The organism is Proteus sp. G4380, from assembly GCF_963885725.1.
Taxonomy (GTDB): domain Bacteria; phylum Pseudomonadota; class Gammaproteobacteria; order Enterobacterales; family Enterobacteriaceae; genus Proteus; species Proteus mirabilis.
Genome location: NZ_CAWPAV010000029.1, coordinates 57,672 through 101,519, shown reverse-complemented (window position 1 = coordinate 101,519; position 43,848 = coordinate 57,672). Strand labels below are relative to the sequence as shown.

Here is a 43,848-nt window from a genome sequence, read left to right as displayed (position 1 = left end):
CAAGCCTTTTATTTTTTATATTAATAAATAAGTGGGGTACTAACCATCAATCCCTTTCTTAGCCAAGAACTCATCATAAGTGCCTTGGAAATTAGTCACTTTTTCAGGCGTAATTTCAATAATTCGGTTAGCCAATGAGCTGACAAATTCACGATCGTGAGAAACAAAAATTAACGTCCCTTGATAGAGTTCTAACGCCATATTCAGTGACTCAATAGATTCCATATCTAAGTGGTTGGTAGGTTCATCCATAATCAGAACGTTTGGTTTTTGCATCATTAATTTACCAAACAGCATTCTGCCTTTTTCACCACCAGATAATACTTTGACTGATTTTTTAATATCATCTTGTGAGAAAAGAAGGCGACCCAATACACTACGCACCGACTGTTCATCATCTTCTGGCTTCATCCATAAACTCATCCAATCGAAAACGGTCATATCAACTTCAAAATCAGTGGCATGATCTTGTGCATAATAACCTATAGTGGCATTTTCAGACCATTTAACGCGTCCATTATCAGGCGTTAATTCACCCACTAATGTTTTGATCATGGTTGATTTACCCACACCATTGGTGCCTAAAATCGCCACTTTTTCGCCCACTTCCAGCATCATATTTACGTCTTTAAATAAAGGCGCATTTGCTTCATAACCTTTAGCAATATTCTCTACTTCTAAGGCATTACGGAATAATTTCTTCTCTTGCTCAAAACGAATAAAGGGATTTTGTCGGCTAGAAGCTTTGACTTCGGTTAATTGAATTTTTTCAATTTGTTTTGCACGCGAAGTAGCTTGACGAGATTTTGATGCATTAGCACTAAAGCGGCTAACAAAGGATTGTAATTCACTAATTTGTGCTTTTTTCTTTGCATTATCAGCGAGTAAACGTTCACGCGCTTGTGTTGCCGCTAACATATACTCATCATAATTACCTGGGTGAACTGTTAGTCCACCATAGTCAAGATCGGCCATATGAGTACACACCATATTTAAAAAATGGCGGTCATGGGAAATGATGATCATAGTGCTATTACGTTCATTTAATGTTTGTTCTAGCCAGCGGATCGTATCAATATCTAAGTTATTCGTCGGTTCATCAAGTAATAAGATGTCAGGATCAGCGAATAGGGCTTGTGCAAGGAGCACACGTAGTTTCCATCCTGGCGCCACTTCACTCATTGGGCCATTATGTTGCTCAAGTGGAATACCAACGTTTAATAATAATTCACCGGCACGTGATTCAACGGTGTAACCGTCCATTTCACCGAATTTCACTTCAAGATCGGCAACACGTAAACCCTCTTCTTCGCTCATTTCCGGTAAGCTATAAATACGTTCACGCTCTTGTTTAATTTCCCATAACTCAGCGTGCCCCATAATTACCGTATCAAGCACGGTAAACTCTTCATAAGCAAACTGATCTTGTTTTAGCTTACCCAAACGCTCATTAGGATCAAGGAATACGTTACCGCTAGTAGGCGCGAGATCACCACCGAGAATTTTCATAAAGGTGGATTTACCGCTGCCGTTAGCACCGATTAAACCATAGCGATTACCGCCACCAAACTTAACAGAAATGTTTTCAAACAGTGGCTTCGAACCAAACTGCATAGTGATATTATTACTTATTAACAAGACGAATACTCATGATTAGTGAATGATAAAGATAATGGGGCGGCATTATGCCATAAACTTACCCCATTAAGACAGTGGAGTAAGGTTAGCCGATGACTTATTTTACGATATCATGCACTTTAACGCGTTAATCACTTAACACTTAACTCAAAAAGACTATGTGATTTATCTGCTTTAAATAACGATATGAGTGGGAATGTGTTATTTTAATAGGATTAATTTTCAAAAAGAAACAATCAAAGAGAGTTACTATGCCGATATGGGTTGATGCTGATGCCTGTCCTAAAGTTATTAAAGAGATACTTTATCGGGCAGCTGATAGAGAAAAAGTGGTGATCACTTTTGTGGCAAATCAGCGATTAAGTATACCCGCATCGCCTTATTTACGCACATTGCAGGTTTCTGCAGGTTTTGATGTGGCTGATAATGAAATTGTACAACGTGCAAACCAAGATGATTTGGTGATCACTGCCGATATTCCTTTAGCGGCTGAAGTGATCGAAAAAGGGGCTATTGCACTCAATCCTCGAGGTGAACGTTATACAGAGTCAACAATCCGCGAACGATTAAATATTCGTGATTTTATGGATACGATGAGAGCAAGTGGCATTCAAACAGGAGGACCAGCAAGTTTATCACAGCGCGACCGGCAACTTTTTGCTAATGAGTTGGATAAATGGTTACTACAGCAAAAACGTAAAAAATAATAAATTATCAATAAAATAATAAACTTTTGAATATTCTTACCATCCGAGAGGTAGTTATGTCATTTACTAAATCAATGCTTGCACTCGCTGTTATGGCGGTTTCTTTTACTAGTCACGCAGCCAAACAGGCTGATTTAATGATTGTCGATGGCACAGTGTTAACAATGGACGCACAAAATCAGGTTATCGAACAAGGAACGGTTGTTGTAAAAGAAAATAAAATTATCGCCGTTGGGGGGCCTGAGTTAACACAAGAATACCAAGCCAACAAAGTGTTAGATGTGGATGGTGATATCGTGATGCCAGGATTAATTAATACCCACACACATGCATCAATGACGGTTTTTCGCTCTTTAGCCGATGACGTGCCAGACCGATTACATCGTTATATTTTCCCTTTAGAAAATAAAATGGTGTCTCGCGATATGGTTCGCGTGGGAGCAAACCTCGCCAATGTTGAAATGGTAAAAGGGGGAGTAACTACCTATGTTGATATGTATTATTTTGAAGATGAAGTCGCTAAAACGGTTGATAAGATGGGAAATAGAGCCATCTTAGGTGAATCAGTGATTAATTTTCCGGTGGCTGATGCACAAACCCCTGAAGAAGGCATTCAATATGCTGTCAATTTTATTAATGAATATAAAGATCACCCGCGCATTATTCCTGCCTTTGCACCTCATGCACCTTATACCAATACCACAGAGAACCTGCAAAAAATTGCTAAACTCTCGGTAGAACTTGATGCCCCCGTGATGATCCATTTAGCAGAAACCGATAGAGAGAAAGAAGAAATTGCAAAACGAACCGATGGTAAAAGCCCAGTTCAATATATGGCAGATATTGGCGCTTTAAATAATAAAATCATTGCCGCTCATGCGATTATGGTTGATGAGCAAGATATTGATTTATTAAAGAAATATGATGTAGGTGTGGCTCATAATATTAGTGCTAATACCAAATCAGCCAAAGGTGTTTCGCCCGTTGTTGCCATGCTAGAGAAAGGTGTTCGTGTTGGTTTAGGGACTGATGGGCCAATGTCGAGCAATACACTCACAACGATGAATGAGTTAAATTTAGTAGGCAAAATTCATAAATTAGAGAATAAAGATCGCGCCGCAATGCCACCATTAACCGTTGTTGAAATGGCAACAATAGGCTCAGCCAAGGCATTACATATGGAAGATAAATTAGGCTCTTTAGAATCGGGAAAACTTGCTGATATTATTGTTGTTGATACTAAAGCACCTAATATGGTGCCTATGTATAGCCCATATGCAGCATTAGTTTATGGTGCGAATGGAAGTAATGTTCGTCATACCATTGTAGATGGTAAAATTTTGATGGAAGATCGCCAACTGTTAACCGTAGATGAACAAGCGATTATCAGTGAAGCTCAAAACTTTGCGAATAAAGTACGCCAAACCGTTGTTGATAGTGGTGAAGTCGTTAAATAGATTATAGTAATATAGTGTTAATAAGTTTATAAAAGGTGATTTGGTATCAAATCACCTTTTTTATTTTAAACTATCAGATATAGGAGGTTTGTTGGTTAATACTTTTTCTTATTGTATTTCTTAGCCATATAATTTTTGTATTATGGCTATTACGCTTATGCCATAACAAAACAAAAGGTAGATGAAGCTGGTCTAAAAACACAGGGGGGAGAGGTATAGGTAATGTTACAATATCAGGAAAATGTGTTTTCACATAATAACGACAATATCCTGGTGCACAAGTAATTAATTGATGGTCAGGTTGAGATATCATAAAAAGAGATTGCTCAAAAGAAGTATAAGTAATTGCTATCTGACGACTTTTGTTCATTTCTTTTAAGATATTATCTAAAGCCCAATGACTTTGTTTGTCATATTCTGTACTCACCTGAGAAAAAGATAAAAAATTATTAAGATCCCACTTCATTTTCATTAACGGATGATTTTTGTGTAGATAAACGAGTGGGATATCATCAAATAATATTTCATAATCAATCACATCAGGAAGTAGCTCTAGTAACTCTTTTGAGCGTGAATAGTATTCTCGTCCAACAAGCCCAATATCAACTTCTCCATCAATAATATTAGAAAGGGAATTATATTCCCAATTTTTTATCTGAAGTGTGGATTTTGGGTAATGAGATAATATTTGTTGTGGTAAAGAAGGTAACATGACCTGATGTAACGGTGTTTCTAAAACTAAATTAAATTTAAGTCCAACAGGAACTTCTGTATTACGTTTATTGGCTATATGGTGGCTAATATTAATAAAATCAGATAAAGAATCTTCAATACTTAACGATAATGGTGTTGGGATCAACCCTTGTGGACTACGGATAAAAAGAGGATCATCAAACCATATCCTTAATTTGGCTAATGCTTTACTCACAGCAGAAGGAGAAATGGATAACCACTTAGCGGCCAAGGTGACACTGCGCTCCTGTAAAAGAATTTGAAATATGACTAACAAATTCAAATCAATTCTATGTAATGGTTTGTTAGACATTATATTTAACCTTTTTTTGTTCTGTGAACCGAGGAAAGCATAGAAAAAGAGTACCTACAATACAACTGATAAATAAAATAACCACCAACATATTTATTGAGGATACTTCAATCCACCCCATTACCCAAATATAAAGTGAAGAAAAACTTAATTGTGAAATACCCAGCACAGAGCTCGCAACGCCGGCTCGTTGGCTAAATGGAGAAAGTGCTTGGCTCATAATAATCCCAAATAATAACGCAAATCCTGAGCCGCATAATGCAAAGGTAATAAAAAACCAACGAATGTCACTCTTTTTCCCTATAAAAAGGAAAATAATACCTATTCCAAAACATATAAACCCTACTGATAAAATATGCTTATAGCGGTATTTCATTAATATTTTTGGCATTAAAAAAGAAATGGTCATACTTATCATTGCTAATGATGTCATTAATATTGAATACTCTCCTGTTGAATAATTCATTTGTTGCATCACTACAATAGGGGAAATATTGACATAAGTAAGAATAACGGCCATTCCTAAGCATGAAATAAGTAAACGACTTAAAAAATAGCGAGTGAAAAAAGAGTCTGTTGTTGGTTTTATTACAGATAGATTTACTTTTTTATTTTTAATTTCTTTTTTATGGTAGGTCTCTTTTATCCCCAAAAAACAAAAGATAAAAACCAATAGGGAATAAGCCCCCATAAGATAGAACATCATTGACCATTCACAATATAATAAAATAATAAAGCCTAGAACAGGAGCTAATACCGGAATAATGCAAGTAATACCATTTATCATAGAAAGTACTTTAGCACGTTGTTGTTCTGTTAATGTGTCTCTTAATATCGCAAAAGTAACAACGTAACAAAAACCTGACCCACTACCTTGAAAAAATCGTGAAATCAAGAACTGTTTTTCCGTTATCGAAAGCCCAGCACTTAATGACGCTAAGAAAAAAATCAGAGTACCAAATAAAATAACAGGCTTACGACCTAAATTGTCACTGCACCATCCAGCAATTAACATGGATGACACCATTCCCATCAAATAAATTGAAAATGCATGGTGCAATGTCACTTCAGAAGCATTTAAATCGCTAGCAATTGCTGTTAATCCAGTTAAGTATAGATCAACACCAAGAGGATAAATCAATACTAAAAAAAAACTAAAAATAACATATTTAGTCATAAACCACCTCGTTTTAGAAAGTGGCATTCTAGTAACTAAAAAAAATAAAACCTAATGATAAAAGAGCAATCGCTTATTTCCATAATGGAAATAAGCATGCTTTTAGTTTTTATATCCTTTATTTTCTACTTATCTTTAGGGATATATACTAAAATTCGATTTATTTTTTATCCTATTTTCTTGCGTGGGAGTTAATGGTTAGCAAACCATTGTTCAACTTCTTCATAGCTACCCGTATAGATAATTCTATCTTGTTTTTTACTTAACTGGTAACGATACATAGGATCGTAATATTCTTTTAGTAAAGGCGATAACCATGAAAAATGCACTTCTGTATTCGCACTTATTTTTTGTGCGGCTAAAGCATTATCAAGTAATTGAGTTAACTCCGCGGCTCTTTGAGCACCTAATCGACGTCGAATAGCATACAATCCATGATGCAAATAATCACTGTATTCTTGCCAACCTTTTTCTTCACCATACGCTTCAATAAAGTCATGAGTCATACGATCAAAATATTCTTCTTTGAGTCTTGCCATACGCCGCTCAAATGGATCATCCACCACAACCAAATGGGCTGTTGCCATTTGTATACGCAAACTTTCCGGTAAACCATTAGCACCTATAGCACGGCCTTCGTCTTCGAGTACCCAACGCGAATGATAAGGGGATTTTTTTAACATATCGACAGCAAGGTAGTTTTCGAAAGTCGCTTGAGCAAACTGAGCCTCAACAGTGCGACCAAATGAGGAGCCTCGATGATGAGCGAATCCTTCTAAATCAATTCCCTCTGGTAAAGAGCGTACTAAGGTTGTTTTACCATTACCTGTACAACCACCAATTAAGATAATAGGGCGTTGTACTAGCTCATTGGTCATTTCGATCGTCGCTTGTCTTAACGCTTTATATCCACCTTCAATTAAAGGATAATCGATGCCTATTTCAGCTAACCATTTTTGAACAATGTGTGAACGCATACCGCCACGAGCACAGCAAATAAATCCGGAAGGAAAACGCTCGCAAGCCTCGCGCCAAGCAGCAACACGATGTGCTTTTATCTCGCCTTTAACTAATTGATGCCCCAACTCTACCGCTTTTTGAGAGCCATGTTGTTTGTAGCAAGTCCCTACAGCCGCACGCTCTTCATTATTCATTAAAGGTAGATTTATTGCGTTGGGCATCGCTCCTTGATTGAATTCTATTGGCGCACGAACATCAATAATCGGTGTTTCATTGGCAAGGAGTCGGCGTATATTTTGAGCAGAAAGCGTTGATTCCATAATAAAAACTATAATATCTAAACAGGCAGAAAGATTGTCTACTATACTCTTAAAATTACCTAATAGCACACACAGAGCACGTTTTTGTGAGTAATAAAATCAAACTCTATTTAACCAGCACTGCGGCATTATTTTGAAAAGCGTATTTAAAATAAAGAAAATTGAATTGATCATAAATAATTCAACTACAATAACCTTATGCTATTTTTAGCAAAATAATATAAGTCACTTTATTACAACTAAAAATATTATAGTATTGATAGCTATGAATGGATTTAATCATAAAATGATAGGTGCATTACCTTGAACTTAATAAAAAAACATCATCGAATTATCAGCTTAACTGTGATGACTGTATTGTTGACGGGCTGTTCACAAGGGCATTCTCCTTTTATTCCTATGCTAGGTGCTTATTTTCCCTATTGGATGTTATGTACATTTATTGGCCTATTAGGTGCTTTTTGTCTACGGGTTTTACTTATCTACTGGGGAATTGATGATAAATTGCCAGTACCTTTGTTATTTTATTTTGCGATTATGCTATCAATTTCTTTAACTATCTCCTTACTTTATTTTACTTATTAAACTATGGATAAAAAAATTAAAAAAAGCCTAGCACGCGTGATCACCATTATTGTTTTTTTGATAACGCTCATTTTATTATGGCAAAGTATTCATATATCGGCATTAAATCCTCTTAGTGAAGATGCCATCATTGATGCAAATAAAATTAATATCTCAGCCTCGGTGCCTGGACGCATTGCTGCTGTTTATGTCAAAGAAAATAGTAAAGTCAAAAAAGGCGATTTACTGTTTACACTTGATCCCACAATGTACGCACTCAGGGTAGAGCAAGCAAAAGAGCAACTACAGATTGCACAAGCGACATTAAGCAATAAGCAACGTATTATTATTGCGGAAACATCCAATTCAGAAGTGGCACAAGAGCAAATAAAACGTGCGCAGGTCAATTTATCATTAGCCACACAATCATTAAATCGATTAGAACCTTTATTAGCAAAAGGCTTTGTCACAGCACAACAAGTCGATGATGCTCGGACGTTAAAACATGATGCTGAAGTGACATTAAAACAAGCACAGAAACAGAATGTGGCATCTGAAGCACTTATTAATAATACCGATTCAGAAGAAGCATTAGTCAAATCATTAAAAACATCGCTTGCCATGGCAGAGTGGGAGTTAAGTAATACTGAGGTAAGGGCGCCAAGTAATGGATATATTGCCGGGGTCGTTTTATCTCCCGGTGAATTTATTTTATCAGGGCAATCTGTTTTTACCTTAATTGACTCTGATACTTGGTTTGCTTCGGCCTATTTTAAAGAGACGGATTTAAATAATATAAAAATTGGTAGCTGTGTGGTGATTTACTCCATGATTGATAATCAACACCCCATTAAAGGTAAAGTTGAAGGGATTAGTCGGGGAGTCATGTCGACCGACCTGATTAATATTCCAAGAGACTTACCTTATGTACCTAAATCATTAAATTGGGTACGGGTTGAGCAGCGTTTTCCTGTCAAAGTCATTATTACTGAACCACCAGAAGCACTCATGCGCATCGGTGCCACTGCTACTGTAAATATTGTACCTAACGATGATGACTGTTAAATCTTCGCTGATAGCAAAACAAGTCAAACAAGATTTATTACCTTTTGACTATCGGTTCGCCACTACGTGGCGCATAGCGTTACTGTGTGCCTTAATGGCCGTGATCGCTATGGTTTATGAAATCCCTGAATCAGCAATCAGCTGTTATTTAATTATCTATTTGATTAAAGCGGATGCAGTACAAAATATATTACTCTCCCTTGGGGTCATTATTTTATGCTCCATTGTGGTTGGTGTGGCGTTAGTACTGTTTAATCTCACTATTCAAAATATTATTTTACGCTTCTTTTTTATGGCTTTTTTCTCAGCCATTTTTATGTATTTAGCTTCAGCAAGTAGTCTTGGTGATATAGGCAATTTAGTTGCTTTGGTGATCGCCTTTTTAATGACGCTAATTGAAGATATCCCATTTGGTGATGCTGCAACCAGAGGATTGCTTTATGCGTTATTAATGGCCGTTTCGCCGATGCTATTGGTGATTATATTCAATTATTTTTTTGGTATTAGCCCACGGAAATTACTGCTTAATAAAATTTCAACGCGCTTTATGGCAGCCCATGATTTTTTCTTAGGGAAAAAAACTAACCAGATAACGCTGAGTGAAATACTAGGAACACAAGCAGAATGCCAACGTTATTTGATGGTTATGAAAATCCTTTATCTATTAGGTAAAGAAGATATCCAATGGTTAGAAAACATGGTTGATAACTCCTATGCAATATTAGTTATGTCAATAACAATGGATGACAATACCTCAACATCGTTACGTTTTATGTTAGCGAAAAGATGTAAATATATTGCGGACTGTTTTGCCAACCACTCGTTAGATAACATTAAAGATAGTGTGCAACGTCTTCAGCCAATAAATAGAATCGCTTTATTGGCTAAATTTAATACTATTTTGCTAACAAAACGAACCACTAAACCCATTAAAAAAGCCACACCCTTTTTTGTAAGCGATGCATTTAGTAATCCTAATCATAAATACTTCGCTATTAAAACAACTCTTGCCGCTATTTTATGTTATTTGTTTTATGATTATTTTAAATGGCAAGGTATCCATACAGCGATGATCACTTGCTATGTGGTTGCACTTACTTCAGTGGGCGAAACGGTTCATAAACTTACACTAAGAATAATAGGGTGTCTGATTGGCGCATTAATTGGCATGATCTCACTGCTTTATATTATTCCTAATATTTCTGATATTTTTCAGTTGATGGTATTGATCTTCTTCTGTCTTTTACCTGCAGCCTGGGTTGCCGCCGGTAATGAACGTATCTCTTATGCTGGCGTACAAGTAGGTTTAGCCTTTTTGCTAACGACACTACATGGCTTTAAACCGAGTTTTGATATGGATGTGGTTTCCGACCGTATTTTGGGTATTTTATTAGGCAATATTGTTATGTATGTCATTTTTACTCGAGTCTGGCCCGCGAGTATCGTCAATACAATATACAAACAGCTCGCCACGATTTTAGATGACTATACAAAGTTAAGATGCTCTGCCAATAAAAGTGAGTGTTTAGATTTAGTCGCCTCTATTAATGAGACTATTGCACAATCTAAAGATAATATTGATTTACTGCTGTTTGAGAGAAAAGATAAAGAAAGAAACAAAGTATTCACCTTGTTTTTTAAACAGTCATTAAGCAAGATTTCTTACATCAGTCGTCATAGTTATGCTGATAGGTTTATTTTTGATGATAATGGTGAGTATTCCGATACACTGCCTTTATCTCCAGATGATTTTAAGAAAAATGTCTTAACTGAAGAAATAAAAATGTTGCCCATCAATGAAAGAGAACAAGTATTTAAACAGTTAATAAGAGAAAATAGATGATGATAAAATCGGCCATTAATCATAAAAAATATATTCTATCATCGTGGTTAAGTTTATTACTTGTTGGATGTATTGATACTAGCGATTATGGGAAATACTCAGCACAACAACCGATGCCTTATAATAATACAAACTATATGGCAGCTTCTGAGCAATACCTCGCCACACCTCAGCAAGAGCAAACCACTAAAACGAGCTATGGATTGGCCGAGCTTATCGATCTTGGTCAGCAAAATAATCCTGAAACACGGATTGCTTGGTTATTAGCGAAAAAATCAGCCACCGATATTGGTATGGTAGAAAGCACTTATTTGCCGATTATTACCGCAACGGCATTGGCAGGCTATCAAAGAGGAAAAGTAGATTTACCCGCCAATCCAATTGTTGATGATATTAAAACATCAAACAGTGCTTTTATTCCAGCGTTAACCTTTAGATGGCTTATTTTTGACTTCGGCAAACGAGGAGCTTTAGCCGATGCCGCTAAACATGCTTCTTTGGCAACAAACCTTAATTTTAATCTGATGCATCAAAAAATAATTCATGATGTTTCTGTTGCCTATTTTAGTTATGGTGCGGCCCTTAAAAAAGTCACTCTTACCCAAGAGGCACTGCAAAGAAGCAAAGATATTTTATATGCCATAGAGCAAAAACGTGCGCGGGGATTAGCAACCGTATTAGATGTTGCTTTAGCCAAACAACAAGTTGCCCAAGTAGAATTACAACATGTGTTAGCTAAAGGTCATGAAAAAGATCAGTATCAGTTATTACTGTCTGCAATAGGTGTCTCTCCCTTTGAAAAGGTAAAAGTGAATTATGATAATGACGCGCGCTTACCTGATGATATTTCCCCATTGACTCACGATGTGATAAAAAAAGCGTTATCACAACGCCCTGATATTTTAGCTCACTATGAATTAGAGCAAGCGGCATTAAAAACGGCACGCTCTGTTGAATCTGACTATTTTCCTAAAGTGTATCTCGCCGGTGCTCTTGCTGGTGGTTCGGGGCATTTTGATGTTCAGGGGTTACCTGAAATTAGCCAACGAACTTCATCGTCGAATATTTTAATTGGCGTGAGTATTCCCTTATATGAAGGGGGCATGCGTCAGTCGCGAATGAGCAATGCTCAATCAGATATCCAATTAGCACAAGAAAATTTGCGCAAAAGTCAAGATACGGCAATCAAAGAGATCTCTCTCAGTGAGAATGCGTTAAGATCGGCCCTTGAAGCAAACAAAGCGGCTAAAAATCTCGTTGATACCGCACAATTAAGTTATACCGCCAGTGTCGATTTTTTTAACAATGGATTAGGTACAGTAACGGAGATTAATACTGCAGAAATTGCACTATTAAATGCGCAACTCTCACATATAGATGCTTATACAGGTTCATTAATTGCCGCAGTAGATTTAGCCTTTGCTTTAGGGGATATTGATCAGGGCTTACCTAATATACACCTTGATAAATAGAGATAATCACCTTATAAAAAGGGCTGCCTATCAAATAATAAAGCAATAGAGACTTTTGTGATCTTTGAAATCGCCAGAACAATAATACATTATGGTTTACATTTTTTAGCGCCAATAGCACTCGCTTATCTATTTTGGGGTAAAAACTGGCGGCTTGCTGCGCTTCTTATGATGAGTACGATGGCAATAGACATTGACCATTTGTTTGCAACGCCAATCTTTGATCCCAATCGTTGCAGTGTTGGTTTTCATCCATTGCATACTCTATGGGCTGCCATTGTCTATATCGTTTTATGGTTTATTCCTTCTTGGAAATGGAAAGCCATTGCCGTTGGGTGCTTATTTCATCTATTAACCGATTCTGTTGATTGTTATTTAGGTGGTTTAAAACCTGATATGGCTATAACAATAAGCTGTAATAAACTTTATTCGCCAAAAACGCCATTCGAATATTAAAAGACAAAACACCACAATCTGGTAGTAATTACAATAAGCTTGATGTAGAGTGCTCAGTCTTTTTTTTAACGAAGTCTAGCTGGGAGGCGATATGTTTATTGGCTTTGACTATGGAACATCAAATTGTTCTGTGGCAATAATGAAAGAGGGGAAACCAACGCTATTACCTTTAGAAGGTGAGAATGTTTATATTCCATCTACTCTTTGTGCGCCAACCCGTGAATCTGTTTCCGAACATTTATTTCGCCACTTAAATATTAAACCTACCAACTCTATTGGCGAACAACTATTAAGAAAATCAATCGCGTTTAATCGTGATGAAGATATTGAATTAGTGCCTGAGGATATTGTTTTCGGTCAGGCAGCATTAAGTTTGTATCTAAAAGATCCCCGTGATGTTTATTACGTCAAATCGCCTAAATCTTTTCTTGGTGCCTCAGGTTTACATGAGATACAAATCAGCTTTTTTGAAGATTTAGTGTGCGCCATGATGGCCAATATAAAACAACAAGCGGAAAAAAGCACCCAAGCAACCATTACTGATGCCATGATTGGTAAACCTATTAATTTTAATGGGTTAGGGGGAGAGGCTGCCAATAAGCAAGCCGAGCGTATTTTAATTAATGCAGCTAAACGGGCCGGCTTTAAACAGGTTTTATTTGAATTTGAACCAGTAGCCGCAGGTTTAGAATATGAATCCACATTAACCAAAGACCAAACAGTCTTGGTAGTTGATATTGGTGGTGGTACAACGGACTGCTCATTGATTCAAATGGGCCCTAGCTATCGGGGTAAAACCGATCGTGCCAGTACACTATTAGCGCATAGTGGACAACGTGTGGGTGGTAATGATCTTGATATTTATCTAGCTTTTAAACAGCTAATGCCTTTATTTGGCATGACAGGGTTAACTTCATCGGGCATAAAATTGCCGTTAAAACAATTTTGGGATCCTATTGCCATCAATAATGTTGAAGCACAAAAAGATTTTTATTCTCAACAAAATTTAGCGGCATTAAATCAACTACGTCGTGATGCTCAAGAGCCAGAAAAGATAAAACGCTTAATTGAAGTCTATAATGAAACACTAGGATATGGCATTGTCCGCAAAGCGGAAGAGGCGAAAATGGCATTATCAGATTGCCATACCTATTTAGCCAGCATCGCGTTATTAAGTGAAACATTAGAAACCAATATCACTCGCCAGCAAATGGTTGAAGCCATTGGCTCCCCTAAAGATAAGATGATTGATTTGGTCAATGATGCCGTACAACAAGGGGGCGTAGTACCTGATGTGGTGTTTATGACCGGAGGCTCTGCGCGTTCACCGATTTTATGTCAAGCTATCGAGCAACAGTTACCTAATGTGCCTATTGTAAAAGGTAATGATTTCGGCTCAGTAACCGCAGGATTAGCCCGTTGGGGTGAAGTTTGTTTTAAATAGGCGGTTTTAAATCGCTCTATTTTTAAATATATTAGACTCAGCATGTGGTGTTTATTTGATAATTTGTCAATTAAAGGCCATATGCTTTTCTTTTATCTATAATAGACAGACCAAACACAACATAAATAGGAGTACACGTGTACCGCTTCCAAAATGATTATAATGAAATTGCACATCCTGCGGTCATGAAGGCAATTACAGATACAGTAGGCCAACGTTATGATGGTTATGGTATGGATACCCTTTGTCATCAAGCTAAAGAATTAATCAAACAGCGAATTAAACAACCCGAAGCGCAGATCCATTTTTTTAATGGTGGCACTATCACTAATTTAACCGCTATTTCTCACTTTTTACGCCCACATCAAGCAGTAATTTCTGTCAGCACCGGGCATATTGCGACTCATGAGACGGGAGCGATTGAGGCAACAGGTCATAAAGTGATCACCACTTTTTCTGCTGATGGTAAATTGACCCCAGATTTATTGAGGCCGATCCTCGCTGAACATAACGATGAACATTGGGTGCAACCTAAACTTGTTTATATAACCAATGCCACTGAAATTGGCACGGTATATCGTAAAGCCGAATTACAAGCGTTACGCGAATTTTGTGATGCACATAATTTATGGTTATATCTTGATGGTGCACGTTTAGCGACAGGGTTGATGTCTGATAACAGCGATCTAACGATTGAAGATATCGCACACTTAACTGATGCTTTCTATATTGGCGGCACGAAAATTGGTACTATGTCAGCAGAAGCATTAGTGATTTGTCATCCTGCATTAAATTCTGATTTTCGCTTTAGCTTAAAACAAAAGGGCGGATTACAGGCGAAAGGTTGGTTATTAGGGGCACAATTTGCGGCGTTATTTAGCGACGATCTCTACTTTAAATTAGGTAAACATCTCAATGAGATGGCCTCACAATTAGCCGCATTCTTTACTAAGCATGGTTTTGATTTTTTAGCACCACCAGAATCTAACCAAGTGTTTGTCATTTTACCTAATGACATTGCAGAAAAGCTAACGCAGCAGTTTGTTTTTCATCGCATATTACTTGACGATCCACAGCTAAGCTGTTTGCGCCTTTGTACTTCTTGGGCAACAACACAACAAGATATTGATGATTTTAAAGTTAAATTTCTTAAACTTATTTAATCGGTCTATCTGTTAGTTTAATCCTTCACTCACTTTATGATATTACGCGTGTAATAAGCGCGTAATATCTATCTCGATCGCTTTTTACTATCAAAAAAGGCAATTGATTGATTGTGAGTCGTTGAAATGATGTTATATTAAAGACTCCTTTCTCAATACAGGGTGTGATTGTATGAAAAAGCTGACTCTTCAAGAGATGACAGATGCCCAACAGATGCGCGTTAGAACCAGAATCGGTCAAGAGAGAAAGAAATTGGGGCGTGAATTAACCAACGCCGAAATGAATAAAGTAAAAGATGCTATTATTACCGAAATCTCCCTCGAAGTAGAAAAAGCCAGCAAAAAAGCCCTTTCCCAGAAGAAAAAACAGAAATTAGTCTCTAGTGATGAAACCTATAGCTGGTCTGCCCAAAACCATCGTCGCGGGTATCGTTAGCAATAGCTATTATATTAGCCCTAATATATCAATATATTTATTAGGGCTAATAGTTATATTTTCTTGAAAGGTATCAGAATAATATATTTGTAGGGCAGGTTATATCTTCTAGTAATAAGTCACCTTCAATTACCTTATTATATAATATCGTTATTTTAACTTATCATACCGTAGAAAATTCCATATAATAGAATAAAAGCTGAAACTTATCCATATGGATAGACAAATTCCTAAAATAATGAATTTCTCTAGCGCTAAGTATTACCATTCCTATAAAATTAAGCACTAGTTGGTAAATAAAAAAAGAAAAGGCAATTTAATATCTCCTTATTCATTATTTATTGATTAGAATTTTATATATGACTTTCGACATTTTTTTATCATTAGCCATATTTTCATTTGTTACTTCAATTACACCAGGCCCGAATAATATTATGCTTCTAGCATCAGGTATTAACTTTGGCTTAAAGCGTACAATGCCTCATGCTATCGGTGTGTCTCTCGGTTTTTTTGTGATGTTATTGGCTGTGGGGATAGGCATAGGAGCACTTATTAAATCATCGCCCATTATTTACAATATATTAAAATATCTCGGAGCGCTGTATTTATTGTGGTTAGCTTGGAAAACGGCAATTAGTCATTCTGTTGAGCAAAATAGTAATAAACAAGGCTCACCGTTAACCTTGTTAGAGGCTGCATTATTTCAATGGATTAATCCTAAATCATGGATGATGGCGATTTCAGGGATAACATTATATACCTCACCACAATATCCTTATATTTCAATGTTGTTAGTTGCTATTATTTTCACATTAATTAATTTTCCTTGTGTTGCTATATGGGCCACTTTTGGTCATAGCTTACGAGAGCGATTAAAAAATCCCAAAATATTAAAACTATTTAATTTTATTATGGGTGGTTTATTAGCATTAAGTGCTATTTCTGTATTATTCCAATAAATAGAAAAGGGCAAGTATCATCTCGCCCTTTGTATAATCCTGATGTTAACGCAATATTGTTTTATATTTTCATTGTTTCAATAAGTGTGTAGAGCTTTTTAAAGGCATTATATTTATCTTGATATGCCTTATGTTTTTCTAAGTTGGGAACATGACGTGTTTCAAGTTTTGGCTGAGAAAGAATAATTTGTGATAAATGAGCCGGATTTATCGCTAATTGCGCCAGTCTAGCAGCTCCCAGCGCGGGACCAACATCACCACCTTGACGATAATCCAAGGTTTTTCCTGTAATATCAGCTAGTAATTGTCGCCAATATTCACTTCTTGCCCCTCCACCAATTAACGTTATATTGTCTGCGTGTTGTCCAGCCTTATCCGCCACTTCAATTCCTTGCCTCAACGCAAAACTAACACCTTCTAACACCGCTCGACATAAATCCGCACGCTGATGTTGGTGAGTTAACCCCCAAAATACGCCTTTGGCATCCGCATTGTTATAAGGTGTCCGTTCACCAGAAAGATAAGGCAAAAAGAGTAGGGAACTATCAGAATGTGCATGCTGTTCTATTTCTTTAAACATTGCACCAACATCACTGATCCCCGTTAATTGGCATACCCAATCTAGACAAGAAGCCGCACTTAATATTACCGACATTAAGTGCCAAGTTTGTGGCAATGCATGGCAAAAACTATGTACCGCATTGTCACTGTTTTGGAGAAACTTTTCACTGACAACAAAATAGACACCGGATGTGCCCAAAGAGAGGATTCCTTGACCCGGTTGATATACTCCTACACCAATTGCACCCGCTGCATTATCACCACCGCCCGCTATAATCGGTACTTGTTTCATTTGCCATTTTTTAGCAATTTCTGGCAGTAAGTAACCCGTTATCTGGTTACCTTCAAATAGTGTCGGCATTTGACATCGAGAAAGCCCCGTTGCCGCTAATAATTCATCACTCCAATCGCGTTTTTGCATATCCAACCACAGTGTACCCGCCGCATCCGACATATCACTGGCAAAATTACCACTCATTTTCCAACGTAGAAAATCTTTTGGTAATAGCACATGAGCAATCTGACAAAAGATCTCCGCTTCGTTTTCTGCGACCCATTGCAATTTAGGCGCTGTAAACCCAGGCATAACTAAATTGCCCGTAATTTCTTTAAATTGAGGGTACTGCTTTGCCAGTCGTAAACATTGTTTCACACTGCGGCCGTCGTTCCATAAAATAGCAGGGCGTAATATATTTTGCTGCGCATCAAGTAATACCGCGCCATGCATTTGACCACTGAGACCAATGGCTTGGATCTGTTCCATAGGTTGAGTACGACTCAGTTGTTTTATCGCTTCATCAGTTGCCTGCCACCATGCTTGTGGATCTTGCTCTGACCATTGAGGATGAGGGCGTGAGAGGGTTAAAGGTATAGAATGACTGGCAACGACATCACCTTGCTCATTCATGATGATCGCTTTAACACTTGATGTGCCTAAGTCTAGCCCTAAATACATGACGTTTTACCCCATGATCTTATGTTAATTAAATCAATAAACACAGCGCTACTCTGCTGTGTTTATCTTTTTATACCCTTAACCAAAAATATAACGATTCACTAAACTCTCTAGCATCTCTTGACGCCCGCTTTGTAAGCGGGGCGCTAAGGTATTGCTTTGTGCATATTTTGCCACTTCTTCAAGACTTAATTTGCCTTGTAGGATATTTTGGCCAAGTTCAGCACTCCATCCCGCATAACGTTGAGCAATAAATTTATCAAGTCCACCGTCTTGGATCATTCTTGCTGCAATACGTAATGCCATTGCCATGGTGTCCATTCCGGATATATGCCCATAGAAAAGATCGTATTTATCATTACTTTGACGACGTACTTTGGCATCAAAGTTTAATCCACCAGTCGTAAAACCACCGGATTTGAGAATTTCATACATAACTAATGCATTTTCTTCTACACTATTGGGGAATTGGTCTGTGTCCCAACCTAATTGTGGATCACCTCGGTTAGCATCGACTGAGCCTAAAATACCTAATGCAATAGCTGTGGCGATTTCATGATGGAAACTGTGACCCGCTAAAGTTGCATGGTTAGCTTCTATGTTCACTTTAACTTCTTTTTCTAAGCCAAATTGTTTTAAGAAACCATAAACTGTCGCAGTATCATAATCATATTGATGCTTAGTTGGCTCTTGTGGCTTCGGCTCGATGAGCAGTGTACCTTGAAATCCAATTTTATGTTTATGCTCAACAACCATCTGCATAAAACGACCAATTTGTTCCCGCTCTTGGCGTAAATCTGTATTTAATAATGTTTCGTAACCTTCGCGGCCTCCCCATAACACATAGTTTTCGCCTCCCAGCGTTTTTGTTGCTTTCATCGCTTCACAAACTTGAGTTGCCGCCCAAGCAAATACTTCTGGATCAGGATTTGTTGCAGCACCAGCTCCGTAACGAGGATGAGTAAAACAATTTGCAGTTCCCCATAATAATTTAACGCCCGTTTCTTGCTGTTTTTGCGCTAATACCTCAGTTATTGCTGCCATATTGGTGATATATTCATTAATGCTATTTCCTTCAGAGATAACATCAACATCATGAAAACAGTAAAAAGGTACATTGAGTTTATGGAAAAATTCAAAAGCAACATCCGCTTTACGCTTTGCTTGTGCTAGTGCTTCTCCCGGTGTCTGCCAAGGTCTATCAAACGTACCAATACCAAACATATCCGAACCATTCCAGCAGAAGTTATGCCAATAGCAGGCAGCAAATCGCAGATGATCTTCCATTCTTTTCCCTAAAATAATTTCATCTGGATTATAGTAGCGAAAAGCGAGAGGGTTATCGCTGGTGGTACCTTCATATTGAATTTGTTCAATTTTATCAAAGTAAGACATGGAACCGTCCTTATTTAGTATCAAGTTGTAATTCTGAATGTGATCCAAGCTCAGCAGTCATTTCTTCCTGCTCTTCTGGTGTTAATTTAGCAATGCCAAAACCGGTGAAACCCCATAACATGGCAAAGAAGATGCCACTCCAGCACAATACAGCCCAAGGTAAATAACTTAGGGTTGCAACACCTAATGTGCCCGCCATATAAGCGCCGGCAGCAGTCCAAGGTAAGATAGGCTCAAAAATAGTGGCGGAATCTTCAACGGTACGAGCAAGGTTTTTAGGGTGTAAACCGCGTTCAATATACGCACCACGTAACATTTCGATAGGAATAAGAATAGAGATTTGTCCATTGCAAGTAACACCAATCATGGTCAGTCCACAAGCAATAGTCGCTAAGATCATCGATCCCGTTGAATGCACCATTTTTAGCAGTGCATGAACTATCACTTCTAATGCACCGCTTAAAGATAGAGTTCCCGCAAAGGAGAGTGCGCAGAAACAGATAAGTAGGGTGCTCATCATGGAGTTCATACCACCACGATTTAATAAATTACCTAATAATTCAGGTACTTCTTTACCTTGGATCATGGAGACATTAAAGCCATCAACGGCACTTTTTACGATATCATGTAAGCCAAATCCTTGAATAAGATAAGCATTCAACATCGCAATAGCGGCAGAGGCCAGCATAACTGGAATAGTCGGTTTTTTCGTGACCGAACCATATAAAATGACTAATACAGGAATAAGCAGGATCAAGTTGAAGTGATAAATATTCTCCAACCCATTGGTAATTAAGGTGACTTTTTCAGGCACTCCTTGTCCTGCTAAATCGCCATTCATACCATAAACAGTCATGATAATCGCTGTGAGGATCAAGGAAGGTAATGTGGTATAAAGCAGGTGACAGATATGTTGATAAAGATCTATTCTGGCCGCCATTGCAGCGAGGTTAGTATCCCCTGATAGCGGTGAGAGTTTGTCACCAAAGTAAGCACCAGCAACAACGGCACCCGCAGTTGCTGCAAGATTAGCCTCCATACCGACAGCAACGCCCATAAAAGCGACGCCAATAGTGCCCGCCGAGCCCCATGAAGTGCCAGTACAAACTGATACTAATGATGTCACTAGTAGTGCCGTAACATATAGCATTTCAGGACTGATCATCTTTAATCCATAGTAGATCATCAGTGGAATAGTTCCTCCCACCATCCATGTCCCGATTAATAAACCAACGCTAATTAAGATCAGCAAAGCCGGCATCGTTTTGGCGATTTTTTGTGAGATAGCCGTTAAGATTTCGTCGTAACGATAGCCTAATCGTTTAACTAATAATGCCGCGACGACGGTTGATAACACCATTAGTGGTTCGGGAGGTAAATCAAAAGCGGCGTAACCTCCGCCTAATAGCACCACCATTGTAAATATAGGAAACAGTGACTCGATAAGTGTAGGGGTTCTCGGATTATTTATCGTTTGCGTTTTCATTGTAATTTATTCCAAACTGGCGTGAGGTGAGGTACGAATAAGCCGAGTAAAAACGGTTTCTAATATTGAACGAGGTGTAGCAATATTAATGCGGAAAAAACCATCCCCAGCCGCACCAAAACCGCTTCCCCAACTCATTTCTACTCCGGCTAATGAAACAAACCAATGCTTTAATTGTTGTTCGGTTAACTGCATTTTTTGATAATTGATCCATAGCATGTAGGTGCCATGGCTTTGAGTGATAACCCAATCAGGAAAATAACGTGCACATTGCTCTTTTACCCACTGCCTGTTTTCAGCAAGGTAATGTTTAAGCTCTTTGATCCATTGTTGACCTTGTAAGGTATAAGCTTGTAAGAAAGCAGGGACAGAGAAGTAACCAGGATTATGAATACCTGCGGCAATTAAGCATTGTTTAAATTTCTCACGATATTCTGGATTAGCAATCACAATATTAGCTATTTCAAGCCCCGCTAAATTGAAGGTTTTAGCCGGTGATGTGCAAATAAAAGAGTGTTGTTCTACATAGCTACTTAAAGTTGATATAGGTCGATAAATGGCATTATCAAAAACAAAATCAGCATGAACATCATCAGAAATAATAAAAACTTTATATTTTTCAGCAAGTTTAGCAATTTTTAATAAATCAGCTTGTTGCCATACTGTTCCGGTTGGATTATGGGGAGAAAGCAATATAAAACAGACAGATTGTTTAAATTTATCTTCTAAATCGTCAAAATCTATTTCATAGCACCCATTATGATAAATTAATGGGCTTTCTAGTAGCTGGCGATGATTTACACAAACTGTATTGCTAATAGGATGATAAGCAGGTGACAAGGTTGTCACTTTATCGCCAATTTGAGTAAAATTTTGAATATAGAGAGAGACGGCTTGGATAATACGAGGGCAAAACACCACAGATTCAGGTGTAACATGCCAAGCATATTGAGATTTAAACCAATTTACCGCAACATTATTCCAATCAGAGCTAAGATCGGTATAGCCATAAATACCGGTTAAATTAAACTGACTGAGTTTGTTAATAATAAAATCTGGTGCAGAAATATCCATATCGGCAACCGATAATGGAATAACATTGGCGTTACTGTTGCACCATTTAGCACTGTAGGTATTTTGCCTAGAAATTAATTTATTAAAGTTATTCTGATTCATGAAAATCCCCTCGGCAATGTGGTTTAACAACAAAATACTCGTTGTACTTACTCTTGGTTATTCCTATTTTTTACTTTGCTATTACGAAATCTGACTTGTGTGATAGTAATCACATCGCCACGAAGGAGAATGCTGGCAAATACAAAGCTGTGGTTTAATGGCCAACATGGAAGAGTGGGTGATCTAATATGAAAAAAGATAAATATTTTCGTATCGTGCTGTTATTCAACGCTAATAAAGTCTATGACCGACAAGTTGTTGAAGGGGTAGGTGAATACTTGCAGGCGTCACAGTGCCATTGGGATGTATTTATTGAAGAAGATTTCCGCACTCGCCTTGATAATATTAATCATTGGGTTTGTGACGGCATTATTGCAGACTTTGACGATCCCATTATTACTCAACATTTAAGCCAATCACCCTTATCTGTTATTGGTGTCGGTGGCTCTTATCATCAAGCAAAAGATTATCCTTCTGTGCCGTATATTGCTACTGATAATTACCAATTGATTCATCAAGCTTTTTTACATTTAAAGCAAAAAGGGCTTAAACATTTTGCTTTTTATGGATTACCGGCAAAAAACTACCCGCATTGGTCTAATGAGAGAGAATATGCATTCCGGCAATTAGTTACTCGCGAAAAATACCCTGGCATCATTTATAACGGTATGGATATCACACAAGAGAATTGGCAACATGCACAGAATCGTTTATCTGACTGGATACAAACGTTGCCACCACAAACTGGTATTATTGCCGTCACCGATGCCAGAGCGCGTCATTTACTGCAAGTCTGTGATAACTTAAATATTAATGTGCCTGAAGAAATCAGTATTATAGGCATTGATGATGAAGATATGACACGTTATTTATCACGTATAGCGTTATCTTCTGTAGTACAAGGTTCACGACAAATGGGATATTTAGCCGCGAAGCTTCTGCATCAAATATTAGAAGGGCATCCAACCGAACAACTACCAAGAATATTAGTTCCTCCAGTAAAAATCATTGAACGTCGCTCAACAGACTTTCATTCATTTAGTGATCCTACCGTTGTACAAGCAATGCACTATATTTATTACAATGCTTGTAAAGGAATAAAAACTGAGCAAGTGTTAGACGCTGTAAATATGTCGCGTTCTAATTTAGAACAGCGTTTTAAGAAAGAAGTAGGGAAGACTATCCATGCCGTGATTTATGAAGAGAAGCTGAAAAGGGCGAAAAACTTATTAGCCACAACAACATTATCAATACAAGAGATTTCTTTGATGTGTGGCTATCCGTCGTTACAATATTTTTACTCTATTTTTAAAAAAGAGTTTGGCATGACACCAAAGGATTTTAGAGATGAGAATTAATAAAAATAACAATTATTTTTTATAGCGACTATTTGCCCAAGGATCACTTTCAGAATAATTGATTGTATCATCAAGGTTTTCTTCAACAAGATTTAGATATAGTGCTTCTACCTCAGAGCGCGCCCAAGGAGTTCTGCGCAAAAATTTCAAACTCGACTTTACACTTGGCTCGTTTCTAAAACAGTTAATTTTGATTAGTTGGCTTAATTTAACCCAACCATATTTAGCCACTAACGCATTAACTTGCATTTCAAGCGTGATACCGTGTAGTGGATCTTTAGAACGAGCTTCTGTCATGGTTTACTCAAATAGGTTGATAATAAAGCGTAGCAGAGTACAAGAAAGTAACACAAGAGACAACCAAAGTATAAAGCCATCTATATCCTTATTATGGTTAAAAATCATAAATTACAATCCATATTATAGGGAGAGAAATCCGGATTTTTATTTTTTATCCAATCGATAATAAGTGGTAACGAACCTTCAGTGTAAGCTTTACGGCCAGCCCACAGAAATTGTAGTTGACGGTATATTGGCCAATCACTTTCTAATTGGTAATTAAATTCTGGCACACGGAGTAATCCATGACTAGCATGAGGGAAAACAACAATATCAGCTTGATGATGAGTATTTAATATTGCACGATAGCGACAAGCATTAAGCTGAGCATTAACGTTTAAGTCATTATTTCCCCATACCGCTAATATACGACCATTCATTTTTCTTAAATAACTTGATGAATCACTTAAGTAATTTTTAACAACAAAATTAAATCGATCTTCACTCATATCATTGCGACGAGTGCGATCTTTTGTACCATGTAGTCCAAAAATATCATCATTTTCTTTTTGTTCTTTTGCCAGCAATTGTATAATTTCATCCGGTGTTTTTCCTTGCTGTTCATAACGCAATTTTTGATAATATTGTCCTTGTTCTCGCCAATTGACAGCACCACCAATAATCACAGAAAAAGCTGGTTGTGATTGACTAGCGGCGATAGGAATAACCCATCCGGCTTGAGAAAACCCTAAAAAACCTACTTGAACTTTGGGATAACGAAGTTGCATTAATTTTAATGCAGCTACCGCTTCTTCAGCGCGAGCTTCCATTGATTGATGTAGCCAGTTTCCTTGACTATCACCAATGCCTGCTTTATCCCACGAGAATATCGCGATATTTGCATCCAAAAATGTATTGAACAGAGGGTTGTAGCCACCATTTGAATAACGATCTTGAGGCCCATCACCATGAATAACAACGATAACCGCTGACGGAGTCTTATGTTGAGGAGTAAGAAGAGTTCCTGATAGCCGGTTTCCTTGAGATAGAAAACTTAATTCTTCTTGATCTTTGTTTTCATAGTCAAAGTCTTGAATATGGCTTGTAAAAAATAATAGGGTGGTGATAACAAGCAGTAATAGAATAAATATAGCAATTATATATTTACCTACAGCATAATGAACTTTCATTATTTTTCTCTTACGTTATGTTTTTGCACATAAAAATCTGATAATACTACATTTTTTGTTATAAATATAACAAGTAACAAGTGCTTTTAAAGATATCATTGCTTAATAAAGATACTAACTTCATTTCTACTCTACATTCAGTACAGAGTAACATTTCAATAGGTATCGAAACGTTTATTATTTTCCTTGTTATCCTGCTTATTCTTAACAAGGAGAATAAAATGATCGCTGTTATCTTTGAAGTTCAAATAGCCACAAGTAAGCAGGGGCAATATTTATCTTTAGCATCTCAACTAAGACCATTACTAAACAACATTGATGGATTTATATCTATCGAGCGCTTTCAAAGCCTAGCGACGGAAGGAAAGCTATTATCGCTTTCTTGGTGGAAAAATGAAGATGCTATACTGCAATGGAAAAATAATATTTTGCACAGCAAAGCACAGCAGGAAGGTAAAAAGAGCATTTTTGATTTTTATAAAATAAGTATAGTTAAACTAGAACGTTGTTATGAGTTTACAAGTACTCACACGTAATTGCACCGTACTGGACAATAGAGCCGTTATAAGATGAATAATTACAAAACAAAAACGGAATATGAGCATACTTTGGAGTCAGCAATAGCCGCGGTTGGAGCCGCTATTGCGGATATTTCCAGAGTAAAAATACTCTGTGCTTTGATGGATGGAAGGGCATGGACAGCCACCGAGTTGAGCATTGTTGCGGATATCTCCGCATCTACCACAAGTAGCCATTTATCAAAATTACTCAGTAGCGGCCTTATTTCTGTGATCTCTCGTGGTAAATATCGCTATTTTCGATTAGCTAGTGATGATATAGCAAAAGTTATTGAAAATTTGATGAGCTTCTCAACAGTTCATGTATCACAAGCAAAAATTACCACCCCAGAACATTTAAGAAAAGCACGTACATGCTATAACCATTTAGCCGGTGAAATTGCCGTTAAAATTTATCAGGTACTTTGCCAAGAAGAATGGATAACAAAAGATGGAACAGAAATAACTGAATTCGGAGATAAACGCTTTAAATTGATGGGACTTAATTTCCAAGCAAAACATTCGCGCAATATTTGTTGTCCTTGTTTAGATTGGAGTGAAAGGCGTTTTCATCTAGGTGGACAAATTGGCAGTGCATTACTTAATCATGCACAGACACAAGGTTGGATAAAACGCCACCAAGGATATAGAGAAGTGACGATTAATGAAAAGGGCAATAAAGCTTTTGCCCAATATTTTAATATAACAATATGATCTAGATGTAGGGGGATATCGTGCACAGATTAGTTATTAATAAAACCTGTATAGATATCGATAGAGTAATCGAATAAAAATCTCACACAAACATGCAATTAGTGGGATTAAGAATGAACCGTATATGATATAGATAGTCACTGTTATGTAGCCAAATTCACCAAGTAATGTCCCACTTCCTAAGTTAGAATTTTTGGGTAAATCGAAGTAGATATGTGTATACCATGCAAATAGAGATAAAAAATAAGGAAAAATAAAATAAAACAAACATTTATATAGTGAATTCATTTTTCCATTTAAAAAAACAAACACAGGTGTTATAACAATCAGATAGACAAGGTAGTAGTGACTTATAATATTAATATGTTCGAATAATGCAATGGTATTCGTCGCATGCGAAAATATATTAAAAAAAAGCTGATGAGCCATTTCAGCATAATAAAAAAGCACACTGATAAATATTGATATATATGGTATTAGGGAGTTCTTATTAATACGCACCTGAAATGATTCCTCCTCGCTCTGGAAAATAGATATCAAGCAGTTGTTTTTTTAACTCCCAAGGAGAACGTATATAAATTGGAGTATCAAGATTACTAAATACACCACCAGATAACTTTAAAACATGAGTGATTCTAGTAGCACAAAATAGAGCATTAGCACCACCAAGCTCATAAATAAGTTTGGTAATGTGTTCAGCTTGTTCTCTCGGAATTACAAACTCTATAATAACGATATCATCACCATCCCATAACTGGTAAGAAAGGTAATCATCCCAATTGAAATCAGGATATTGAAAGAAATCACCTGACCCCCTTAATGTGTAAGAACCATCTTCACATTGATTATTTTTACATCCGGTATAGCTTCCAGCAGGATCATATAACAATGCATCTTCCCCATTACCAATAACTAATCCTACATGACCGATGAATTCATTATTAATCATGACGTAAATATTAACAGAATCTCTCATCATGGCTTCATTGGCAGGGTTTGGTGATGAGATTACTGGAACATGATAACGATTGTTATAAACATCATTTCTCATCGTAATGCCACCTTTAAATATTATTACTTATGCTATATCCTGATGTACTGGCCACAATGTGGTTAACTGTAATGCTTTCATATCGTAGTGAAATGGTTTCTGTTGGGTAATATTCGTTTTTTAATAAAGAATTGGGGTGAGTATTTTTTATTCTAATAATTGATGATTTTGTCAATTTGATCGTTTTATAGTGTAATAACCCTCCGTTTTTATCGATACGATAATATTTAAAATCACATTCCAAAATTTCATTATTTGTTATACTAGATAAAAGCAAGGCAGAGGATTTATCATCAGCTTTTTCAAAAACAAAAGGGGCGTGAGATATATTCTGATGACGACTAATATCATAATCTGTTGAATATACTAAAATTTCATCACTATGATTATTTTGATAACGATTTCCTATTGAATCATAAGAAGAACAACCAGCAGATATAAGTCCTTGTTTATTTCCATTTAATGTTAGGTAAATAATATCAGCCATATTTAACTCTCCCTGTATATATTTAAGCTAATAGGTATAATTACAATACAAAAATATCTATAACTAATTATAAGGCTAAATAAAAAACTATTACGATTTTGAATGGTGTAATATTCTTGTGACTTAGTTCTACTATATATTTTTATCTCTACATAGTAAATGTCATATCGAGTATCCCATAAAAATTCTCAGATTGGTTAGAAGTGGAGTTATTAAATTCTTAACACATATCTGAGTCAATAGGGCTTTGAAGCGCTAAATCATTAAAAGAAAGCATCCATAAAGTTATTGGTTATTACATTCCATTTAACATAATATACATTATGCGAACCATAATAGGTAAATACGGATAGGCGCTGAAATCTCTGTTTTTGGCTGATTGATTATGTTGGTTGGAACCCAATGTTTTTTGTCTTTTTATCAGATACTACTTTAGAAAGAATTTTAATAAAGCCTTATTAGAAATATGATATCTGACGCTATTAAACACATAAGAATATGTTATATTAAATTTGACAAAGATTTTTGATGTAAATGATTAATTGGTGTGAGTGTTTTTTAATCACTTATGCAAAAACCTTGGTATTACCCTGAGACTACCCCCGTAGTACATGACGGGGGTTTTAAAGTTACTCTCTTCATAGAGATAATGTTAAACATAACTTATTAATAGGTATAAAAATGGCAATATCTAATATTTATTCCAAAAGACAAAAAAAACTAAGGGGAGAAATTAACGATGTATATTCCTACGATAAAATACCTAAAGAACTACGTATTCAAATAATACATATCATAAAAAATACAATTGGTAGCTGTACAACTTACAAGAAAATGAAGAGCTATTACTACCAATGGAATGATCCAGACATTATATATAAAAAAATATATGACACACTAATATATGAATATGGTGTAATGGAACTAGATAACGATCCAGATTCAAATTCATATTGCTCAGAATTATTCAATTTTTTTCTCCACCAAAATGATATTGAAAAATGCTTTGATATCATAGAATTATCATTCATTGAAATAGATGGTTATGTCCGTGAAAAATACAATAATTACAATCAAGATCCTGATGAAGCGATCAATGATTTAAATTATAGATTTAGAGAACATGGAATTGGCTATCAGTTAGAACAAGGCGAAATAATTCGAGTTGACTCTCAAATAATACATTCAAATATAATTAAACCAGTAATAAATTTACTATCTTCAGATGAGTTTTATAACGGTGCAAATGAAGAATATTTATCTGCTCATGAACATTATCGTCACAAAAGATATAAAGAATGTCTAACAGATTGTTGTAAGTCATTTGAAAGTATGCTGAAAGCTATTCACGAAATGAATAATTGGGAATATAAAAAGTCAGACTCAGCTTCAAAATTAATTAAACGTTGTTTCGATAATGAGTTAATACCATCATATATTCAAAGTCAATTTACAAGTCTTAAAACAATGTTAGAAAGTGGTGTGCCAACAATTAGAAATAACATGTCAGGGCATGGTCAAGGCACTGAAAATAAAGAAGTTAGTGAGGAGTTAGTTAGATACATGTTACATTTAACAGCTACAAATTTATTATTTATAGCTGATAGTCAGAAAAGATATCAGCAAAATAATTGATTCGCACAATGCACTCTATGTATAAAGACGAACCTTCACCATTCCGGTAAACCCCAACCCCATTCTACCGGAATGGCTCAGAACCCTTTTGTAACATAGCGTCACACATTATGCGAATCTTGATGGCTAAATAGTTGACTGGCGCACAACAAGACGTGATACTGGTTCAAGTAAATAAAATCCCCTTTTCATTCGGTAACTTAGTATTTCCAACCAACCGACTTTCTTTAATTTATATGCTGATGCTACATTGCTAGCCGAGGTTTGTTATAGGAAATGACGATATGTTCATAATATATAACACATCTCATATATAAGAGTGATTTTTGTATATTTCCTTGTTCGTCTTATTTCTATATTTAATACATCAGAATAGATAAAATTAAAACTCCATTATTAAAATTCCATTATAGTTAAAGTAAATTATTCCTATAGAGATACTCGCATAAAGATAATCATATTGGAATATAAATATTTTTATGAATATTCCTTTTTTATATGCTAGGCTAATTTAATAAAAATCTTATCTCTTAATAAGAAATAATTTTTAGTAAATTCCTAGGAACATTTATGAAAATTAAATACTTACCATTTTTTATATTACTCATGACAACAGGTACAACATTAAGCTATGCTACTGATGGTGAAATTAAAATAATGGCAGGGAAAACTGGCTATGTAGGCGAAGTTATTCCAGTGACAAAATTAGCTGAAACCTTTCCTAAAAGTTTCACTGCCCCTTCGAGCGCTAATTATTATGCTAGGCTTGGTTTTCTGAGCCTTACCAACCAGACGGGTTATTGTGGTAGTACCGATGGGCTACAAAAAATACCTGAAATTAATGAATGGGGATTTAAACTAATAAATAAAAACTATCCTACCTCTGGCTATTTACTATTGGCGATAAATGGAAACATTGGAGGACAATATAAAACTAATAATTCAGGTATCCAAAATATAAAAGGAGTATTAACTCGATCTAAGTTGACTCGTTCAAGTTTATATAATGTAAGCAAAAATGGTTCTTTTTGCTGGGGACCTTCGGCTTATGATCAAGAAAATTTTTATGATCCTTCTTTTCGATCTTATGTCTCTATTAGTATAAATAGTTATTCAGTTTATGCATATGGCGATATAAAACCTGGTATTTTTTCATTAGAAACTAGTTTTAAGTTGTCAAGAAATACAGCTAATAGCGTTGATGATAGTACTGCTTATTTTATCCGCCCTGGAGAAATTAAAGTTACGGCCTTAAGAAGCTGTAACGTGACAAGTAGTACTGAGACTAATATTAAATTTAAAGATCAATTTACATCAACATTTACTTCACCAACATTATTAGATACTTCACCAGTAAATTCCGTTAATGTTACATGTACTCAAGGTGGAAAAAACTATATTACAATAAAAGCTTATAATAGTCTTGTTAGTGGAAATATGTCTGGAATGCTTTTAAATGGAACAAAATCAAACAATCAATCAGAAGTTTATGTTGTTGCATCATTAAAAAGTTTAACAAATCAAACATGTCAAGCGAATGATACAAGTGCCATTAGATTCTTTGATGGTCACTATATACCCAATATGGATAATATAAAATCCTTTAATCAAACTTTTCTATTCGGTCTATGTGCTAATGGCAAAGTTATAGCAGATAAATATTCAGGAGCTGTCGATGTTTCATTTATCGTTGAGTAATTATTCTGATTGAGCAGAAATCAGATATTAAAACCAATTTTAACTAAGTTTTTTATTAATATTTCTCTAAAGGTATAAATAGTAATTTTACACCTATTTATACTATTTACACCATTTGTCACACCACTTGTGAATTATACAACTTCCCCATTTAATTCTAATATATTTACATTCCAATTTTGACTACCTAATTCACACACCATACCACCGTCATATATAAATTCTTTCTTCTCATTATTCTCAATAAAACGGGTGAGATTTTTCATCGGAATATATCCAGAGGAGAGATAATAAGCATGAAAAACAGCAAATAAAATAGAAAAATTAACAGAATGCTCTTTCAGTATAGCATGAGCCATTTTTATTAATGATGCCGCAACGCCCTTTCCTCGGTATTTGTGAGCCACCACTACACAACTCAATATACCAATGGTTTCAGGAAATGAATCTAGGTAAACATCTCGTAAATAAACAGCTACATGTCCGATAACCTGATTATCATCAATTGCCAGTACCAACTTGTAAGGTATATCAACCTGATAAAAATTACCCTTCATATCCTCAAAAGCTGAATTCTGTAAGGCTATTGCTTGCTGCAGAATTTGTTCACTAACATCTGACCAACTATAACATTCAATTCTCATTTGATTTCTCGCTCTTATAAAACCCTTTATTTATTAATGGAATAATGTTAAATAATATTAATTATTTATTCTATTGGTGACCTATTGTTTTTCATTTATACTCCCCTCCATTATAAACATATTTTTATAAAACACCTGTACAAATAGAGGACCAATGGAATATTTAAATACAAAAATTATTATCGGTAGTTCAATCATCGCTTTAGCAACACTGTATTTTGCTATTTATTTAATACTATATCTTATTAAATGCGTTAGGACTCAAACGCCTTTTACTTTAAGAAAAATATGGAAACAATGGTTATTGAGTAGTGTTATTGGTCTAATTGGTGCTTATATTGTACAACTTGGTGATAATCAAAGAAGAAGCGAATTTACCAAAGAAGAGGTTAGCTTTATGAATGAAAATAAAGCATATAGCCAATTTACCTCAGCAGACAAAGATCTCGCGTCAAAAATAACCCATAAATGTACTTACAATTCAGATGCTGTATTTGAACAATGTTTACCAAAAATACTGACTTGGGAAGCAAAAATTTATCAATCATATAATGCACATCGTAAAATTTCTGATAGTGAAGCGATAAAATATACAGAAGAAGAATTACGCGATAAGCATAATTACTGGATCAACAAAAAACGCTAACTACCCATCTGATCCATTAGATTTAATAGGCTTAGAATCTGTAAGTTATTTTAAGCCTATTCTTAATATCTCTCATTTTGTAATACAATGCTCATTTTATTAACTAACTTAATCAGATAGTTAGTTATTATTACTTTTTTAATGCTTTTTAATACGCATTTTAGGAGTATTGCACCCTATTCTTCCCGAATATTCTGATGCCAGTACGATTATGATAGCAGTAACTTTATAATGTTCTTTATACTGGAGCTTATAAAAATGAATATCACGTTTAAGAAAATTGGAACAATGTGTGTCGCTTCTGTTCTGCTTTTTTCACTTGCGGGTTGTTCAAGCATGACAAAACGCGATCGTAATACAGCAATTGGTGCCGGTGCTGGTGCTATAGGTGGTGCAATTTTAACAGATGGTAGTCCATTAGGAACCATTGGCGGCGGTGTATTAGGTGGTGTTATTGGCCATCAAGTTGGCAAAAAATAACTATTACCGTTATTTACTATGCTAAACTGAGCTTATAAATTTTTATAAGCTCAGATTCGAGCAATGACCTATATAGTAATCATAGTTACGAGTAAATGATGGTAAGAACGGCTCTATTGAAAATTAAAAATTTGATTATTTGGCTTTATCATCAGTTTAGCGATCTGCTCCATATCGCGGTGACTTTTGTACTCTGTTATTTTTGCTTTCTTTTATCTCCCACACTTACCATTGCCGTTATAGGCGTCGTGATTATTGTTGTAACCATGTTTTTATTAAGCCTATTTGTTTTGCCCTAGCTTTTTTATGACACCTCTGTATTAAACCTTCTCTACTGTGACACGAAATAAAAACCCCCTTTCAACCCACTTTGATCAGTAGTGAAAAACGTATAACTCAGTGATGATTAAAGTTAAAAATCTTTTACATTGGCAAAGAACCTTATCTTTCCCCTGATTTATCTCAAAGCTGCATTTTTCAACTTGACTCTTGTTAACGTTCGCTTTTTACTTTCAAAGATTAAAACAATGAGGATAAGTAAATGATTATATTTATCACCGGTGCTTCAGCAGGTTTTGGAGAAGCTATTGCTCGTCACTTTATTAACCATGGACACAAAGTTATTGGTACCGCGAGACGTCTTGATAAACTGCAAGCTCTTCATCAAGAACTGGGCGATCTATTCTATCCTTTACAATTAGATGTCACCGATAAAAAAGCAGTCAGTGAAATTTATCATCAATTGCCAGAACAATGGCGCTCAATTGATGTATTAGTCAATAATGCAGGACTCGCTTTAGGGTTAAGTACCGCTGATAAAGCCAATCTTGATGATTGGGATACTATGATCGAAACTAATAATAAAGGTTTAGTGCATGTCACTCGTGCATTACTACCCTCAATGGTTGAACGTAATGTCGGGCATATTATTAATATCAGCTCAACAGCGGCTTCTTGGCCTTATATGGGGGGAAATGTGTATGGTGCAACCAAAGCCTTTGTTAAGCAATTTAGCCTAGGCTTACGTGCCGATCTTCAAGGTAAAAAAATACGTGTTACTGATATTGAACCCGGTCTTGTGGGGGGAACTGAGTTCTCATTAGTACGCTTTAAAGGTGATACCGATAAAGTAGAACAAACTTATGCAGGAGCAGATGCGCTTACTCCTGAAGATGTTGCACAGGCGGTTTTTTGGACGGCAACATTGCCTGCACATGTTAATATTAATACGCTTGAGATGATGCCCGTCAGTCAATCTTTTGCCGGATTAAGTGTGCACCGACAAAATTAAACGCACTGAAAACTCATTTTTTGTTAAGGGATCATATATACTTGTTGATATAAAATAGTCATTGTTCAGTGCTACATAATTTTAGAGGATAGCCATTATGATAAATACGTTAACTAAGAAACAAGCAACAAGGACTCTGCTATTTTCACTATTTCTTGGTTTATCCGTGTCTTCTTTTTCTTCTGTTGCAGCTTCAACAAATGTAACCATTAATGGCAATGGCTATGATAATGTTTTAGATAAAGAGCAAGCTCGACAAATGAAAGAAGATTGGGATCAAAAACGCGATCTCCGTAATAAAATCAACCAACGCGAAAAAACTGAGTTTAATAAAATAGATAAAGCTATTGATGAGCGTGATGCTTGTTTAAAAAGCGCCAATATCTATGCTTACTGGGAGCCAGAAACACGTCGCTGTTTAGACAGTAATACTGGTCGCCCAATTAACCCTTAATATAAATAAAACAATGATGTTTTAAAAATCAAGCAAGGAGAGAAATGTTATGAAAAAATATCTATTTGCAGTACTGGCTACATTGTTCGCATTTGCACCTTTAGCCGCAAATGCTGGATGTGATGAAGTCGTTCAAGATATTCAACAAAAAATTGAAAATAATGGTGTTCCTGCGGCTAACTTTACCCTAACAGTGGTTGAAAATGATCAAGTTGCACAGACCGAAGGTAAAGTTGTAGGTACTTGTGAAAATGATTCCAAAAAAATCATTTATACTCGCCATTAATCACTGATTTAATAGAATTAATAGCTAAAAAGGGTACTTTGTGTGCCCTTTTCTTTTTTAACCTAAATAGCGATTAGGCTATTAATATTTAGTATTCATTGTTAAATAAAAAAACACCCAATGAGTTAACCCATTAGGCGTTGATAAGTAATAAGTAAAACTAAATATTAATAGAAAATAAGTTATTGAATAGAAATAACTTATTGTTATTCTCTTTGATTGACCTTAACTAAGCGGGTTGAGCGATTTCTAACTGACTTAAGTCAAGATAACAAGAGAGATCACGTTCTTCAGGGCGTAATAAATACGGGATTTCACCAATCAATGGGGCTGGAATATGTTGAGATAACCTTTCTACAATTTTTGCATAGTGCGGTAACCCAGGATTAATTCTATTAGCCACCCAACCAACTAATTCTAAACCATCATTAATAATAGATTGCGCGGTTAGAATTGAGTGATTGACACAACCAGGTTGGATCCCAACCACTAGAACAACAGGAATTTTTTCTTTAGCCACCCAGTCTGAATAAAAAGTATTATCATCAAGTAAATAGCGCCAACCACCATTTCCCTCGATAACAACGCATTCAGCTTTTTGGCCCAAATTATTTAGTTCACTTGAAATTTGATGGAAGTCTATTGCATTTTCACTTACATAACAATTTTCTAGCAAAATAGGGTTAATTTCGTCGTAGCGAGCGTCAATAGGTGAGGAATTATGAATAATCTGAGCATCACGATTACGATTACCCTCAACCGTTTCATGTAATTCGGTTGCGATAGGCTTAAAGCCCACTGCTGTTGTCCCGCCACGATTTATTGACTGAAGAAGTGCTCGGGTGACAACAGTTTTACCTATGTTGGTATCTGTCCCCGTAACAAACAAGCGTGTTAACATATAATTTACTTCCGTTATGACAGATAAATCAGGTTTACGAAAAATGACAGAGATTAGAGTTTAGGGTAACACTGTTTATGGTGGCTTGAGTTAGCTCAATTTTTTAGTTAATTGAGTAAAAATAGGGTAATGTAAGTGATCAATTGGCCTACTTCTCTATGCATAATACTTTAATTATACTTTATTGTATTATTATTAGCCTTGCATTAACTCAAGTAATAATGAGCCATTATATAAGGCTTCTTTTACTAGTGATGCCGCTGGCAATGTGCCTTTATTGCGCAATTCTGTTTCTTCAATAACCAAGTTATGGGCGTATCTAGGTAATACATGGTGTTGGATACTACTAAGGATCAGGGGGAAAAGTGCAGATTTTGCTCTACACAGAGGTGAACCTATTAATATTTTTTGAGGATTAAAAATATTGACCATCACGGCTAAAATAAAACCAAGTCGTTGCGCCACTAAATTAATGATGTCTAATGCTTGTTTATCACCAATTAATACAGCATCACATAGCGTTTCTACCGTAATCGGATATTGATTAAGTATTGAGGTGGGATTTTCTTGCGCCAAGTGCTGTGCTTTTTTAATTAACTGAGGGATCGATATTTCCGTTTCTAAACACCCTTTTGCACCACAATAACATTGCGTCTGTGAATCAATAACTTTTGTATGCCCTATTTCGACGGCACTATGGCTGTTTGAATGTAATGTCTTTCCATTAGTCACAACCCCTGCACCGACAATATCATCAATAACAATTTGCAGAATATCGGTGTTATTTTTGGCTGCACCATAGAGTGATTCAGCCATCGTCCAAGCCGTTACACTGTGTTGTAAGAAAACAGCAACACCTGTTTTTTCCTGAATTTTATCAGCCAGCGGGATATCTTGGATAGCATAGTAAGGAGAGCTATAAATAACGCCACTAATCGGATCAACAATTGCATTCATGGTAATACTAATTGCAGTAAGGCGCTCTACTCTTGATTGATAACGTTGAAAGAATGTATCTATTGCAGCAAGGAAATGATGCAAAAAAGCATCACTATTTTGTTTAGGAAAGTCGAAGGTATCTTCAACAACTAATTGATTATCAAGCTCTCTTAAACTAAAAAGTAGGCTACCATTATTTACTCGAATACATAAAAATTGCCACCCTTTGCTCTCTAACTTTAAACCAACAGCCGGCCGTCCTCGAAATCCTAACCCAGGAAATTCTGTTTCATGAATAAGGTGTGCTTCAACTAATTCTCGCGTAATTTTAGTAATACTGGCAGGCGCAAGTGTTGCTTTTTTAGATAATGAGATGCGAGAAATAGGACCATGTTCATCAATTAATCGAAAAACAGTGCCAAGATTAAATTGTTTTACATGATCAATATGGCTAGGCGGGATCCCCATTTCATCTTATCCTTAATAAAAAAGCCGTAATTAATTCGAAGCTCTAAATAATTATTTTTCGATTATGTCGTCAGTTTGTGATAATTGTACAATAATTACATAAAAATCGTGATGGAAAGCACATATAAATCAAGATTTTTGATCTTCTAAGATATTTTTTAGCAATAATTGAGTCAACCTATTGGCCGCAGCGGGGATCGTTCGTTTGTTATGAGAAACTAACCATACTTCAGAGAAAGCATTCGAATTAGCAAAATGCAGATAATGCACACCATCAACTTTCATGCGGGTAAATGATTTTGTCACAATAGAAATCCCTAATCCGGCAGCGACAAGCCCCAAGATGGTCATCGCCTCTCCGGCTTCCTGTGCTATCGTTGGTGTAATTCCCGCAAGGCTAAGCAATTGAATAATTTCATCATAAAGCGCCGTTCCTACATCTCGCTCAAAAAATACAAAAGGATATTGCCCAATATCTTGAATATTTACGCCTGTTTCTTTGTATTCAAGTAAAGGATGCCCTTCATAAACTGCCAAAATAAAAGGTTCACGAAATAGGAGCTGGTGGTGCAAATTATCAGGTAACACCGTATTACGCATAATTCCCAAATCGATGTGGCCAGTTAATAATGGTGATATTTGCTGTTTAGTATTCATTTGATGCATATGAATACCGACTTCAGGATAATTTTCCCTAAATTGACGCAAACTTAACGTAACCAAATGCATAAAAGGTGTTGTTGAGGTAAAACCAATTGAAATTTCACCTAATTCTCCTTTTTCCATTCTTGATGCTCGTGTCGCTACCGCCTTAACTTGTGCCATAATTTGATAGGATCCTTTTAAAAACATTTGTCCTGCCGGGGTTAACGAAACAGAACGATTGGTTCTTTCGAGTAAACGAGCCCCTATCTCACTTTCTAAGGCTTGTATTTGCTGACTTAAAGGAGGTTGGGAAATATTTAATCTCTCAGCTGCCTTACCAAAATGTAATTCTTCAGCAACAGCAATAAAATAACGTAAATGGCGAAGTTCTATATTCATAATTTGTATTATTCGTTGATGTAAATGCCTATTGATACTTTAAAAGTCTTATTGCTAATGATTAATATATTAGACAAAAAAATCAAATGTTTCTAACATTGATATAAATCAAATTTAAGTATTGGATAGCCACTTTTTATGGACACTCATGAAATAAGCAGTAAAAACATGGCCCTAAAAGAAGATGTTTCTATCAACACCACTTCTAAACCAAACAGTCCGAAACACTATATCCAGCGTGATGACGCGCTTTATATAAAAGTGACAGTGTCATTTTTTATGGTTGGTTTAGCCACTTTTGCATTACTCTACTTTGTGCAACCTATCTTACCTATCCTATCAAAAGAATTTTCAGTCACCCCTGCAACCAGTAGTCTTGCTTTATCGCTTTCTACAGGTCTTATGGCTTGTGGTCTATTGATTACAGGGCCTCTTTCTGATGCGTTTGGTCGAAAAAATGTGATGGTTATTGCGCTATTTTGTGCGGCTTTTTTCACACTATTAAGTACCATGATGAATAGCTGGACGGGGATTTTAATTACACGAGCACTCGTAGGACTATCACTTAGTGGTGTTGCAGCCGTTGCGATGACCTACCTTAGCGAAGAGATCCATCCTGCTTATCTAGCCTTATCGATGGGGCTTTATATTAGCGGTAACTCTATTGGTGGTATGAGTGGCCGTGTTATTACTGGTGTTTTGAGTGATTATTACTCTTGGCGTGTGTCTGTGATTATTTTAGGTATTTTTGCCCTTGTTGCTGCTATCATTTTTTGGCGAATATTGCCGACATCACAACATTTTAGGCCAGCAACCTTAAAACCACGTAATCTTCTTATCACAACTAAATTGCATTTTAGAGATAAAGGACTCCCTCTTCTTTTTATTGAAGGTGGCTTGTTAATGGGAGGATTTGTAACCTTATTTAATTATATTGGTTATCGCCTATTAGATGCACCTTATTCATTAACTCAAACAACCGTTGGTTTAATTTCAATTGTTTATTTGAGTGGAACTTATAGCGCATCGAAAGCAGGCTTATTAACCAATAAATATGGATTAGGTAAAGTGTTTATTGCCGGTGTTTCTATGATGCTAGCGGGTATATTAATTACACTATTCGACTCTCTAGCAATTATTTTTATAGGTATGCTTATTTTAACTACAGGTTTTTTTGCTGCCCATGCGGTAGCAAGTAGTTGGGTTGGACGTCGAGCTAAACGAGGACGTGCGCAGGCCTCTTCCCTTTATCTATTTACCTATTATGCAGGCTCGAGTATTGCGGGAACACTAGGTGGGATCTTCTGGGTCAATTTTGGTTGGCTTGGTGTTGGTTTGTTTATTGCTTTTTTAATGTTAACCGCACTATTAATCGCACTGCGCCTTAATCGAATAGCACAATAAAAAGTCATAATTTTCTGTCTGTTAATTTATAAAAACCTATTGATAATAAAGAAAATTGTGACTTTACTTTGCTTTTTTTAGTATGGAGTCTCTATTTTGAAAAGGACAACAACCATGACTTTAATAAAATTACCAATAATACTAGCAACACTATTATTTGCATCTATATCTGTTGCCACAGTAGACAACTGTCCACCGACTAAGCCAGATTGTGTAGACGAATATACAGCTTTTCATTACCCTCCTGAAGAAGATTAAAAATAAAACCAAGCTAGCTTAAAAAAACCGCATATAACGATATTTAAGAAAAATATCATCAACAAAGTGCCCTTTTATCGCTATACTGTATAAATAAACAGTATAGCGTAATTTTTTAATTTTCACCCTACTAGACGATATACATTCCACTGAAGTTTATGTATTGTTTTTAATAACGGCTAATTGTATGTTGTAACTAAATAAGGTTATAGAGATGAGCAAATATGATGCAATACAGCGATTTAATCTCTGTTTTCAACAACTTGAAACAGAAATCAATGCTCTTACCGATTTTCTTCGTCAGTTAAAGCAACTTCCTTCTGCGGTTTTTGAATTACCTGAGGTAAGTAAAGAAGATGAACATGATGAGATAACAAATGTTACAGTGTCACCTAGTTATGATCTTGATGCTTTAGAACTCTCTTTAAAATTAATGACCAATCTCTTTATCTATGATAATGCCCCACATGTCAGTAGCAAGCGTGCGATACGTTTACCGGGGGTACTCTGTTTTAGTGTCAGCAATCCTGTATTTAAGAATGTAAAAACACAAGTAGAGAGCATTAATTCATTAAAAAAACAGCTTTCAGATATTGTGACGAAAGAGTCTGGTATTTCGAAAGAAGAACGTTTTGATTTTGTCCATAATCAGCTAAAAGGCTTAATTACACTTAATGCTTATCGCACCCTCACCCTACTTTCTGATCCTGATACAGTACGTTTTGGCTGGGCCAATAAAAACATTATAAAAAACTTAACTCGTAATGATGTGTTAGCTCAGCTAGAAAAAAGTCGAGAAGCCAATCGCGCCGTACCTCCTTATACTAGTGAACAATGGGCTGAACGTATCGATAAAGAGATAATGACCCTTTCACAACTCCCGGAAAATGCCAAATTAAAAATTAAGCGTCCAGTGAAAGTCCAACCTATTGCCAGAGTTTGGTATTCGGAGCAACAAAAACAGGTACAATATGCTTGTCCCCTACCATTATTAGCTTTCTATATTGATAAAGCGTCGGATTTTAAGCCCATAATAGGTGAATTAGCTGATTATGATGTGAATAATATTCAAATTCGCCATCGCCCTAAAGCCAAAAAGTTACAATTACTTATTCCACGCTTACATTTATATCTTGAAAAATAAGCAATAGAAAAAAAATCCCGCTATCTGGGATAGCGGGATCCAATATTGTACTAGATAAAATAAGCGTATAATTGCTTATTTTTTCATACTACCAACCATATCTTCTGGACGTACCCAGCTATCAAATTCTTCTGCTGTCAGGTAGTTCAGTTTCAGTGCAGATTCTTTCAGCGTTAAGCCCTCTTTATGAGCTTTCTTCGCGATCTCTGCAGCTTTGTCATAACCGATATGGGTATTTAATGCCGTAACCAGCATTAAAGACTCATGCAATAATTTATTAATACGCTCACGGTTTGGTTCAATACCAATAGCACAATGCTCGTTAAAGCTACGCATACCATCAGCCAATAAACGCACTGATTGTAGGAAGTTATCAATAATCATTGGGCGATATACGTTCAGTTCAAAGTTACCTGAAGCACCACCGATATTGATAGCAACATCATTCCCCATAACTTGAGCGCACAGCATGGTCAACGCTTCACACTGAGTTGGGTTCACTTTACCTGGCATAATGGAGCTACCTGGCTCATTTTCTGGAATAGAAATTTCGCCAATACCGCAGCGAGGGCCAGATGCTAACCAACGTACATCATTAGCTATTTTCATTAATGAGGCAGCTAAACCTTTTAACGCACCATGAGAATGAACCAGTGCATCACAGGTTGCTAATGCTTCAAATTTGTTAGGAGCCGTGACAAATGGCTGACCTGATAATTCAGCGATACGTTTAGCAACGCGAACTGCGTACTCAGGATGTGTATTTAATCCTGTACCAACCGCCGTTCCGCCCAACGCAAGCTCACACACATGAGGAACTGAATCTTCGATATGTTTGATATTATGCTCAAGCATCGCCGCCCAACCGGAGATTTCTTGACCTAATGTAAGTGGTGTCGCATCTTGCAGGTGAGTACGACCAATCTTGACGATATCATGGAAAGCTTCTGCTTTCTCTTTAAATACTTTCAGTAATGATTTTAATTCCGGCAGTAAATCCTGACGTAATGCGATAACAGCAGCGACATGCATGGCCGTTGGGAACACATCATTTGAACTTTGACTTTTGTTAACATCATCATTCGGATGAATTTTGCGTTCCATGCCACGGATACCACCTAGTATCTCACTACCACGGTTAGCTAACACTTCATTCATATTCATATTTGATTGAGTGCCAGAACCGGTCTGCCAGATTGCTAATGGGAATTCAGTTGGGTGTTTACCTGCCAGCACTTCATCAGCAGCAGCAATAATTGCATCTGCACGTTCTTTAGGTAATAACCCGAGATCCATATTGACACCGGCGGCGGCTTTTTTGGTTAAAGCAAGCGCGTGGATCAGTGCAACAGGCATTTTTTCTACTGAAATACGGAAGTGTTCTAGAGAACGCTGCGTTTGAGCTCCCCATAACTGGTCAGCTGGTACTTCGATTTGTCCCATTGAGTCTTTTTCAATGCGAGTGGCTGCCATTTCAATCTCCTTAAGTACACAGAATAATTGATTAGTTCCGAATTACTTTCTAGTAAATAACTCGGATACAGCTATCATGCCATAAATAGAATAATAAATATGAGAGCTAAAGCGAGCTTATGAAATTTATAACAGAATGAAATTGGTTGATTTTTCTGATTAAATGAGGTTGGCTCACGATAATATTGGTGTTTTTGCTCTCTATTTATAACCATATTAATTACAAGCTTTTATTCTGTATCATAAATACAAATATGGCTTAAATAAATATACTTTTAATCCAAAAAAGACCAAAAAACGACATTTTTATCTTTAATTGCCTTATTTAAGTTATCTATAATTATTTCTCTTTAAACTCATTGTGTTAGCTTATAACTAAGTAAGTTCTGATTGCGTTCTTATTTCACTAAATCTATATTTACAGAGAATATAGATAGCAATTAATATACGCTAATTATCTATATTCATATTCAGAGTATTGATAACCAAAACCAATTTGTTGGATTGTTTAAGGGTAGCAAAACAATCTTAAGAACGTATGCTACGAAGCATACACAGAGGATGGACTAGAATTATGAAGAAATCGCTTGTCGCTGTTGGTGTTATTGTTGCACTAGGTGTTGTTTGGACCGGTGCATCATGGTACATGGGCAGTAAAATTGAAAGCCGCTTACAGGAAGAAACCAAACGCACTAACGTTCAATTAGCGCAACTTGCTAAAGAAAGCCAATTAGGTGCGGATATTAAACTTGAAATTCGTGACTATAAGAAAGGCGTCTTTACTTCTACTGCTGATCTTGCGGTTGTGATTTCAGAGCATGCCAAATCAGATGAAGATAAAAAAGTAGAAGAAGTGCTCTTTAAGACGGATATTGACCATGGGCCATTCCCTCTTTCTGATATTGCTCAATTTAATCTAGCTCCTAAGTTAGCAGCAATGAATAATACTTTAGTGAATAATGAGACCACTAAAGATCTATTTAAGTTGACCAAAGAGCCATCATTTATTGATATGCACTCTTCTTTATCGTTTGATGGCAGTGTATCAGGTAAAGTTAACATAAATCCTATTAATTACAGCAAAGATGGTAGCCAGTTAACAACATCTGCGTTTCAGATTGATTTTTCTTCCGATAAAAATGCAACAAACATCTCAACAGCAGTAAAA

The 43,848-nt window shown here is 36.2% G+C and carries 41 protein-coding genes (1 of these 41 cut by a window edge); 24 read left to right on the top strand and 17 right to left on the bottom strand.

The genetic code is table 11. From position 1 onward, the window contains the following. Positions 1 to 39 precede the first annotated feature (39 nt). Positions 40 to 1,638 carry an ABC-F family ATPase gene (locus tag AACU98_RS02110; RefSeq protein ID WP_017827716.1) on the bottom strand — a complete coding sequence of 533 codons (1,599 nt, stop codon included), beginning with the start codon at positions 1,636 to 1,638 and terminating at the stop codon, positions 40 to 42. Positions 1,639 to 1,889: 251 nt separating this feature from the next. Between AACU98_RS02110 and AACU98_RS02105 the strand changes: the two genes are divergently transcribed. Further along, on the top strand, positions 1,890 to 2,345 hold the full coding sequence (locus AACU98_RS02105) for a YaiI/YqxD family protein (RefSeq protein ID WP_004251194.1): 456 nt from the start codon (positions 1,890 to 1,892) through the stop codon (positions 2,343 to 2,345). Between the two features lie 56 nt (positions 2,346 to 2,401). Continuing rightward, the gene (locus AACU98_RS02100; protein WP_017827715.1) at positions 2,402 to 3,802 is read left to right on the top strand and encodes an amidohydrolase; all 1,401 of its coding nucleotides are present in this window, start codon (positions 2,402 to 2,404) and stop codon (positions 3,800 to 3,802) included. Positions 3,803 to 3,875: 73 nt separating this feature from the next. Here the strand turns inward: AACU98_RS02100 and yidZ are convergent, their stop codons facing one another. The 3 genes from yidZ to mnmH all read right to left on the bottom strand — a co-directional run bounded on the left by yidZ (position 3,876) and on the right by mnmH (position 7,304). Beyond that, positions 3,876 to 4,847, bottom strand: coding sequence for an HTH-type transcriptional regulator YidZ (gene yidZ / locus AACU98_RS02095; RefSeq protein ID WP_017827714.1), 972 nt, complete (start codon positions 4,845 to 4,847; stop codon positions 3,876 to 3,878). Then, positions 4,840 to 6,024 (bottom strand): MFS transporter, encoded by a 1,185-nt coding sequence (locus AACU98_RS02090; protein ID WP_017827713.1) that lies wholly within the window; start codon positions 6,022 to 6,024, stop codon positions 4,840 to 4,842. Before AACU98_RS02090 ends, yidZ begins: the two co-directional genes overlap by 8 nt. 191 nt (positions 6,025 to 6,215) lie before the next feature. Next, positions 6,216 to 7,304 carry a tRNA 2-selenouridine(34) synthase MnmH gene (gene mnmH / locus AACU98_RS02085; RefSeq protein WP_161735435.1) on the bottom strand — a complete coding sequence of 363 codons (1,089 nt, stop codon included), beginning with the start codon at positions 7,302 to 7,304 and terminating at the stop codon, positions 6,216 to 6,218. A 303-nt stretch (positions 7,305 to 7,607) separates the two neighbouring features. On the opposite strand from mnmH, the gene AACU98_RS02080 reads away from it, so the two are divergent. From AACU98_RS02080 to AACU98_RS02040, 9 genes are all read left to right on the top strand, one after another. Beyond that, the gene (locus AACU98_RS02080) at positions 7,608 to 7,889 is read left to right on the top strand and encodes a YtcA family lipoprotein (RefSeq protein WP_004242955.1); all 282 of its coding nucleotides are present in this window, start codon (positions 7,608 to 7,610) and stop codon (positions 7,887 to 7,889) included. 3 nt (positions 7,890 to 7,892) lie between these two features. Further along, entirely contained in the window at positions 7,893 to 8,933 is a 1,041-nt protein-coding gene (mdtN, locus tag AACU98_RS02075) for a multidrug transporter subunit MdtN (RefSeq protein ID WP_004242957.1), read from the top strand. Then, positions 8,920 to 10,776 carry an FUSC family protein gene (locus AACU98_RS02070; protein ID WP_062814303.1) on the top strand — a complete coding sequence of 619 codons (1,857 nt, stop codon included), beginning with the start codon at positions 8,920 to 8,922 and terminating at the stop codon, positions 10,774 to 10,776. The genes mdtN and AACU98_RS02070 overlap by 14 nt, the downstream gene beginning before the upstream one ends. Further along, a complete protein-coding gene (locus AACU98_RS02065; protein ID WP_161735433.1) occupies positions 10,773 to 12,248 on the top strand; it encodes a TolC family protein in 1,476 nt (491 codons plus the stop codon). Before AACU98_RS02070 ends, AACU98_RS02065 begins: the two co-directional genes overlap by 4 nt. Positions 12,249 to 12,305: 57 nt before the next feature. After that, the gene (locus AACU98_RS02060; RefSeq protein ID WP_161735431.1) at positions 12,306 to 12,704 is read left to right on the top strand and encodes a DUF6122 family protein; all 399 of its coding nucleotides are present in this window, start codon (positions 12,306 to 12,308) and stop codon (positions 12,702 to 12,704) included. Positions 12,705 to 12,795: 91 nt separating this feature from the next. Beyond that, the gene (gene yegD / locus AACU98_RS02055) at positions 12,796 to 14,148 is read left to right on the top strand and encodes a molecular chaperone (RefSeq protein ID WP_017827710.1); all 1,353 of its coding nucleotides are present in this window, start codon (positions 12,796 to 12,798) and stop codon (positions 14,146 to 14,148) included. A gap of 137 nt (positions 14,149 to 14,285) precedes the next feature. Beyond that, entirely contained in the window at positions 14,286 to 15,311 is a 1,026-nt protein-coding gene (locus AACU98_RS02050) for an aminotransferase class I/II-fold pyridoxal phosphate-dependent enzyme (RefSeq protein ID WP_161735429.1), read from the top strand. 172 nt (positions 15,312 to 15,483) lie between these two features. After that, a complete protein-coding gene (locus AACU98_RS02045) occupies positions 15,484 to 15,747 on the top strand; it encodes a DUF3811 domain-containing protein (protein WP_004242966.1) in 264 nt (87 codons plus the stop codon). A 359-nt stretch (positions 15,748 to 16,106) separates the two neighbouring features. Then, entirely contained in the window at positions 16,107 to 16,706 is a 600-nt protein-coding gene (locus AACU98_RS02040) for a LysE family translocator (RefSeq protein ID WP_004248081.1), read from the top strand. A gap of 61 nt (positions 16,707 to 16,767) precedes the next feature. On the opposite strand, the gene xylB is transcribed toward AACU98_RS02040, so the two are convergent. The 4 genes from xylB to AACU98_RS02020 all read right to left on the bottom strand — a co-directional run bounded on the left by xylB (position 16,768) and on the right by AACU98_RS02020 (position 22,279). Beyond that, on the bottom strand, positions 16,768 to 18,222 hold the full coding sequence (gene xylB, locus AACU98_RS02035; protein ID WP_107336944.1) for a xylulokinase: 1,455 nt from the start codon (positions 18,220 to 18,222) through the stop codon (positions 16,768 to 16,770). Between the two features lie 78 nt (positions 18,223 to 18,300). Further along, positions 18,301 to 19,617 (bottom strand): xylose isomerase, encoded by a 1,317-nt coding sequence (gene xylA / locus AACU98_RS02030; protein WP_074561434.1) that lies wholly within the window; start codon positions 19,615 to 19,617, stop codon positions 18,301 to 18,303. 10 nt (positions 19,618 to 19,627) lie between these two features. Continuing rightward, positions 19,628 to 21,103: a Na+/H+ antiporter NhaC gene (gene nhaC, locus AACU98_RS02025; RefSeq protein ID WP_062814300.1), complete on the bottom strand. Its 1,476-nt coding sequence runs from the start codon at positions 21,101 to 21,103 to the stop codon at positions 19,628 to 19,630. A 6-nt stretch (positions 21,104 to 21,109) separates the two neighbouring features. Further along, a complete protein-coding gene (locus tag AACU98_RS02020) occupies positions 21,110 to 22,279 on the bottom strand; it encodes a MalY/PatB family protein (protein ID WP_161735427.1) in 1,170 nt (389 codons plus the stop codon). Positions 22,280 to 22,467: 188 nt separating this feature from the next. On the opposite strand from AACU98_RS02020, the gene AACU98_RS02015 reads away from it, so the two are divergent. Further along, on the top strand, positions 22,468 to 23,637 hold the full coding sequence (locus AACU98_RS02015; RefSeq protein WP_004242974.1) for a XylR family transcriptional regulator: 1,170 nt from the start codon (positions 22,468 to 22,470) through the stop codon (positions 23,635 to 23,637). A gap of 12 nt (positions 23,638 to 23,649) precedes the next feature. Here the strand turns inward: AACU98_RS02015 and AACU98_RS02010 are convergent, their stop codons facing one another. Continuing rightward, entirely contained in the window at positions 23,650 to 23,934 is a 285-nt protein-coding gene (locus tag AACU98_RS02010) for a VF530 family protein (RefSeq protein ID WP_004242975.1), read from the bottom strand. A 104-nt stretch (positions 23,935 to 24,038) separates the two neighbouring features. Then, positions 24,039 to 25,106, bottom strand: coding sequence for an alpha/beta hydrolase family protein (locus AACU98_RS02005; RefSeq protein WP_141192114.1), 1,068 nt, complete (start codon positions 25,104 to 25,106; stop codon positions 24,039 to 24,041). Between the two features lie 221 nt (positions 25,107 to 25,327). Between AACU98_RS02005 and AACU98_RS02000 the strand changes: the two genes are divergently transcribed. Together AACU98_RS02000 and AACU98_RS01995 are read left to right on the top strand one after the other, a co-directional pair. Then, positions 25,328 to 25,642: an antibiotic biosynthesis monooxygenase family protein gene (locus AACU98_RS02000; protein WP_004248086.1), complete on the top strand. Its 315-nt coding sequence runs from the start codon at positions 25,328 to 25,330 to the stop codon at positions 25,640 to 25,642. 33 nt (positions 25,643 to 25,675) lie between these two features. After that, positions 25,676 to 26,377, top strand: coding sequence for an ArsR family transcriptional regulator (locus AACU98_RS01995; protein ID WP_012367939.1), 702 nt, complete (start codon positions 25,676 to 25,678; stop codon positions 26,375 to 26,377). Positions 26,378 to 26,867: 490 nt separating this feature from the next. On the opposite strand, the gene AACU98_RS01990 is transcribed toward AACU98_RS01995, so the two are convergent. After that, positions 26,868 to 27,428, bottom strand: a complete 561-nt coding sequence (locus AACU98_RS01990) for a hypothetical protein (RefSeq protein WP_017628105.1) — start codon at positions 27,426 to 27,428, stop codon at positions 26,868 to 26,870. A gap of 13 nt (positions 27,429 to 27,441) precedes the next feature. Continuing rightward, on the bottom strand, positions 27,442 to 27,915 hold the full coding sequence (locus AACU98_RS01985) for an Hcp family type VI secretion system effector (RefSeq protein ID WP_017628104.1): 474 nt from the start codon (positions 27,913 to 27,915) through the stop codon (positions 27,442 to 27,444). A gap of 681 nt (positions 27,916 to 28,596) precedes the next feature. Here AACU98_RS01985 and AACU98_RS01980 point away from each other — a divergent pair. Together AACU98_RS01980 and AACU98_RS01975 are read left to right on the top strand one after the other, a co-directional pair. Continuing rightward, positions 28,597 to 29,550 carry an STM4504/CBY_0614 family protein gene (locus AACU98_RS01980; protein ID WP_161735425.1) on the top strand — a complete coding sequence of 318 codons (954 nt, stop codon included), beginning with the start codon at positions 28,597 to 28,599 and terminating at the stop codon, positions 29,548 to 29,550. A 570-nt stretch (positions 29,551 to 30,120) separates the two neighbouring features. After that, positions 30,121 to 31,248: a hypothetical protein gene (locus tag AACU98_RS01975; RefSeq protein ID WP_161735423.1), complete on the top strand. Its 1,128-nt coding sequence runs from the start codon at positions 30,121 to 30,123 to the stop codon at positions 31,246 to 31,248. A gap of 134 nt (positions 31,249 to 31,382) precedes the next feature. Here AACU98_RS01975 and AACU98_RS01970 read toward each other — a convergent pair whose 3' ends face one another. Further along, complete coding sequence (locus AACU98_RS01970) at positions 31,383 to 31,892, bottom strand: GNAT family N-acetyltransferase (protein ID WP_161735421.1); 510 nt, start codon at positions 31,890 to 31,892, stop codon at positions 31,383 to 31,385. Positions 31,893 to 32,046: 154 nt separating this feature from the next. On the opposite strand from AACU98_RS01970, the gene AACU98_RS01965 reads away from it, so the two are divergent. The 5 genes from AACU98_RS01965 to AACU98_RS01945 all read left to right on the top strand — a co-directional run bounded on the left by AACU98_RS01965 (position 32,047) and on the right by AACU98_RS01945 (position 35,049). Beyond that, the gene (locus AACU98_RS01965; RefSeq protein WP_004242988.1) at positions 32,047 to 32,538 is read left to right on the top strand and encodes a hypothetical protein; all 492 of its coding nucleotides are present in this window, start codon (positions 32,047 to 32,049) and stop codon (positions 32,536 to 32,538) included. Between the two features lie 258 nt (positions 32,539 to 32,796). Beyond that, entirely contained in the window at positions 32,797 to 33,018 is a 222-nt protein-coding gene (osmB, locus tag AACU98_RS01960) for an osmotically-inducible lipoprotein OsmB (protein ID WP_004248092.1), read from the top strand. A 541-nt stretch (positions 33,019 to 33,559) separates the two neighbouring features. Beyond that, positions 33,560 to 34,309, top strand: a complete 750-nt coding sequence (gene ydfG / locus AACU98_RS01955) for a bifunctional NADP-dependent 3-hydroxy acid dehydrogenase/3-hydroxypropionate dehydrogenase YdfG (protein ID WP_004242991.1) — start codon at positions 33,560 to 33,562, stop codon at positions 34,307 to 34,309. A gap of 97 nt (positions 34,310 to 34,406) precedes the next feature. After that, entirely contained in the window at positions 34,407 to 34,763 is a 357-nt protein-coding gene (locus AACU98_RS01950; protein WP_004242992.1) for a DUF1283 family protein, read from the top strand. A 49-nt stretch (positions 34,764 to 34,812) separates the two neighbouring features. Continuing rightward, positions 34,813 to 35,049, top strand: a complete 237-nt coding sequence (locus AACU98_RS01945; protein WP_004242993.1) for a DUF1161 domain-containing protein — start codon at positions 34,813 to 34,815, stop codon at positions 35,047 to 35,049. Positions 35,050 to 35,278: 229 nt separating this feature from the next. Here the strand turns inward: AACU98_RS01945 and bioD are convergent, their stop codons facing one another. From bioD to AACU98_RS01930, 3 genes are all read right to left on the bottom strand, one after another. Continuing rightward, positions 35,279 to 35,950, bottom strand: coding sequence for a dethiobiotin synthase (bioD, locus tag AACU98_RS01940; protein ID WP_004242994.1), 672 nt, complete (start codon positions 35,948 to 35,950; stop codon positions 35,279 to 35,281). 195 nt (positions 35,951 to 36,145) lie between these two features. Continuing rightward, positions 36,146 to 37,357: a sugar metabolism global transcriptional regulator Mlc gene (mlc, locus tag AACU98_RS01935; protein WP_004242997.1), complete on the bottom strand. Its 1,212-nt coding sequence runs from the start codon at positions 37,355 to 37,357 to the stop codon at positions 36,146 to 36,148. 129 nt (positions 37,358 to 37,486) lie between these two features. Beyond that, positions 37,487 to 38,401 carry a LysR family transcriptional regulator gene (locus AACU98_RS01930; protein ID WP_004242999.1) on the bottom strand — a complete coding sequence of 305 codons (915 nt, stop codon included), beginning with the start codon at positions 38,399 to 38,401 and terminating at the stop codon, positions 37,487 to 37,489. Between the two features lie 138 nt (positions 38,402 to 38,539). Here AACU98_RS01930 and AACU98_RS01925 point away from each other — a divergent pair, with 138 nt between their 5' ends. Then, positions 38,540 to 39,805, top strand: a complete 1,266-nt coding sequence (locus AACU98_RS01925) for an MFS transporter (protein ID WP_161735419.1) — start codon at positions 38,540 to 38,542, stop codon at positions 39,803 to 39,805. A 472-nt stretch (positions 39,806 to 40,277) separates the two neighbouring features. Continuing rightward, positions 40,278 to 41,207, top strand: coding sequence for a DNA replication terminus site-binding protein (gene tus, locus AACU98_RS01920; RefSeq protein WP_012367947.1), 930 nt, complete (start codon positions 40,278 to 40,280; stop codon positions 41,205 to 41,207). A gap of 75 nt (positions 41,208 to 41,282) precedes the next feature. On the opposite strand, the gene fumC is transcribed toward tus, so the two are convergent. Beyond that, positions 41,283 to 42,680, bottom strand: coding sequence for a class II fumarate hydratase (gene fumC, locus AACU98_RS01915; protein ID WP_004243002.1), 1,398 nt, complete (start codon positions 42,678 to 42,680; stop codon positions 41,283 to 41,285). A gap of 574 nt (positions 42,681 to 43,254) precedes the next feature. On the opposite strand from fumC, the gene AACU98_RS01910 reads away from it, so the two are divergent. Continuing rightward, on the top strand, positions 43,255 to 43,848 hold the 5' end (the start) of the coding sequence (locus AACU98_RS01910; protein ID WP_036972011.1) for a YdgA family protein. Its footprint extends 1,080 nt past the window's final position; only the first 594 of its 1,674 coding nucleotides appear in the window; the start codon lies at positions 43,255 to 43,257; the stop codon falls past the right edge of the window.

Bases quoted from the DNA above. Each gene is read 5' to 3' on its own strand.
- AACU98_RS02090 (WP_017827713.1), bottom strand. From the start codon at position 6,024: ATGACTAAATATGTTATTTTTAGTTTTTTTTTAGTATTGATTTATCCT.
- AACU98_RS01980 (WP_161735425.1), top strand. From the start codon at position 28,597: ATGGCAATATCTAATATTTATTCCAAAAGACAAAAAAAACTAAGGGGA.
- AACU98_RS02065 (WP_161735433.1), top strand. From the start codon at position 10,773: ATGATGATAAAATCGGCCATTAATCATAAAAAATATATTCTATCATCG.
- AACU98_RS02045 (WP_004242966.1), top strand. From the start codon at position 15,484: ATGAAAAAGCTGACTCTTCAAGAGATGACAGATGCCCAACAGATGCGC.
- AACU98_RS01925 (WP_161735419.1), top strand. From the start codon at position 38,540: ATGGACACTCATGAAATAAGCAGTAAAAACATGGCCCTAAAAGAAGAT.
- AACU98_RS01970 (WP_161735421.1), bottom strand. From the start codon at position 31,892: ATGAGAATTGAATGTTATAGTTGGTCAGATGTTAGTGAACAAATTCTG.
- AACU98_RS02000 (WP_004248086.1), top strand. From the start codon at position 25,328: ATGATCGCTGTTATCTTTGAAGTTCAAATAGCCACAAGTAAGCAGGGG.
- mlc (WP_004242997.1), bottom strand. From the start codon at position 37,357: ATGGGGATCCCGCCTAGCCATATTGATCATGTAAAACAATTTAATCTT.
- osmB (WP_004248092.1), top strand. From the start codon at position 32,797: ATGAATATCACGTTTAAGAAAATTGGAACAATGTGTGTCGCTTCTGTT.
- yegD (WP_017827710.1), top strand. From the start codon at position 12,796: ATGTTTATTGGCTTTGACTATGGAACATCAAATTGTTCTGTGGCAATA.
- AACU98_RS02070 (WP_062814303.1), top strand. From the start codon at position 8,920: ATGATGACTGTTAAATCTTCGCTGATAGCAAAACAAGTCAAACAAGAT.
- nhaC (WP_062814300.1), bottom strand. From the start codon at position 21,103: ATGAAAACGCAAACGATAAATAATCCGAGAACCCCTACACTTATCGAG.
- mdtN (WP_004242957.1), top strand. From the start codon at position 7,893: ATGGATAAAAAAATTAAAAAAAGCCTAGCACGCGTGATCACCATTATT.
- AACU98_RS02015 (WP_004242974.1), top strand. From the start codon at position 22,468: ATGAAAAAAGATAAATATTTTCGTATCGTGCTGTTATTCAACGCTAAT.
- AACU98_RS01965 (WP_004242988.1), top strand. From the start codon at position 32,047: ATGGAATATTTAAATACAAAAATTATTATCGGTAGTTCAATCATCGCT.
- AACU98_RS01985 (WP_017628104.1), bottom strand. From the start codon at position 27,915: ATGGCTGATATTATTTACCTAACATTAAATGGAAATAAACAAGGACTT.
- AACU98_RS01975 (WP_161735423.1), top strand. From the start codon at position 30,121: ATGAAAATTAAATACTTACCATTTTTTATATTACTCATGACAACAGGT.
- mnmH (WP_161735435.1), bottom strand. From the start codon at position 7,304: ATGGAATCAACGCTTTCTGCTCAAAATATACGCCGACTCCTTGCCAAT.
- xylA (WP_074561434.1), bottom strand. From the start codon at position 19,617: ATGTCTTACTTTGATAAAATTGAACAAATTCAATATGAAGGTACCACC.
- AACU98_RS01995 (WP_012367939.1), top strand. From the start codon at position 25,676: ATGAATAATTACAAAACAAAAACGGAATATGAGCATACTTTGGAGTCA.
- AACU98_RS02010 (WP_004242975.1), bottom strand. From the start codon at position 23,934: ATGACAGAAGCTCGTTCTAAAGATCCACTACACGGTATCACGCTTGAA.
- bioD (WP_004242994.1), bottom strand. From the start codon at position 35,950: ATGTTAACACGCTTGTTTGTTACGGGGACAGATACCAACATAGGTAAA.
- AACU98_RS01950 (WP_004242992.1), top strand. From the start codon at position 34,407: ATGATAAATACGTTAACTAAGAAACAAGCAACAAGGACTCTGCTATTT.
- AACU98_RS01930 (WP_004242999.1), bottom strand. From the start codon at position 38,401: ATGAATATAGAACTTCGCCATTTACGTTATTTTATTGCTGTTGCTGAA.
- xylB (WP_107336944.1), bottom strand. From the start codon at position 18,222: ATGTATTTAGGGCTAGACTTAGGCACATCAAGTGTTAAAGCGATCATC.
- ydfG (WP_004242991.1), top strand. From the start codon at position 33,560: ATGATTATATTTATCACCGGTGCTTCAGCAGGTTTTGGAGAAGCTATT.
- yidZ (WP_017827714.1), bottom strand. From the start codon at position 4,847: ATGTCTAACAAACCATTACATAGAATTGATTTGAATTTGTTAGTCATA.
- AACU98_RS02005 (WP_141192114.1), bottom strand. From the start codon at position 25,106: ATGAAAGTTCATTATGCTGTAGGTAAATATATAATTGCTATATTTATT.
- fumC (WP_004243002.1), bottom strand. From the start codon at position 42,680: ATGGCAGCCACTCGCATTGAAAAAGACTCAATGGGACAAATCGAAGTA.
- AACU98_RS01990 (WP_017628105.1), bottom strand. From the start codon at position 27,428: ATGAGAAATGATGTTTATAACAATCGTTATCATGTTCCAGTAATCTCA.
- AACU98_RS02105 (WP_004251194.1), top strand. From the start codon at position 1,890: ATGCCGATATGGGTTGATGCTGATGCCTGTCCTAAAGTTATTAAAGAG.
- AACU98_RS01945 (WP_004242993.1), top strand. From the start codon at position 34,813: ATGAAAAAATATCTATTTGCAGTACTGGCTACATTGTTCGCATTTGCA.
- AACU98_RS02020 (WP_161735427.1), bottom strand. From the start codon at position 22,279: ATGAATCAGAATAACTTTAATAAATTAATTTCTAGGCAAAATACCTAC.
- AACU98_RS02100 (WP_017827715.1), top strand. From the start codon at position 2,402: ATGTCATTTACTAAATCAATGCTTGCACTCGCTGTTATGGCGGTTTCT.
- tus (WP_012367947.1), top strand. From the start codon at position 40,278: ATGAGCAAATATGATGCAATACAGCGATTTAATCTCTGTTTTCAACAA.
- AACU98_RS02040 (WP_004248081.1), top strand. From the start codon at position 16,107: ATGACTTTCGACATTTTTTTATCATTAGCCATATTTTCATTTGTTACT.